At 29.7% G+C, this 57,671-nt stretch carries 56 protein-coding genes and 1 tRNA gene (1 of these 57 running past the window's edge); 42 read left to right on the top strand and 15 right to left on the bottom strand.

What is annotated here, in order from left to right:
• The 3 genes in view from CAMP5121_RS03940 to abc-f are tightly spaced (at most 50 nt apart) and all read right to left on the bottom strand, a layout consistent with a single transcriptional unit that may run on beyond the window.
• Positions 1–220, bottom strand: the 5' portion of a protein-coding gene (locus tag CAMP5121_RS03940; protein ID WP_039617460.1) for a hypothetical protein. 113 nt of this gene lie to the left of the window's left edge; 220 of the gene's 333 nt are visible here — the first part of the coding sequence; the start codon lies at positions 218–220; the stop codon falls past the left edge of the window.
• Between the two features lie 50 nt (positions 221–270).
• A complete protein-coding gene (locus CAMP5121_RS03935; protein WP_039617462.1) occupies positions 271–603 on the bottom strand; it encodes a hypothetical protein in 333 nt (110 codons plus the stop codon).
• On the bottom strand, positions 600–2,174 hold the full coding sequence (gene abc-f, locus CAMP5121_RS03930) for a ribosomal protection-like ABC-F family protein (protein WP_263692520.1): 1,575 nt from the start codon (positions 2,172–2,174) through the stop codon (positions 600–602). Before abc-f ends, CAMP5121_RS03935 begins: the two co-directional genes overlap by 4 nt.
• A gap of 53 nt (positions 2,175–2,227) precedes the next feature.
• On the opposite strand from abc-f, the gene CAMP5121_RS03925 reads away from it, so the two are divergent.
• Both CAMP5121_RS03925 and CAMP5121_RS03920 read left to right on the top strand, forming a co-directional pair.
• Positions 2,228–3,232: a GGDEF domain-containing protein gene (locus CAMP5121_RS03925; protein WP_263724686.1), complete on the top strand. Its 1,005-nt coding sequence runs from the start codon at positions 2,228–2,230 to the stop codon at positions 3,230–3,232.
• Position 3,233: 1 nt separating this feature from the next.
• Entirely contained in the window at positions 3,234–4,601 is a 1,368-nt protein-coding gene (locus tag CAMP5121_RS03920; protein WP_337214847.1) for a phosphomannomutase/phosphoglucomutase, read from the top strand.
• On the opposite strand, the gene tilS is transcribed toward CAMP5121_RS03920, so the two are convergent.
• Together tilS and rimO are read right to left on the bottom strand one after the other, a co-directional pair.
• Positions 4,582–5,544, bottom strand: a complete 963-nt coding sequence (gene tilS / locus CAMP5121_RS03915) for a tRNA lysidine(34) synthetase TilS (RefSeq protein WP_337214846.1) — start codon at positions 5,542–5,544, stop codon at positions 4,582–4,584. The genes CAMP5121_RS03920 and tilS overlap by 20 nt on opposite strands.
• Positions 5,534–6,850, bottom strand: coding sequence for a 30S ribosomal protein S12 methylthiotransferase RimO (gene rimO / locus CAMP5121_RS03910; protein WP_337214845.1), 1,317 nt, complete (start codon positions 6,848–6,850; stop codon positions 5,534–5,536). Before rimO ends, tilS begins: the two co-directional genes overlap by 11 nt.
• Before the next feature lie 78 nt (positions 6,851–6,928).
• Here rimO and prfB point away from each other — a divergent pair, with 78 nt between their 5' ends.
• From prfB to CAMP5121_RS03895, 3 genes are read left to right on the top strand one after another with little or no spacing between them, the layout of a single operon-like run.
• Positions 6,929–8,029 carry a peptide chain release factor 2 gene (prfB, locus tag CAMP5121_RS03905; RefSeq protein WP_039617474.1) on the top strand — a complete coding sequence of 367 codons (1,101 nt, stop codon included), beginning with the start codon at positions 6,929–6,931 and terminating at the stop codon, positions 8,027–8,029.
• 19 nt (positions 8,030–8,048) lie between these two features.
• Positions 8,049–8,885: a universal stress protein gene (locus tag CAMP5121_RS03900; RefSeq protein ID WP_263663611.1), complete on the top strand. Its 837-nt coding sequence runs from the start codon at positions 8,049–8,051 to the stop codon at positions 8,883–8,885.
• Positions 8,885–9,574, top strand: coding sequence for an ion channel (locus CAMP5121_RS03895; RefSeq protein WP_263682620.1), 690 nt, complete (start codon positions 8,885–8,887; stop codon positions 9,572–9,574). The genes CAMP5121_RS03900 and CAMP5121_RS03895 overlap by 1 nt, the downstream gene beginning before the upstream one ends.
• A gap of 12 nt (positions 9,575–9,586) precedes the next feature.
• Here CAMP5121_RS03895 and CAMP5121_RS03890 read toward each other — a convergent pair whose 3' ends face one another.
• Both CAMP5121_RS03890 and CAMP5121_RS03885 read right to left on the bottom strand, forming a co-directional pair.
• The gene (locus CAMP5121_RS03890; protein WP_263682622.1) at positions 9,587–10,189 is read right to left on the bottom strand and encodes a BspA family leucine-rich repeat surface protein; all 603 of its coding nucleotides are present in this window, start codon (positions 10,187–10,189) and stop codon (positions 9,587–9,589) included.
• Positions 10,190–10,315: 126 nt separating this feature from the next.
• A complete protein-coding gene (locus CAMP5121_RS03885; RefSeq protein WP_337214844.1) occupies positions 10,316–11,353 on the bottom strand; it encodes a YeiH family protein in 1,038 nt (345 codons plus the stop codon).
• Positions 11,354–11,457: 104 nt separating this feature from the next.
• Here CAMP5121_RS03885 and CAMP5121_RS03880 point away from each other — a divergent pair, with 104 nt between their 5' ends.
• On the top strand, positions 11,458–12,321 hold the full coding sequence (locus CAMP5121_RS03880) for a LysR family transcriptional regulator (RefSeq protein WP_337214843.1): 864 nt from the start codon (positions 11,458–11,460) through the stop codon (positions 12,319–12,321).
• Here the strand turns inward: CAMP5121_RS03880 and murD are convergent.
• Positions 12,313–13,512 (bottom strand): UDP-N-acetylmuramoyl-L-alanine--D-glutamate ligase, encoded by a 1,200-nt coding sequence (murD, locus tag CAMP5121_RS03875; protein ID WP_337214842.1) that lies wholly within the window; start codon positions 13,510–13,512, stop codon positions 12,313–12,315. The two genes, CAMP5121_RS03880 and murD, sit on opposite strands and share 9 nt — an antisense overlap.
• Positions 13,512–14,570, bottom strand: coding sequence for a phospho-N-acetylmuramoyl-pentapeptide-transferase (gene mraY / locus CAMP5121_RS03870; protein WP_337214841.1), 1,059 nt, complete (start codon positions 14,568–14,570; stop codon positions 13,512–13,514). Before mraY ends, murD begins: the two co-directional genes overlap by 1 nt.
• A gap of 78 nt (positions 14,571–14,648) precedes the next feature.
• On the opposite strand from mraY, the gene gpmI reads away from it, so the two are divergent.
• Together gpmI and fabG are read left to right on the top strand one after the other, a co-directional pair.
• The gene (gene gpmI / locus CAMP5121_RS03865; RefSeq protein WP_337214840.1) at positions 14,649–16,127 is read left to right on the top strand and encodes a 2,3-bisphosphoglycerate-independent phosphoglycerate mutase; all 1,479 of its coding nucleotides are present in this window, start codon (positions 14,649–14,651) and stop codon (positions 16,125–16,127) included.
• Positions 16,128–16,141: 14 nt separating this feature from the next.
• On the top strand, positions 16,142–16,885 hold the full coding sequence (gene fabG / locus CAMP5121_RS03860; RefSeq protein ID WP_214114351.1) for a 3-oxoacyl-ACP reductase FabG: 744 nt from the start codon (positions 16,142–16,144) through the stop codon (positions 16,883–16,885).
• Positions 16,886–16,893: 8 nt separating this feature from the next.
• Here the strand turns inward: fabG and acpS are convergent, their stop codons facing one another.
• The 3 genes from acpS to CAMP5121_RS03845 form a co-directional block, all read right to left on the bottom strand.
• A complete protein-coding gene (acpS, locus tag CAMP5121_RS03855) occupies positions 16,894–17,250 on the bottom strand; it encodes a holo-ACP synthase (protein ID WP_263688290.1) in 357 nt (118 codons plus the stop codon).
• Complete coding sequence (fliL, locus tag CAMP5121_RS03850; RefSeq protein ID WP_442863283.1) at positions 17,250–17,795, bottom strand: flagellar basal body-associated protein FliL; 546 nt, start codon at positions 17,793–17,795, stop codon at positions 17,250–17,252. Before fliL ends, acpS begins: the two co-directional genes overlap by 1 nt.
• Positions 17,796–17,859: 64 nt before the next feature.
• On the bottom strand, positions 17,860–18,498 hold the full coding sequence (locus tag CAMP5121_RS03845; RefSeq protein ID WP_257403836.1) for a helix-turn-helix transcriptional regulator: 639 nt from the start codon (positions 18,496–18,498) through the stop codon (positions 17,860–17,862).
• Positions 18,499–18,742: 244 nt separating this feature from the next.
• Here CAMP5121_RS03845 and CAMP5121_RS03840 point away from each other — a divergent pair, with 244 nt between their 5' ends.
• Genes CAMP5121_RS03840 through CAMP5121_RS03825 form a run of 4 tightly spaced genes read left to right on the top strand, consistent with a single transcriptional unit; the run spans position 18,743 to position 23,485 of the window.
• On the top strand, positions 18,743–20,167 hold the full coding sequence (locus tag CAMP5121_RS03840) for a catalase (RefSeq protein ID WP_337214839.1): 1,425 nt from the start codon (positions 18,743–18,745) through the stop codon (positions 20,165–20,167).
• Positions 20,168–20,219: 52 nt separating this feature from the next.
• A complete protein-coding gene (locus CAMP5121_RS03835) occupies positions 20,220–20,690 on the top strand; it encodes an ankyrin repeat domain-containing protein (RefSeq protein WP_263658635.1) in 471 nt (156 codons plus the stop codon).
• A gap of 60 nt (positions 20,691–20,750) precedes the next feature.
• Positions 20,751–22,154 carry an argininosuccinate lyase gene (gene argH, locus CAMP5121_RS03830; protein ID WP_337214838.1) on the top strand — a complete coding sequence of 468 codons (1,404 nt, stop codon included), beginning with the start codon at positions 20,751–20,753 and terminating at the stop codon, positions 22,152–22,154.
• A complete protein-coding gene (locus CAMP5121_RS03825) occupies positions 22,154–23,485 on the top strand; it encodes an anaerobic C4-dicarboxylate transporter family protein (protein WP_337214837.1) in 1,332 nt (443 codons plus the stop codon). Before argH ends, CAMP5121_RS03825 begins: the two co-directional genes overlap by 1 nt.
• Positions 23,486–23,488: 3 nt before the next feature.
• Here the strand turns inward: CAMP5121_RS03825 and CAMP5121_RS03820 are convergent, their stop codons facing one another.
• The gene (locus CAMP5121_RS03820; RefSeq protein ID WP_087700703.1) at positions 23,489–24,163 is read right to left on the bottom strand and encodes a helix-turn-helix transcriptional regulator; all 675 of its coding nucleotides are present in this window, start codon (positions 24,161–24,163) and stop codon (positions 23,489–23,491) included.
• 167 nt (positions 24,164–24,330) lie between these two features.
• Here CAMP5121_RS03820 and CAMP5121_RS03815 point away from each other — a divergent pair, with 167 nt between their 5' ends.
• The 7 genes from CAMP5121_RS03815 (at position 24,331) to feoB (ending at position 32,378) form a co-directional block, all read left to right on the top strand.
• Positions 24,331–24,693: a Rid family detoxifying hydrolase gene (locus CAMP5121_RS03815; RefSeq protein WP_012661024.1), complete on the top strand. Its 363-nt coding sequence runs from the start codon at positions 24,331–24,333 to the stop codon at positions 24,691–24,693.
• A gap of 3 nt (positions 24,694–24,696) precedes the next feature.
• Positions 24,697–26,136, top strand: a complete 1,440-nt coding sequence (gene dcuC / locus CAMP5121_RS03810; RefSeq protein ID WP_337214836.1) for a C4-dicarboxylate transporter DcuC — start codon at positions 24,697–24,699, stop codon at positions 26,134–26,136.
• A gap of 13 nt (positions 26,137–26,149) precedes the next feature.
• Positions 26,150–27,319: a cystathionine beta-lyase gene (metC, locus tag CAMP5121_RS03805; RefSeq protein WP_337214835.1), complete on the top strand. Its 1,170-nt coding sequence runs from the start codon at positions 26,150–26,152 to the stop codon at positions 27,317–27,319.
• Positions 27,320–27,322: 3 nt separating this feature from the next.
• Positions 27,323–28,687, top strand: a complete 1,365-nt coding sequence (purB, locus tag CAMP5121_RS03800; RefSeq protein WP_263726357.1) for an adenylosuccinate lyase — start codon at positions 27,323–27,325, stop codon at positions 28,685–28,687.
• Positions 28,688–28,693: 6 nt separating this feature from the next.
• A complete protein-coding gene (locus CAMP5121_RS03795) occupies positions 28,694–30,034 on the top strand; it encodes an MmgE/PrpD family protein (protein WP_337214834.1) in 1,341 nt (446 codons plus the stop codon).
• A gap of 92 nt (positions 30,035–30,126) precedes the next feature.
• A complete protein-coding gene (locus tag CAMP5121_RS03790; RefSeq protein WP_039617512.1) occupies positions 30,127–30,354 on the top strand; it encodes a FeoA family protein in 228 nt (75 codons plus the stop codon).
• Positions 30,354–32,378 carry a ferrous iron transport protein B gene (gene feoB / locus CAMP5121_RS03785; RefSeq protein WP_337214833.1) on the top strand — a complete coding sequence of 675 codons (2,025 nt, stop codon included), beginning with the start codon at positions 30,354–30,356 and terminating at the stop codon, positions 32,376–32,378. The genes CAMP5121_RS03790 and feoB overlap by 1 nt, the downstream gene beginning before the upstream one ends.
• A gap of 15 nt (positions 32,379–32,393) precedes the next feature.
• Here feoB and tenA read toward each other — a convergent pair whose 3' ends face one another.
• Positions 32,394–33,059 (bottom strand): thiaminase II, encoded by a 666-nt coding sequence (gene tenA / locus CAMP5121_RS03780; protein WP_337214832.1) that lies wholly within the window; start codon positions 33,057–33,059, stop codon positions 32,394–32,396.
• A 145-nt stretch (positions 33,060–33,204) separates the two neighbouring features.
• On the opposite strand from tenA, the gene acpP reads away from it, so the two are divergent.
• The 4 genes from acpP to CAMP5121_RS03760 all read left to right on the top strand — a co-directional run bounded on the left by acpP (position 33,205) and on the right by CAMP5121_RS03760 (position 35,763).
• Complete coding sequence (gene acpP / locus CAMP5121_RS03775) at positions 33,205–33,438, top strand: acyl carrier protein (RefSeq protein WP_039617517.1); 234 nt, start codon at positions 33,205–33,207, stop codon at positions 33,436–33,438.
• A 28-nt stretch (positions 33,439–33,466) separates the two neighbouring features.
• Positions 33,467–34,681, top strand: coding sequence for a beta-ketoacyl-ACP synthase II (locus tag CAMP5121_RS03770; RefSeq protein WP_039627924.1), 1,215 nt, complete (start codon positions 33,467–33,469; stop codon positions 34,679–34,681).
• Between the two features lies 1 nt (position 34,682).
• On the top strand, positions 34,683–35,618 hold the full coding sequence (locus CAMP5121_RS03765) for an acetyl-CoA carboxylase carboxyltransferase subunit alpha (protein ID WP_087700711.1): 936 nt from the start codon (positions 34,683–34,685) through the stop codon (positions 35,616–35,618).
• A gap of 69 nt (positions 35,619–35,687) precedes the next feature.
• A tRNA-Phe gene (locus CAMP5121_RS03760) sits at positions 35,688–35,763 on the top strand.
• A 1-nt stretch (position 35,764) separates the two neighbouring features.
• Here CAMP5121_RS03760 and CAMP5121_RS03755 read toward each other — a convergent pair.
• Positions 35,765–36,562: a ferritin-like domain-containing protein gene (locus tag CAMP5121_RS03755; protein ID WP_337214831.1), complete on the bottom strand. Its 798-nt coding sequence runs from the start codon at positions 36,560–36,562 to the stop codon at positions 35,765–35,767.
• A gap of 81 nt (positions 36,563–36,643) precedes the next feature.
• On the opposite strand from CAMP5121_RS03755, the gene kpsM reads away from it, so the two are divergent.
• From kpsM to CAMP5121_RS03660, 19 genes are all read left to right on the top strand, one after another.
• Positions 36,644–37,420: a capsule polysaccharide transporter KpsM gene (kpsM, locus tag CAMP5121_RS03750; RefSeq protein WP_337214830.1), complete on the top strand. Its 777-nt coding sequence runs from the start codon at positions 36,644–36,646 to the stop codon at positions 37,418–37,420.
• Positions 37,417–38,088 (top strand): ABC transporter ATP-binding protein, encoded by a 672-nt coding sequence (locus tag CAMP5121_RS03745; protein ID WP_337214829.1) that lies wholly within the window; start codon positions 37,417–37,419, stop codon positions 38,086–38,088. Before kpsM ends, CAMP5121_RS03745 begins: the two co-directional genes overlap by 4 nt.
• Positions 38,078–39,193, top strand: coding sequence for a capsule biosynthesis protein (locus tag CAMP5121_RS03740; RefSeq protein ID WP_337214828.1), 1,116 nt, complete (start codon positions 38,078–38,080; stop codon positions 39,191–39,193). Before CAMP5121_RS03745 ends, CAMP5121_RS03740 begins: the two co-directional genes overlap by 11 nt.
• Entirely contained in the window at positions 39,193–40,851 is a 1,659-nt protein-coding gene (locus CAMP5121_RS03735; protein ID WP_337214827.1) for a polysaccharide biosynthesis/export family protein, read from the top strand. Before CAMP5121_RS03740 ends, CAMP5121_RS03735 begins: the two co-directional genes overlap by 1 nt.
• An 8-nt stretch (positions 40,852–40,859) precedes the next feature.
• Positions 40,860–41,816 (top strand): KpsF/GutQ family sugar-phosphate isomerase, encoded by a 957-nt coding sequence (locus CAMP5121_RS03730; RefSeq protein WP_442863282.1) that lies wholly within the window; start codon positions 40,860–40,862, stop codon positions 41,814–41,816.
• Positions 41,813–43,414 carry a CDP-glycerol glycerophosphotransferase family protein gene (locus tag CAMP5121_RS03725; protein ID WP_337214826.1) on the top strand — a complete coding sequence of 534 codons (1,602 nt, stop codon included), beginning with the start codon at positions 41,813–41,815 and terminating at the stop codon, positions 43,412–43,414. The genes CAMP5121_RS03730 and CAMP5121_RS03725 overlap by 4 nt, the downstream gene beginning before the upstream one ends.
• A gap of 2 nt (positions 43,415–43,416) precedes the next feature.
• A complete protein-coding gene (locus CAMP5121_RS03720; protein ID WP_337214825.1) occupies positions 43,417–44,760 on the top strand; it encodes a glycosyltransferase in 1,344 nt (447 codons plus the stop codon).
• Between the two features lie 17 nt (positions 44,761–44,777).
• Entirely contained in the window at positions 44,778–46,214 is a 1,437-nt protein-coding gene (locus CAMP5121_RS03715; RefSeq protein ID WP_337214824.1) for a hypothetical protein, read from the top strand.
• Complete coding sequence (locus tag CAMP5121_RS03710) at positions 46,211–47,821, top strand: CDP-glycerol glycerophosphotransferase family protein (RefSeq protein ID WP_337214823.1); 1,611 nt, start codon at positions 46,211–46,213, stop codon at positions 47,819–47,821. The genes CAMP5121_RS03715 and CAMP5121_RS03710 overlap by 4 nt, the downstream gene beginning before the upstream one ends.
• Before the next feature lie 11 nt (positions 47,822–47,832).
• The gene (locus CAMP5121_RS03705; protein WP_337214822.1) at positions 47,833–48,882 is read left to right on the top strand and encodes a GDP-L-fucose synthase family protein; all 1,050 of its coding nucleotides are present in this window, start codon (positions 47,833–47,835) and stop codon (positions 48,880–48,882) included.
• A complete protein-coding gene (locus tag CAMP5121_RS03700; protein WP_337214821.1) occupies positions 48,879–49,910 on the top strand; it encodes a GDP-mannose 4,6-dehydratase in 1,032 nt (343 codons plus the stop codon). The genes CAMP5121_RS03705 and CAMP5121_RS03700 overlap by 4 nt, the downstream gene beginning before the upstream one ends.
• 2 nt (positions 49,911–49,912) lie before the next feature.
• Entirely contained in the window at positions 49,913–50,932 is a 1,020-nt protein-coding gene (gene hddA / locus CAMP5121_RS03695) for a D-glycero-D-manno-heptose 7-phosphate kinase (protein ID WP_337214888.1), read from the top strand.
• Complete coding sequence (gene gmhA2, locus CAMP5121_RS03690) at positions 50,920–51,522, top strand: D-sedoheptulose 7-phosphate isomerase (protein WP_337214820.1); 603 nt, start codon at positions 50,920–50,922, stop codon at positions 51,520–51,522. The genes hddA and gmhA2 overlap by 13 nt, the downstream gene beginning before the upstream one ends.
• On the top strand, positions 51,510–52,190 hold the full coding sequence (hddC, locus tag CAMP5121_RS03685) for a D-glycero-D-manno-heptose 1-phosphate guanosyltransferase (protein WP_337214819.1): 681 nt from the start codon (positions 51,510–51,512) through the stop codon (positions 52,188–52,190). The genes gmhA2 and hddC overlap by 13 nt, the downstream gene beginning before the upstream one ends.
• Positions 52,165–52,758 carry a hypothetical protein gene (locus CAMP5121_RS03680; protein ID WP_337214818.1) on the top strand — a complete coding sequence of 198 codons (594 nt, stop codon included), beginning with the start codon at positions 52,165–52,167 and terminating at the stop codon, positions 52,756–52,758. The genes hddC and CAMP5121_RS03680 overlap by 26 nt, the downstream gene beginning before the upstream one ends.
• Positions 52,751–54,049: an HAD-IA family hydrolase gene (locus CAMP5121_RS03675; protein WP_337214817.1), complete on the top strand. Its 1,299-nt coding sequence runs from the start codon at positions 52,751–52,753 to the stop codon at positions 54,047–54,049. The genes CAMP5121_RS03680 and CAMP5121_RS03675 overlap by 8 nt, the downstream gene beginning before the upstream one ends.
• Positions 54,039–54,764 (top strand): class II aldolase/adducin family protein, encoded by a 726-nt coding sequence (locus tag CAMP5121_RS03670; RefSeq protein ID WP_337214816.1) that lies wholly within the window; start codon positions 54,039–54,041, stop codon positions 54,762–54,764. The genes CAMP5121_RS03675 and CAMP5121_RS03670 overlap by 11 nt, the downstream gene beginning before the upstream one ends.
• 1 nt (position 54,765) lies before the next feature.
• Positions 54,766–56,247 (top strand): sugar phosphate nucleotidyltransferase, encoded by a 1,482-nt coding sequence (locus tag CAMP5121_RS03665; protein WP_337214815.1) that lies wholly within the window; start codon positions 54,766–54,768, stop codon positions 56,245–56,247.
• Positions 56,244–57,671 (top strand): hypothetical protein (locus CAMP5121_RS03660; protein WP_337214814.1); only part of this gene is annotated, 1,428 nt, incomplete at its 3' end. The genes CAMP5121_RS03665 and CAMP5121_RS03660, both read left to right, overlap by 4 nt.

Genomic DNA, 57,671 nt, shown 5'->3' with positions numbered 1-57,671 from the left:
TTGACATATTTGAGCTAAAAATTCCTGTGCTAAATTGATCTTGACTCATAGCTTTTGAAAAAAGCTCATCAAGTTTTATACTTTGCTCGTTTAAATTTTCACTATTGTTTTGACTAAGTAAAGACATAAAGTCTTCATTAGCTCCTTGAGTGCTTTTGTAAGCACTACTTTGACCATATCCATACTCTTTAACCGATAAATTATCATGGTTAACTTGCATGCTTTCTCCTTTCAAAATATTACAAGGAAAAAACAAGCAAAAATCATTCCTTAATCGCCATGAGTTGGGTAGTATTCAGCTTCTATTTCATTGTTTTTAATAAACTCTTCTCTGGCTTTATTGCAGCGCTCATCCCTTAGTTTTCTATAAGCATTTCTACTTTCTAATTCTTGAGAAGTTAAAGGGCGATCTTCTAAAAATGAAATGTGAAAATAAGTATCATCTTCTTTGCTGAATTTTTCATAAAATTCAACATAGTCAAAATAATCTTTTTCGCTTTGAAAATCAATACTTTCTTCTACATAAATAGTTGGGCCAAAACCCCTGTGATTTTGAGTAAAATGTCCAAAACCAGCTGCATATTTTATTTTAAACGAATTCATTCTAAACCTCCTAAAAATTCATCATAACTTCCTTTAAAGTCTGTTAGTTTTCCATCTTCTAAAAACCATATACGATTAGCAAAAGCGCTAATTAGCTCTCTATCGTGGCTTATGCATATCACACAACCTTTGAAATTATACAAGGCTTCACCTAATGCAATGATACTTTCAAGATCTAAATGATTATCCGGTTCATCTAAAAGCAAGAAATTTCCGCGTTCTAACATTAACTTTGAAAGCATTAAGCGGTGTTTTTCACCTCCACTTAAACTAGAAGCCATTTTTTCTTGATCACTTCCACTAAAAAGCATTCTACCAAGACATTTGCGAATTTCATCCAAATCTTTGAATTTTTCACTCATTAGCCATTCATAAAGTTTCAAATCTTCATTAATTAAATTCGTTGTATCTTGTGAAAAATATCCCATTTCTATGGTAGCACCAAGGTGAATATGACCACTATCAGGTTCTAATTTTGATGCGATGATTTTAGCTAAAGTGCTTTTTCCAACACCATTTGCACCGATTAGGGCTATTTTATCACCTTTTTCTAATTTTAATTCTAAATTTTCAAATAAAGTTTTATCATAAGCTTTGCTAACACCTTTTAATTCTAAAACTTCATTTCCTATTTCTCTATTTGTTCTAAAAACTATGCTAGGATCACGCCTGCTTGAAGTTTTAATCTCTTCAAGTTCAAGTTTTTCTAAAGCTTTAGCCCTGCTTGTAGCTTGTTTGGCTTTTGAGGCATTAGCGCTAAAACGACGTATGAAATTTTCTAATTCTTCTCTTTCTTTTAAGGTTTTATCACGTTTGAGTTCAGCTTGTTTAGCAAGTAAGGTTGAAGCCATGTACCAATCATCATAATTTCCAGCAAAATCACGTATTTGTTTAAAATCCACATCTAAAATTCTTGTACAAACTTTATTTAGAAAATGTCTATCATGGCTAATTACTACTAAAGTTCCCTCATGTCTTAAAAGCTCATTTTCAAGCCAAGAAATAGCTTCTAAGTCAAGGTTGTTTGTAGGCTCATCTAAAAACAACACATCAGCACCTAAAAACAATACTTGTGCTAATAAAACTTTAAATTTATCCGCACTTTGCAAAGTGCTCATGAGAGCATTAAAATCTTTTATATTTAAAGAACTAAGAATTTTTTCACATCTAAGCTCACAATCATAGTTTGGATCTTCTTCTGCTGTTATGATTTCAAGCTCGCTTAATCTATCGTTGATTTCATCGGTAAATTCTTCACTCATATAAAGTTTTTCTTTTTCTTTTAGTGCATCATATAATCTTTTATTTGCACACATTACCGCATCTTTGATAGTGTAGTTTTCAAAAGCAAATTGATCTTGTCCTAACACTGCGATTTTTAAATTTGGATCTATACAAATTTCTCCACTGCTTGATTCTATTTCGCCTGAGAGAATTTTTAAAAAGGTTGATTTTCCTGCGCCATTTGCACCTATAAGTCCATATCTTTCACCACGGTTTAATTTTAAATTTACATCTTCAAATAAAAGTTGATTTGCAAAACGCATAGTGAGATTTTTTACTTCTACCATTAATATCCTTAAAATATTTTTGCTATAATTTTAACAAAAAAAGGTTTATTATTTTGGATTTTTCGTATTTATTGTTAAAAACATTACCTAGTATGACTTTGGTTTTTAATATCTTAGCTTTATTTTTAGCTTATTTTTTTAAGCAAAATAAGATTTTTTTCTTACTTTTGTTGATTTTATGTGCTAGGGCTTTATCTTTAGTAGCAAGTGAGTATCAAGCGCATTTGTTTATCTCGGTATTTTTACCTTTTTCTTTTGTGCTTTTTGTATTTTTGCAAGATAGCAAGCTTGTGTTTGAAAGAATTAATCTCATTAAATTTGCGTATTTAGCCTTTATGGGTTTTGTAGCGTTAATACTTAGCACAAGTACTAATTTTAATGCAAGCATTACAAGTGAGATTTTTGGTCTTTCAACGCAATTTTTTAAACCTATTAGTGAGTTAAGTTTTTGTGTGTTTTGGGCAGGAATGATATTTTTATTATTTTCGTATTTTAAAAATAATGATTTTCATTTTTTGCTAGCTTATATGGGCTTGAATGTGCAGTTTTTATTTTACAATAGTGTTGATTTGGGTTATTATGAATTTGCTTCTTTGGTGTTGATAGGATTTTTAGCGTATAAAGCTTATAAAATAGCCTTTTTTGATACTTTAACCAATTTGCCAAATTTAAAAGCTTTAAGAAGATATGCTCAAGGGCTTGAAAATTTTCATTTAGCCTTGATTGAAGTAAAAAATATTAATGAAATTTATCATCAAAAAGGCTCAAAAATGGGCGAGTTTATAATGCATGAGTTTGCTAGGATTTTAAAAAAAGCTTTGCACGCTAGGGTTTTTAAAGATGATAAGGATTATTTTATTATTGTATTTGAAAATGAAAATATAGCCTTTGTGCAAAGCAAACTTCAAATGCTTGAAAATTTTATGCAAAAATATAGTTTTGAATTGAAAGAGCAAAATGCAAAATTAGAAATTAGACTTTGTTTATCAAACAAAAATGAAAACATAGAAGAAAGTTTAAAACAAGCAAAATTAGAACTTAGAAAACAAAAGGATTAAAATGTTAGATTTGATTTTTAGAGAGTATGACATAAGAGGGCTTTACCCAAGTGAGTTAAATGAAAAAAGTGTAAAAGCCATAGGCTATGCCTTGGGTTTAGAAATGAAATCAAGAGGTTGTGAGAAAGTAAGCGTAGGCTATGATGCAAGATATAGTGCAAATGAACTTTTTAACTATTTAATCAGCGGTTTAAATAAAGCTAATATGCAAGTTTTCAATATAGGTTTAGCACCAACTCCTATGGGATATTTTAGCTTGTTTTTTGATGAAATTTTTGATGCAAATATCATGATAACAGGTTCGCATAATCCAAAAGAATACAATGGCTTTAAAATCACGATTAACAAAGAAAGTTTTTTTGGTGCTGATTTGAAAAAACTTTCTTTAAAAGTGCAAGAGTATTTAGAACTTGAAATCAATGATGATTTAAGATGTGAAAATTATGATGTTAAAAGCTTATATATAGACTTTTTAGCTAAACATTTTTCACATCTTAAGGGCTATAAAGAAAAAATTATTATTGATTGTGCAAATGGAGCTACTGGAGTGATTATAAAGCCTTTGGTGGAAAAATTAAATCTTAATGCGCAAATTTTATTTGAAAATCCTGATGGAAATTTCCCAAATCATGCACCTGATCCAACAGAGCTTGAAAATTTACACGCATTACAAGTTGCGTTAAAAGAAGATGAAAATGCAAAAATGGGCTTTGCTTTTGATGGAGATGGAGATCGTTTAGTAGTCGCAAGTAAAGATTATGTATTTAAGGGTGATGAGCTTTGCTATTTATTTGCTAAAAATATAAAAAATCCTAGAGTTTTAGGTGAAGTAAAATGTTCTAAAAATCTTTTCGATGAGGTGGCTAAATTTGGTTTTATCATGATGGGTAAGACTGGACATTCTAACATTAAAAAAATGATGAAAGAGCAAAATATCGACATAGCAGCAGAGCTTAGTGGGCATATTTTCTTTAAAGATAGATATTTTGGTTATGATGATGGAATTTATGCATTTTTAAGAACCTTAGAGCTTTTAGTAAATGGTTTTGATATAGAAAAATTAGTTAAAGAATTACCAAAACTTTATGCAAGTGAAGAGATTAAGCTTAAGGTTAGTGAGGAAAATAAATTTCAAATTATAGAAAAATTTAAAGAAAAAGTAAAAGCAAACGCTTTTGAAAATGTGCTTGATTGCAATGAAATTGACGGAGTTAGAATTACCTTTAAAGAAGGCTGGGCGCTTTTGCGTGCTTCTAATACAAGCCCATATCTTATCATGCGCACCGAAGCTACAAGTGCTAAATTTAAAGACTTTTTAGAAGCAAGAGTAAAAGAACTTTTTGAAGAAATCATAAAAGAGCTTGCATAAGCTCTTTTACATCAATATTTTTTGTGTATAAATATGCTCTTAAGAGTTTAGGGATTTTTGCTTTTCTATAAATTTCTTTAAATTCTTTTGGCATTTTCTCACAACTTACAAAAGGAAAAATTAAAACTTTTTCTTGCATATAAACAATGCCTATTTTATGTGAAATCACTCCATCGCCTTTTAATGCTTCTTGTCTTTGTTTGGCGCTTAAAAGCACTCCAAGCTTTTTAAAACATTTTGCGATTAAACTTTCATCTTTATGAGTGATGTAAATATTTTTAAATTCACAAATATTTTCTTCTTTTAAGTCTTTTTCTAGGTATTTAAAGCTTTTTTTTACTCCATTTGGATAAAGCTTTAAAAACTCATTAGCAAAATTTTTGCGTATGAAATTTCTAAAATATTTTTCATCATCATTACTCTCATCATGAAAATAAGTGATATTGTTTTCTTTTAGGTAGTTTGAAATTTCTTCTTTTGGAATTTCAAGCAAGGGTCTTATGATGGTAAAATATTTTCTTTTTTCAATATCTTTAAAACCAAGTAATTCTCTAAGCCCTGCACCTTTAGAAAATTGCATTAAAAACCATTCTAGTTTATCATTTAAATGATGAGCTAGTAAAAGATTATCATAAGAGTGATTTTTGCAAAGCTCTTCAAAAAACTCATAACGCAAAGCTCTTGCGCAAGCTTCGAAATTCTTTGTTATTTTGGGTGTAGTTTTGATATAAATTTTTTTATGAAAACGCTTGGCTAATTCTTTAGTACTTTGTTCTTCTTTATCACTATTTTTGCGAGTTTTGTAGTTTATAAAAGCAAGATCAAAATCTATATTTTTTTCTAAAAGCATGAAAAATAAAGCACTAGAATCACTCCCATGAGAAAACGCTAAAAGATTTCTCCCTTGCTTTAAATGATTTAAATATTTGTTATCAATCATCAAGCTTTCTTAAAGCTTTTGCAATGAGTTTTTTATCTAAGCTCTGTGTGATTTCACACTCATAAAGCTCACCCATTTCTAAATCGCCACAATCACTTTCATTGATGAGAATTTCTCCATCTATATCTCTATCCCAACGCAAATCTTTTGCACCGATGAAAAATTCTCCTTCAGAGCTTTGACCTTCACAAAATGCTAAGATTTTTTTACCAATTTGTTGATTAAAGCTTTTTTCTATGCATTCATCAACAATTTTTTCTATTACTTTTAATCTTGCATTGATGATTTTACTAGGAATTTGTTCCATGTCAAAAGCTGCAGTATCTTCTTCTTTAGAATAAGCAAAAACACTAATTCTATCAAAACCAAATTCTTTTATAAAAGCGCATAATTCTTCAAAATCCTCATCGCTCTCTCCTGGGTGACCCACGATAAAACCTGTGCGTAAAAATGAATTTGGAGCTTGTTTCATTAAATTTAAAAGCTCGATTAATTTAGCTTTATTAGCTCCGCGTTTCATGATTTTAAGCATATTATCGCTGATGTGTTGTAAAGGCATATCAAAATAATTTACAAAAACTTTTGATTGAATGATTTTTCCTATCACTTCTTTACTAATGCTTGTTGGATATAGATATAAAATTCTAGCAGCCTTTACACCTTGGATATTTTCTATAGCCTCAATAAGCTTTAAAAGTCCATCTTTTTGACCTTGATCAAATAAATACGAACTTGTATCTTGAGCGATAAAAGAAAAGTCTTTATAGCCTTTTTTAACAAGTTCTTTTACTTCATTTATAATACTTTCTAAGCTTCTTGATTTAAGCTTGCCTTTAAAGCTTGGTATGGCGCAAAATGAACATTTTTGATTACATCCTTCAGCTATTTTGATAAAAGCATGATAGTTTGATCCTGTGATCACACGATTTGTATTTTTATCTTGCAAGTAAGTAGAATTTGAAAAAAGATTAGTTTTTTTAAGTATCATTTCATCAATTTTTTCATAATCTCCCACACCGGTAAAAAGATCAACTTCAGGTAGTTCTTTCATTAATTCCTCGCGGTAGCGTTGCATTAAACATCCTGTTACAACTAACAATGAATCTTTTTTTCTTTGCTCGTGTAAGTCTAAAATCGCATTTATGCTTTCTTTTTTAGCACTATCTATAAAGCCACAGGTATTTACAATCAAAACATCAGCTATGCTTGGCTCATTGCAAATTTCATAATCACTTAATCTTCCAAGCATGATTTCACTATCAACTAAATTTTTATTACAACCTAAAGACATTAAAAAAAGTTTTGGCATATTTCTCACTTTAAATGTTTTATTTTTTTGCTAAAATTATAAGATTAAATTATATCAAAAATTAGAAAGAAAATTTTTATGGATAATTACGAATACAGCGAACTTTTAAAAAAATTAAAAAACAAAGTTGGAAATATCGCTTCTATCATTAAACCTGAAGAGATAAAAGCAAGATTAAAAGAAATAGAAAATTTAGAAAATTCTCCTTCTTTTTGGAGTGATGTAAAACAAGCAGGCGTTATAGGTAAAGAAAAAACTAAAATTTCAAATTTACTTAAAAATTATGAAAATGCAAATAATGCTTTAAATGATGCAAGTGAGCTTTTTGATCTTGCTAATAGTGAAAATGACTTAGATACTATAGAAGCTTTATTTGAAGATGCAAATAAGCTAGAAGATCTTATCGTAAATCTTGAAATTTCTATGCTTTTAAGCGGGGAAAATGATGGTAAAAACGCCATAGTTTCCATTCATCCAGGAGCAGGTGGAACGGAGAGTAATGACTGGGCTAGCATGCTTTATAGGATGTATTTGAGATTTTGCGAAAGAGAAGGTTTTAAAGTAGAAACACTTGACTTTCAAGAAGGCGAAGAAGCAGGACTTAAAGATGTTAGCTTTTTAGTAAAAGGTGAAAATGCTTATGGGTATTTAAAAGCTGAAAATGGCATTCATCGTTTAGTAAGAACTTCTCCATTTGATAGTGCGGGGCGTCGTCATACGAGTTTTTCTAGTGTGATGGTTTCGCCTGAACTTGATGATGATATAGAAATAGAAATTGAAGAAAAAGATATAAGGATTGATTATTATAGAGCAAGCGGGGCAGGTGGACAGCATGTTAATAAAACTGAATCAGCGGTGCGTATAACTCATATGCCAAGTGGTATAGTAGTGCAATGTCAAAACGATAGAAGCCAACACAAAAACAAAGCCACAGCCTTTAAAATGCTAAAATCACGCCTTTATGAGCTTGAGCTTATGAAACAACAAGATGAAGCAAATTCAAGCGAAAAAAGTGAGATAGGTTGGGGGCATCAAATCCGCTCTTATGTGCTTTTTCCTTATCAACAAGTTAAAGATACACGCTCAAATGAAGCTTTTTCGCAGGTTGATAATATCTTAGATGGGGATATTAAAAAAATCATAGAAGGTGTTTTAATAGCGCAAAAAGCACAAGATTAATACTACAAAAGGATATTAAATGGAAAAAATTCTAGTTTGTGTAGATGTTTTAGAGCCTTGTAGGGAAAGTTTGCATTATGGAGTGTATTTAGCTAAAAAGCTAGATTTACCTTTAATGTTTTTATATACTATAGAACCAAATTTTACTAATGCTGAATTAGCTTGTAGTTTTGGCATAGGTGCTAGTGGGTGTGTGATTGAAGATTTAGTAGAAGAGCAAAGCCAAAAAAATGAAAATCTTTGCAAAAAAGGGCAAAGAATTTTAGAAGAATTTTGCACTTATGCAAAAGAACAAGGCGTAAAAGAATGCTTTAGTGTACAAAGAGATGGAGATTTGGAAGAAGTTTTAAAAGAATATAATGATCAAATAAGATTAGCTATAGCAGGTTTAAAAGGCGGTGGTAAGAAAAATAAAATAGGCATTCATACAGAAGAATTAGTAAGAGCTTTAAATGTGCCTATTTTGCTTGTAAATTCTGCTTTTAAAGAGATTAAAAGTGTGATGATGGCTTATGATGGGAGTAATTTGGCTAAAAAGGCTATAGAACAAGCCATTAAAAGACCTATTTTTAAAGAAGCAAAACGTTATGTGGTAAATGTATCTAAAGATGAAAAAGCTTCTTATGAGTTATTAACTCAAGTAAGTCAAATTTTTAAAGAAGCAAATTTAAATGTGCAAACTCAGCATTTAAATGGAGAGATTACTCAGGCTTTATTTGATTTTGGTGAGCAAAATGATATAGATTTATTGATTATGGGAGCTTATTCACATCACTGGTTAAAAAGTATTTTATTTGGTAGTTTGACAAATGATATTTTAACTAAGGCTAAAAAACCTTTATTGCTGATTCGCTAATGTTGCACCATAGACTTTTAAATCATTATATTAGCATTTATCACAAAAGTACCAAACAATTTCTTTTTGTTTGGACTTTGCTTGCTATGGTGCCTTTGTTTTGTAGTTTTTTATTTGATGAACTTGCTATTTATGCAACAGGTAAAATTACTTCTGAAATTTTATTTTTAATTTTAAATATTATTCCTATTATGGTGGCTGTGGCATTGATGGTTTTTTTGCTTATTAGTATTTGGGCTGCTTTTAGTGGAAAGATTAATATTAAAGAAAAATTTTTTATTATTTTATATGCATATGTTTTGATATGGTTTGCGTATGGAAATTTGTATTATTTTTCTTGTGATGTAGATAATTACAATAGAATGTTAATTGCTACTCAAAAAAATGAAAATCTAGATATTGCGGATTTACAAGAAAAAGTTATAGAAGTGCAGTTTCAAACACCTATAAGAGGAATTCATAATTTTTGGTCTTTAAATGATGAGTTAAAACCTCAAATTCAAAATAGAATAAAAGGTTTGGTTGATTGTTATTATTTTAGCGGAGTTACTATGCTAACGATAGGCTTTGGTGATGTAACACCGGTTAGTTCTTTGCTAAGATTATTTAGCGTATTTCAAGGATTTTTAGGGCAAGTTATTGTTGTGATTGCTATGGGACTTTGGATTAATCAAGTAGGTAAGCAATAGCTTACCTTGTGATTAATGTTTTATAGCATATTTATTTTGTATTTCTTCATGTCCTAGTATTTTTTGGATATTGCAATTTTTATCAATATCTAATTTTTTAACATCATAGTGAAAATTAGTACAATTGTGCAATAAAAATGCCATTGTTTTAGCATTATGTACATCCCATCTTGACAAATCTTGATCAAATTGTTTGCAATTTTCAAACATATGTGCCATTGTAATGGCATTATGCACATCCCAATTTTCTACTTTATGGTTGAATTTAAGACAATTACAAAACATATATTTAGTATCTTTTACATTTGACATATTCCAAGAAGATAAGTCTTGATCAAAAGATTCACAATCAAAAAACATTCCTTCCATGTTTTCAACATTTTTAACATTCCATTTAGAAATATCATGATTAAAGCTTTTGCAGCAATAAAACATATAAGACATATCTTTAACATTTGACACATCCCATTTTTCTATACCATCAAAGTTAGTTCTAGTGGAATAATAGAATAAATAAGACATATCCGTAATTAAGCTTACATCGATTTCATCTAAGGCAATAAGCTCTTCTCTAACAAGAGCAACTAATTCACATTTAGTTTTAGGCGTAAACATGTTAGCTCCTTTTTGGATGTTTATTACAATATAATTATAATATTATTTAAATATAAAGTAGAAAAAATAAATATTAAATTAATAAAAAAGTATAAAATACTATAATATGTTTCATAATGAAACATATTATAAATTTAATAGGAAAATTAAGCTAATTGATATAAAGATTAACCATATAAAAAGCAACAATGCTATTAAAAATGGTTTAAAACCTGCATTTTTTAAAACATTTTTATGGATATTTACTCCCAAAGCTACCATAGCCATAGAAAGCAAAAGTGTATCTATAGTTTGTATGCTTGGTTTTATATAATTAAGTGCAAAATCTGTATTTAATATTTCAAGTGAGCTAATACCACAAGCAAATAAAAACCACAAAGCAAAATAAGGAATATTTGCTTTAATGGAAATTTTTTCATTATTTTTGCTTAGAAATTTCAATGAAAAAAGACTTAAAAAAATCAAAAAAGGTACTAGCATTAAAACACGCATCATTTTTTCTATGACAGCACCATCTCCTGCTTGCACAGCTTCACCTGCTGCAACAGCATGTGCAACTTCATGCAAGCTTGCTCCCATGAAATACCCCATTTGCTTTAAACTAAAAAAATCAAACCAGCCTAAATTCCAAGCCAAAGGATATAAAAACATCCCCAAAGTTCCAAACACAACCACAGTGCAAACTGCCACGCCAACTTTAGCAGAGCCACCTTTAACAATGCTTTCACTAGCCATCACAGCAGCTGCTCCACAAATGCTTGAGCCACTACTTATAAGTATGCTTTCTTTAAGATCAAGTTTAAATAATTTTCCCAGTAAAAGTCCCATAAAAAAGGTAAAAAACACCACTAAAAATGCTAATAAAATTCCGTTTAATCCAACTTTTTCTAAATCATTAAAAGTAATTCTAAAACCATAGAGTATAATCCCAAGTCTTAAAATTTCTTTTGTTGCTATGCCTAAAACTCCTGATTTTTTGAGTAAATTTGCATTTTGATGTGCTAAATTTCCTATTAAAGCTCCCAAAATCACAGCTACGATTAAAGCTGAAATTCCAAGATTTTTAAAAAAATTAAGCTCAGAAATAGCAAAAGCACAAAAAGCAAGAGTAAAAAGCAGTAAAAAAGCTTCAAATTTTCTATGTTTATATATATTTTTATGCATGAATTTTCCTTTTTTGTTTTTTGTAATATTAATGATTTTTTTATGATAAGTAAAATTAATTTTATTTGATATAATGATTAAAAATATTTATCAAAAGAGTACTTATGACTTTTAAACAAATAAAATATTTTCAAGCCTTGTGTAGAAATTTAAACTTAAGAGCTTGTGCTAAAGAATTAAATATAACCCAATCTGCTTTGTCTTTAGCTATATTTGAACTTGAAAAAAGTTTAAACACCAAGCTTTTTGATAGAAATGCTAAATTTTTAAGCTTAAATGAAAAAGGAAAGGTTTTTTTAAAACAAATCACTCCTTTAATTTTAGAATTTGAGCGCATAGAAAAAGCAATGCAAGATGATCAAAGCTATGAAATAAGTATGAAAGTGAGTCAAAATGTAGGCACTTATTTACTAGGATCTTTTTTAGATCAAAAGGCAGAAAATATCAAGTTAAATTTGTCCTTGGATAATAGCCAAAATATCATCAAAGATATTTTAGATAAAGAAATCGATATAGGTTTGATTGAAGGGATTTGCAAAGATAAGGATATAAAAAAGATTAAAATTTGTGATGATGAGCTTATTGTGGTGAGTAAAAATGACTTTAAAAAAGAATTTTTCATAGATGAATTAAAGGATTTTAAATGGTTAAGTCGTGAGCAAGGTTCAGGTGCAAAAGAAGTATTTTTAAATGCTTTGCCTAAAGATGTAAGACTTAATTTAGTTTATGAGTTAAACTCAACTGCTATGATAAAAGAGTTAGTTAAAAAAGGTGATTTTTTAGCAGTTTTACCTAAATTTAGCGTTAAAGAAGAGCTTGAAGCCAAAAGCTTATTTGAAGTGAGATTAAAAAATTTTAAAATTTCAAGAGAGCTTTGCTTGATTTATCATAAAAATAAAGAGCCAAGCAAGAAATTTATAAATTTATGTGAGTTTTTAAAACTTTGCATTCAAAAAGATTTAGTTTAGCTCTTGAATGCATTTTTTAAAAAGCTCCCCTCTTTCTTCATAGGATTTAAACTGATCTAAGCTCGCACAAGCAGGGCTTAGCAGGGCTACTTCATCATTAGTTAAGTTTTGATTGATTTTTTCTACTGCTTTAGGTAAAAACTCGCAAAAATGTGCTTTTAAATTAGCATTTTTAGCGTATTCAAGCATTTTATTAGTGCTTTTTCCTATGGCATAAAGCTCTATATTAAGCTCTTTCATAAAAGCAAATAAAGCACTTAAATCCACTCCCTTATCATCCCCACCTATGATAAGATGAATTTTTTTATCCTTATAGCGTTTAAGAGCAGCTAAACTAGCATCCAGATTAGTCGCTTTAGTATCATTTACCCAAAGTCTATTTTTATGATCAAATATTTCTTCAAGTTTATTTTTTTCTATTTTAAACTCGTTTAAAAGCTCATAAGAACAACGATCTAGTATGATTTTTTCTATACTTAAGGCAATAAGTGCATCAAGTAAAAATGGGGTTTTAAAATGAATTTTTTCTAAGTCAATTTGCATTTTTTTAGCTAAATCTTGCTCATCTTCATAGCTTATAATATAAGCATGGGTTGGATAAGCTTCATATTTTTTAGGTAAAATTACCACATCATTTTCATTCATTCTTTCAAGCACGCTAAGCTTTGCTTGTTCATAATTTTCAAAGCTTTTGTGCCAAGAAAGATGATCAGGTGTGATAGGTAAAAGTGCATAAATTTCAGGTTTAGCTATTTTGGTGTAAAAAAGTGAAAAAGATGAACTTTCTAAAATCCATAATTTAGCATTAGCATCCATTTGTGCTAAAGGAGTTCCTATGTTTGCTCCCATTTGCGCATTGATGTGTTTTAAAAGATGGTGTGTCATTTGAGTGGTGGTGGTTTTGCCATTTGTTCCACTTATCCAAACGCTTTTTGGCATGCCATCATAAAAAAAATCATACTCGCTGCTTAAATTTCTTGCTTGCTGTATGAGAGAATGATCACTTGGAAAACCAGGGCTTGGAATTTCTAAGTCACTTTTTAAAGGATCAAATTCACAAGGTGGTAAAAGTGTATTGTTAAATTCATCCTTACTTATACTTGTAAAATGATCATCATAAATATCACAATTTCCAAAACGCTGTACAAAAGCTTTAGTTGTTTTTCCGTATCCAAAAAGTGAAATTTTCATTATCTTAACTTTATACTAATTAATGCAATGATATTTGAAAGTAAGGCTATCATCCAAAAACGCACGATGATTTTATTTTCCACCCAACCTATTTTTTCAAAATGATGATGAATGGGTGCCATTTTAAAAACTCTTTTATTAAAGATTTTAAAACTTCCTACTTGTAAAATCACTGAAATAGTTTCTAAAACAAATACAAAACCTATAAGCAAAAGTAAAATTTCATTTTTACTTACTATACCAAGATAACCTAAAAAAGCTCCTATACTTAAACTCCCACTATCTCCCATAAAAACTTGCGCAGGATAGCAGTTATACCACAAAAATCCCATAAGCGCACCAACTAAAGCCGCGCTTATTACCACAAGTTCTCCTAGGCCTTGAATTTTAGGTAAAAATAAATAAGAGCTATAAATAGCATTTCCGCTTAAATACAAAAAAGCACCAAGGCTTAAAAGAGAAAATATAGAAGGCACAGTTGCAAGCCCATCAAGTCCATCGGTTAAATTCACAGCATTAGAGCTTGATACAATAACTAAAATCCATAAAAACAACATAAACATACCACCATCAAAAATAGCATGCTTGTAAAAAGGTAAATAAAATTCAGTATTTATATCAAATAAATACAATAAACCAACACAGATAAAAGCAGCGCTAAATTGTCCTAGAAGTTTCATTTTTGGGCTTAGCCCTGCATGATTGTCTTTTTTTAAAATTTTCCCTAAATCATCCACTAAACCTATAGTGCAAAATAATACCAAACATAATAATCCAACAATTACAAAACTATTATTTAAATCAGCACTTAAAACACTTGCTATGATAGTAGCAAAGATAAAAACAAGCCCACCCATAGTAGGGGTGTGAGATTTAGCTTGGTGTGATTGTGGAGCGTATTCATAAATAGGTTGATTTGCTTTTTTATTTTGAGCCCATTTGATAAATTTTGGCATTAAATACAAACTCAAAAATAAAGCGATAAAAAATGCAAAACCAGCACGCACGCTAATATAAGAAAAAAACATATAATTTGTATATTCTGTAAGATAAAGCAAAATTTTAACCTTGTATTTGTTTTTTAAAAGCATAATTTTAGTAAAATCACATAAATAAATTATAAAAAAGAGTAAAAAATGAGTCAAAAATGTATTTTGATAATCACAGATGGTATAGGACATAATACAAATTCAAACTATAATGCTTTTTTTCATGCTAAAAAGCCAACTTATGATAAGCTTTTTGAAAATACCCCTAATGTTTTGATAAAAACAAGCGGTTTAGCAGTTGGCCTACCTGAAGGTCAAATGGGTAATAGCGAAGTAGGGCATATGTGTATAGGTAGTGGACGCATAATCTATCAAAATTTAGTTAAGATAAATAAAGCCATAGAAAATGATACTTTAAAAGATAATAAGGCTTTAAAAGAGTTATTACAAAAATGCAAAAGAGTGCATATTATAGGGCTTTATAGTGATGGTGGGGTGCATTCTATGCATACACATTTTAATGCGCTTTTAAAAATTTGTAAGCAAGAAAATAAAGAAGTTTTTGCGCATGCAATTAGTGATGGTAGGGATTGTCCTCCAAATTCAGGTTTAGAATTTATAAAATCTTTACAGGAATTTTGCGAAAAAGAAGGGATTAATTTTGCTTCTTTATCGGGAAGATTTTATGCTATGGATAGAGATAAGCGCTATGATAGGGTTAAGTCTTATTATGATGCTTTATTTGCTAAGGCACAAAAGTGTGATGATTTTGTGCAATTTATACAAAAAAGCTATGATGAAAATATTACAGATGAGTTTTTAACCCCAGTTATTAGTCAAAACTTTGATGGAATTAAGGCTGAAGATGGTGTGATTTTTATCAATTTTAGAAATGATAGAATGCGTCAATTCGTTGCTTCTTTAACCCAAGAAAGTTTTAATGAATTTCCAAAAGAAGTACTTGTAAAAAATGCTATTACTATGAGTTTGTATGATGAGAGTTTTAAACTGCCTGTGATGTTTGAAAAAGAAGAATTAAATAATACCTTAGCTTCTGTGATAGCTAATGCAAATTTAAGCCAACTTCACACAGCTGAGACAGAAAAATACGCTCATGTAACCTTTTTCTTTAATGGGGGAAAAGAAGAATTAGAATGCAATGAAACAAGAGTTTTAATCCCAAGTCCTAAAGTAAAAACATACGATGAAAAACCTCAAATGAGTGCTAAAGAAGTCGCAGATGAAGTGCTTAAGGGTATAGAAAATGGTATGGATTTTATCGTAGTAAATTTTGCAAATGGTGATATGGTAGGACATACGGGTGATTTTGAAGCTGCAGTTAGTGCGGTTGAATGTGTGGATGAGTGTTTGGGTAGGGTTATTGCTAAAGCAAGAGAGCATGATTATGCTTTTATTATTACTTCAGATCATGGAAATTGTGAAGCGATGAGGGATGAAAAAGAAAATATGCTCACTAATCACACAACCTTTGATGTTTTTGCTTTTGTAGAAGCTAAAGGAGTAGAAAAACTTAAAGAAGGCATGGGACTTAGTAATATAGCACCAAGCGTGCTTAAAATTTTAAACTTACCTATCCCAAAAGAAATGGATGAGGCTTTATTTTAATTTAAAGGAGAACAATGAAATTTAGTGGAAAAAATGTTTTAATAACAGGTGCAAGTAAAGGTATAGGTGCAGCAATAGCTAAAGAATTAGCAAGTTATGGCTTAAAAGTTTGGATTAATTATAGAAGTAAGCCTGAACTTGCTGATGCACTAAAAGAAGAGATAGAAAAAAGTGGTGGCACTGCAGCTGTGATTAAATTTGATGCAAGTGTTGAAGAAGAATTTACAAGCGCTATTGCAACTATAGTAGAAAGTGATGGTGAGCTTAGTTATTTAGTTAATAATGCAGGTATTACCAATGATAAATTAGCACTTAGAATGAGCATGGATGATTTTTCTTCAGTGATTAATGCTAATTTAAATTCAAGCTTTTTAGGTTGTAGAGAGGCGTTAAAAACTATGAGTAAAAAGCGTTTTGGCGCGGTTGTAAATATCGCTTCTATAGTTGGAGAAATGGGAAATGCAGGCCAAACTAATTATAGTGCTAGTAAAGGCGGTATGATAGCATTAACAAAATCTTTTGCTAAAGAAGGTGCAGCAAGAAATATAAGATATAACTGCATTACCCCAGGTTTCATAAAAAGTGATATGACTGAAGTTTTAAGTGATGAAATAAAACAAAATTATATTAATAATATCCCTTTAAAGCGTTTTGCAGATGCAAGCGAGGTAGCTCAAGCTGTGGCGTTTTTATTAAGCGATCATTCTTCTTATATCACAGGAGAAATTTTAAAAGTCAACGGTGGACTTTATATGTAAGCAAGGTTTTAACCTTGCTTAGTTTCTATAGCTACTACTGCTATAGCAAAACCCCCATCATGTGCTACGCTTACACTTGCTGATTTGATTTTAAATTCTTGCATGACTTTTTGAGAAAAACTAATATGTGGGGCATTTTTATCATCTTTAGAGATGATGATGTCAAAAAAAGAACATTCTTTAGAAATTCCAACCCCCAAAGCCTTAGAAGCAGCTTCTTTAATAGCCCAAAATCCTGCTAGAGTGTTGGTATTTTTTATATAACTTTGCTCTTGCTTGGATAAAAATTTATCCAAGAAAAGCGTTTTATGTCTTTCATAAATTTTTTCTATGCGAGAGCATACAACTATGTCACAGCCTATCATTAAGATACTACAAAGTCAGTAAAATAAATATTTTTGATAAAACCATCAGTTAAAACCTCATTGATTTTACCAGTTAATTCATCTTTTAATCTTTCTTTGCCTTTTGTGGTGCTTACTTCTTCAAAGGTTTTTGAAGTTAAAGTTCTAATGATAATATCTCTAATAATAGCAACTTTTTTATCAAGTTCTGGGGTTAGGGTTTCAACATTTTGTTCAAGTTGAATGGTGCATTTTACATATCTTGATCCACCATCACTTAATAAATTTAGTGTAAAAGGTGCTAAAGGATACATCACCCCAATATTTGCATAGTCACTCCCTCTAGCTGCTACTGCATTTGTTTTTTTAGGAGCTTGTGCAACTTGTGCGCTTTCTTCAGCTTGCGGAGCAGGATTTTCTTCAGAACCACCGCTAAACATTAAATAAGCAATCGCTCCTACAATCACAAGTAAAAATACAAATAAAAATACAACGATAATAATTACTAAAGTATTGCCACTTTTTTTCTTTGATTCGCCTTGTTCATCCATCATATCATCAGCCATATTTTTCCTTTTATTAAATTTAAAGTGTTATTGTATCAAAAATTACAATTTTTTTAAATTATGATTATTTAATCTTTTGTAAATGTCTATAAACACTAGGCTCAGAAATACCTAAAAGCTCAGCAACCTTAGGAATAACACCTTTTACATTAAACACACCTTTTTCATATAAACTAGCTATCATTTTTTGCTTTTCTTTTGGTTTTAAGCTTTTATTTTTAAAACTTTCTATATCCATACCCGAAATATCTTCGACAATTTCTTCTAAATCAAGTTTAATATATTCTTTGTTTTCTTGCTCAGGGTTTTCATAAGCATTATCATAAATATTTCCAAGATTTAAAATTTCATCAGAGATTTTTTTAAACGCTGAAGTATCATGATTAATACAAAGCAAACCTTCGAGTTTTTCATCTTTTTTAATAAAAAAAGTAGAGCCTGACATTGCTTGTGAGCTTTTAGCTGAAGTTTTATAATGTGTTATGTAATCACGCTCTAAATAGATTTTATTTTTAATCATTTCAATGGCAAAACCAGTTAGAGGTGAGTTTATAGTTCTTTTGCTAATATGGTTATTAGCAATTTCTGCTATATTAGCTCCATCTTCGCTTACATCGTGCAAGACTATTTCATAATTTCTACCCAAGGCTTCTGCAAGAAATTTAACTAATTTAATATAATAAGTTCTTGTTTCTTTATCCATAAGCTCTCCTTTTTTTATTAATTTTGTAGTAAAAATATTTAAAATAAGAATGCTTATTCTTATTTTTTAACAATTTTATTACAAAATAAAAATATTTATGCTTAAAAAAAGATTATTTTTTTAAAAATAAGAATTTTATAATCATTTTTTAAATAATGATAATTTTTATCGTTTAATTTTATTTTAATAATATAGGAATATAATTTATCAAATAATAAAAATTATTATTTAAAAAGGAGACACAATGAAAAAACTAACAAATGATTTTGGAAATATCATAGCTGATAATCAAAATTCTCTAAGTGCAGGTGCTAAAGGTCCACTTTTAATGCAAGATTATATTTTGCTTGAAAAACTTGCTCATCAAAATAGAGAAAGAATTCCAGAAAGAACAGTACATGCAAAAGGAAGTGGTGCTTATGGAGAACTTAAAATTACTAAAGATATTTCTCAATATACTAAAGCAAAAGTTTTACAGCTTGGAGAAAACACGCCTTTATTTATAAGATTTTCAACCGTTGCAGGTGAAGCAGGTGCAGCTGATGCAGAAAGAGATGTAAGGGGTTTTGCGATTAAATTTTATACCAAAGAAGGAAATTGGGATTTAGTAGGTAATAATACTCCGACATTTTTTATAAGAGATGCATATAAATTTCCTGATTTTATCCATACTCAAAAAAGAGATCCAAGAACTCATCTAAGAAGCAATAATGCTGCATGGGATTTTTGGAGCCTTTGTCCTGAAAGCTTACACCAAGTTACTATTTTAATGAGCGATAGGGGAATTCCTGCAAGTTATCGTCATATGCATGGTTTTGGAAGTCACACTTATAGTTTAATTAATGATAAAAATGAAAGATTTTGGGTGAAATTTCATTTTAAAACCAAGCAAGGTATTAAAAATTTAACTAATGAGGAAGCGGCAAATTTAATAGCAAATGATAGAGAAAGTCATCAAAGAGATTTATATGAAGCTATAGAAAAAGGAGATTTTCCAAAATGGACTTTCCAAATTCAAGTTTTAAAAGAAGATGAAGCAGAAAAATTAGGTTTTAATCCTTTTGATTTAACTAAAGTTTGGCCACATAGCATTGTGTCTTTAATAGAAGTAGGTGAATTAGTACTTAATAAAAATGTACAAAATTACTTTAATGAAGTAGAACAAGCTGCATTTAGTCCAAGCAATATCGTTCCTGGTATTGGTTTTAGTCCTGATAAAATGTTGCAAGCTAGAATCTTTTCTTATCCTGATGCACACAGATATCGCATAGGAACAAATTATCATTTATTGCCAGTTAATCGTGCAAAAAGTGAAGTAAATACTTATAATGTAGCAGGAGCTATGAATTTTGACACTTATAAAAATGGCGCAGCTTACTATGAGCCAAATAGTTATGATGATAGTCCAAAAGAAGATAAAAGCTATCTTGAGCCTGACTTAGCACTTGAAGGTAGTGCGCAAAGATATGCTCCACTTGATGATGATTTTTATACTCAACCAAGAGCTTTGTTTGATATAATGAACCAAGATCAAAAAGAGCAGTTATTTAAAAATATAGCAACTTCTATGAGCGGGGTTGATGAAAAAATTATTGCTAGAGCATTAAGTCATTTTGAAAAAATTTCAAGTGAATATGCAAATGGTGTTAAAAAAGCTTTGAAAATGTAATTTTTACTTGCCACTTTAAAAGTGGCAAACTAAAGATTATAAAAGGAAAAATATGTTTAGCAACGAAGAAGAAAAAAGAATTCAAGAACTTTGTACTATGGCTTTTGATTATGCAAGAAAAAATGATTTGCAAAATTTAAAGATTATGATAGAAGCAGGTTTGAGTGTGAATTTAAAAAATCATAAAGGCGATAGTCTTTTAATGCTCGCAAGTTATCATAATGCTTATGAATGTGCTAAGTTTTTACTAGAAAATAATGCTAGGGTAGATGAGAAAAATGACAGAGGACAAACTCCATTAGCAGGGGTGTGTTTTAAAGGATATTTGCCTATGTGTAAGCTTTTGGTAGAATATGGGGCAAATATTGATGAAAACAACGGTCTTGGTATGACACCTTTTACTTTTGCACTAATGTTTGGACATAGAGATATAGTAGAGTTTTTAACAAAGCATTCTAAAAAAAGTTTTCTTAAAAAAATAGCTTTTGCTGTATTAAAAATTTTTAAAAGAAAGAAAAGTTAAACTCTTTGAAAAAATAAAAATTATAAAATTATCCTTTTATTTGTAAATAGAAGGATAAATATGTCACAAAAAGCAGAGAAATTATGGGGTGGACGTTTTGATTTACCTACAAATAAATTAGTTGAAGAATACACTGCTTCATTATTAGTTGAGCCAAGACTTGCTCCTTTTGATATACAAGGAAGTATAATTCATTGCACTATGCTTGCAAAACAAGGCATTATAAAAGAAGATGAAGCAAAAACTATCATCAAGGGTTTAGAACAAGTTAGAGAAGAAATTCAAAATGGAACCTTTGTTTTTGATATAGCTGATGAGGATATTCATATGGCTGTAGAAAAAAGAATGACGCAAATTGTAGGCCCAGTAGGTGGAAAGCTTCACACTGCAAGAAGTAGAAATGATCAAACTACGCTTGATTCAAAAATGCATATGAGAGCCATTATAAAAGAAATTTTAAATCAAATTATTGCTTTGCAAGAAGAGATTATAAATCAAGCTCAAAAAAATATCAAAGCTATTATGCCAGGTTATACACATTTACAAACTGGTCAACCGGTGCTTTTTTCACATTGGATTATGGCATATTTTTGGATGTTAAGTAGGGATTATTCTCGTTTTGAAGATTTATATAAAAGAATGGATGAGTGTCCTTTAGGAGCAGCTGCGCTTGGTGGAACCACATTTAATATAGACAGACATTTTTGTGCCAAAGAACTAGGTTTTGCAAAACCAACAGAAAATAGCATTGATAGCGTTAGTGATAGAGATCATATGGTTGAATTTACTTCTGTGGCTGCAATGTGCTTTATGCACCTTAGTCGTTTTTGTGAAGAGCTTATACTTTTTTCAAGTCAAGATTTTAAATTTATAGAATTAAGTGATGATTTTTGTACCGGCTCAAGCATAATGCCTCAAAAGAAAAATCCTGATGTAGCTGAAAAAATGCGTGGTAAGACAGGTAGAATGTATGGTAATGTTATGGCAATGCTAACTATTATGAAAGGTATTCCACTAGCTTATAATACTGACATGAGTGAAGATAAGGCTCAAGTTTATGATTCTATGGATACTTTAATGGCAAGTTTGAAAATCATAACTCCTATGATAGAAAAAATGCAAGTAAATGCTAATAATACAAGAGCAGCTGCTGCAAAAGGATTTTCAAATGCTACGGATATGGCTGATTATTTAGTAAGAAAAAATATACCATTTAGAGAAGCTCATAGTATAGTTGGTGGGGCTGTGAATTATTGTATTAAACATGGAAAAATGCTTGAAGAACTTAGCATGGAGGAATTTCATCAATTTAATGAAAATATCCAAGAAGATATTTATGAGGCAATTGCTTTAGAAACTTGTATAGACGCAAGAGTATCTTATGGTGGTACAGGAACTAAAGTGGTATTAGAGCAAATTAAACATGCAAAAGAGCTTTTGGAACAATATAAGGCACAAGATTAATGGATATTATTTTTATATTAGAATTTTTCATCATTTTTTCTATGATAGCCATAGGTGGTAGATATGGCGGTATAGGACTTGGGGTTGCAGGTGGGCTTGGTATGTGTATTTTGGTTTTGGTCTTTGGTATGCAACCAGCTTCACTTCCTGTGAGTGTTGTGTTTATTATACTTGCTGTGATTACTTGTGTGAGTGTTTTGCAAAGCGCAGGTGGGCTTGATTTACTAGTAAAAATAGCAGAGAAAATTCTAAAGAAAAAACCTCAAGCTATTGTTTTTATGGGACCTTTGATTAGCTCTGCTTTTACGATTTTTTGCGGTACTACCTATGTGGCTTTTTCTATTTATCCAGTGATTGCTGAAGTGGCAGCTGATGCTAAAATTCGTCCCGAAAGAGCGCTTTCAGTTTCAGTTGTAGCAGCAGGCATTGGTGTTATAGCTTCACCTATGAGTGCAGCTACTGCTGCTATGGTGGCTGTTTTAGCTTTTAGTGGTACAACAATAATGCAAATTCTAATAGTAAGTTTACCAGCCTTTTTTATAGGTGTGTTTCTTGCTTGTTTGAGTGTTTTAAAAAGAGGAAAAGAGCTTGAGCAAGATGAGGAATTTCAAAAAAGAGTAAGAGCGGGAGAATATCATTTTTTAAGTGAAGATTTGCAAAACAAAGACAGCGAGCATGATCCTATGGCTAAAAGGTCTTTGTATATTTTTGCTTTAGGGATTTTAACTATTATTTTCTTTGGAACTTTTACAAATTTATTGCCTCATTATGAGCTTGCAAATGGTAAAATAGAAAGACTTTCTACTCCAAATTTAATCCAAATGATCATGCTTGCAACAGCTTGTTTGATTATGCTTTTTGCTAAAGTTCCTGCTAATAAACTTGGTGAAGCTTCGGTATTTAAATCAGGACTTATAGGCGTTGTAGGGGTTTTTGGTATAGCTTGGATGACAGGAACATTTTTTGAAGCTTATAAGCCTTTATTTAGCGATTCTTTATCGCATATTGTAGAGGATTATCCATATTTATTTGGTGTGGCTTTATTTGCTTTTTCTATGGTGATTTTTTCTCCAGCTGCAACAGTAGCAGCTTTGATGCCTTTGGGTGTGAGTTTGGGAATTCCTCCTCAAATTCTTATCGTGCTTTATCCTTGTGTGAGTGGAGATTTTATAGTCCCAGGAGCTAATCAAATAGCATGTGTGGCTTTTGATAGAACAGGCACAACAAAAATAGGTAAATTTGTGATCAATCACTCTTACTTAAGACCAGGTTTTGCTTTAATCACCGGTGCTGTTGTAAGTGCTTATTTTATATCACAAATAGTTTTTTAGTTATTAAAGGCTATTTTTAAGTTTTTGTAAATACCTATAGACGCTAGGTTCTGATATATTAAGCGACTTAGCAACTATAGGTATACTTCCTTTGATGTTAAAAATTCCTTTTGAGTGAAGCTTTTTAATAATTTCATCTTTTTGCTCAGTGCTTAAGCTATATCCTGAATTTAAATATTTTAAGTCTATGTTTTCGGCTAAAATATCTTCTATAGAATGACTAAGTGTTTCTATATTACTCACATTGTGTAAATTTACATTGTTTTGATTATGAATATCTAATAAATCACTAAAATCATTGATTTTTTCAAGTTCTATGATTTTACTAATAGCATTTCTAAGCTCTGTGGTATCGTGATTTATACATAAAATTCCCACAATTTTATTTTGATTTTTTATAAAAAAAGTTGATCCAGTAACAATCTTAGATTTTCCAACCTTTGCTTTATAATCACATAAAAAGTCTTTATTTAAATACTCTTTTTCTTGTACAAGCTCACTTGCAAAAGAGGTTAGTGGAGAATTAATTGTTCTTCCGCTAATGTGGTTATTTGCAATGGCTGCAATATATGAACCCTCATCTGAAATCACATGAAAAACGATTTCGTATTGATCTCCAAGCACCTGTCCTAAAAACTGAGTAAGTTTGATAAATAATTCTTTTTGTTGTTCATCCATGATCTAGACCTTTTTGTTGTTTTTTGTTATTTTACAAAATATTTTCATCAAAGTTGTTAATATTTACAACAATAAAAAAAATTATTATTATGATAAAAAAATATTGACAATTTATTATTATGATGATAATATTATATTATGATTTCATTTAAACACAAGGAGTATACATGGCAAATTATCCAAAGGCTATAGGACCATATTCAGCTTATAGAGAAGCTAATGGTTTGTTATTTATTTCAGGACAACTTCCTATTAATCCAGAAAGCGGAAATATAGAAAGTGAAGATGTAAAAGAACAAACAAGGCAATCATTGTTAAATATCAAGGCTATATTAGAAGAAAATAATCTTTATTTTAACAATGTGGTTAAAACTACTTGTTTTTTAGCTAACATTGATGATTTTGTGGCTTTCAATGAGGTTTATTCTGAATTTTTCGCAGCTCCATATCCTGCAAGAAGTGCTTTTGCGGTAAAAGATCTTCCTAAAGGAGCAAAAGTGGAGATAGAGGTTATTGCTCATAAAGGATAGAGCATGTTGGGTTTATTTTTTGCAGGATGTTCTGTATTTTTACTTGTTTTTATGCTCTATAAAAAAATCAACGCCCATATGGCGTTGCTTTTAAGTGGTTTATTCTTGTTAGCTTTAGCAGGAATTTTTGGACTTTCCCCTATCATTAGTGAAAAGCAATCTTTACATTTAGGTCTTTTTGATATTTTCCAAGTAGTAAATACTAAAATGTCAAGTACTCTAGCAGGACTTGGACTTACTTTAATGTGTATAGCAGGATTTTCTGCTTATATGGATCATGTGGGTGCAAGCTATGCTTTATTTAAAGTATTTGAAAGACCTTTAAAGGCAGTAAAATCACCTTATATTTTATTGCTAGTTTCATATTTTGTAATTCAGTTTTTAGTGCTTTTTATACCTTCACATGCAGGTTTAGCACTTTTGCTTATGGTTACAATGTATCCTATTTTGGTACGCTCAGGTGTTTCTAAGCTTTCTGCGCTTTCGATTATTGCAATTTGTCAATATATTGATCACGGTCCAGGTAGTGGAAATGTGATTTTGGCTGCAAAAACAGCTGAAATTGATCCTGCGGTATATTTTGTGCATTATCAGCTTCCTACAACTGTGCCTATTATCATAGCAGTAGGTATTGCGATTTATTTTTGCTCAAAATATTTTGATAAAAAAGAAAATTTCACATTTAACCGTGATGATGTTGAAAAAGAATTAGCAGAACATGATGGCAAAAGTGAAGAGCTTAAAAAGCCACCTAGAATTTATGCGATTTTACCTATTATACCTTTAGTATTAATTTTGGGCTTTAGTAGTGTTTTAGATAGCATTATGGTGTTAATGGGGCTTACCACTATGGAAGAAGTTAAAGCAGCTTCATCTACTGCTATTAAAATGAATGTGCCAGTTGCTATGATGATTTCAACCTTTATAGCGATTGTTTTTGAAATCATTCGTTATAAAAGTTTAATTGATACTTTAAATTCTATCATGGTATTTTTCAAAGGTATGGGACATTTGTTTGTAATCACAGTTTCTTTGATCGTTTGTGGTCAAGTTTTTGCAAGCGGACTTTTATCAGTTGGTTTTGTGGATACTTTAATAGGTTTTGCAAAAGATGCAGGTTTTGGAGTGCTTGCTATTATTATAGCAGTTTCTATTTTGCTTGCTGTGTGTGCATTTTTAATGGGTTCAGGAAATGCAGCATTTTTCTCTTTTGCGCCACTTATCCCAAATATAGCAAAATCTTTTGGCGTTGAAACCATAGCTATGATAGCACCTATTCAAATCATGACAGGTTTTGGTAGATGCGTTTCACCTATTGCACCTGCTATTTTGGCGATTTCAGCTATGGCTAAAGTAAATCCATTACAAGTTGTAAAAAGAACAGCTATTCCTATGCTTGTAGCTGCTATTGTTAATGTGATTATGACTTATGTTTATTTGTAAAAAAGGACTTAAAATGAATAATAAAACTAAATTAATCCACCTAGGAAGAGGCGATCAAAACGCCGAAGTAAGATCAGTTAATCCAACCTTAATGCGTGCATCAACCATACTTTTTAAAGATCATGCTACTTGGCAAAAATACCGCGAGCTAAGAAAAAATGAGCGTGTTTTGAGTTATGGTGCTAGAGGAACAGCTACAAATTTTGAACTTGAAAAACTAATTTGTGAGCTTGAAGGAGGCCATAGAGCGCAACTTTTCCCAACAGGACTTGCAGCATTAGCTATGGTGCTTTTAAATTATGCTAGCAAAGATGCTCATTTTTTAATCACTGATGCTATTTATGGACCTGTTAGAACAATTTGTGATTTATTTTTAACTAAAATGGGCGTAGAAATTGACTTTTTAAAAGCTGATGCTTCTGATGTAGAAGAAAAAATCAAACCAAACACAAAATTAATCCTTTGTGAAAGCCCAGGTTCTATACTTTATGAAATTATAGATTTACCAAAACTATGCGAAATTGCACACAAACACAATATACCAGTAGCGATTGATAATACTTATTCAAGTGGGTATTTTTTAAATCCGCTTGAGCTTGGAGTAGATATTTCAGTAATTGCAGCGACTAAGTACTTAAGTGGGCATTCAGATGTTACTATGGGTATAGTAGTAATTAATGAAAAAGAATGGAAAAATTTTGACAAATTACCAGAAACTTTAGGATTTACTACAAGTCCTGATGATGCTTATTTAGTGCTTCGTGGTATGAGAACTTTAGATGTAAGAATGAAAGCGCATGAAAAAAGTGCAGATGAGGTAGTAGAGTTTTTACAAAGCAGAAAAGAAGTTAAAACAATTTTTTATCCAAAATTAAAAACTCATCCAAACCACGAAGTTTTTATGCGCGATCATAAAGGTGCTAATGGTATGGTAACGATTGAATTTGCAGATGGTATTTCAAAAGAACAAGCTATTGAGTTTGTAGATAATTTAGAATATTTTTCAATTGGTGCAAGCTGGGGTGGATATGAGAGTTTAGCTACTGTTACTACTCCACCAAGAACTGCAACAGATTGGAGTGCTAGAGGGCCTTTTGTGAGATTTCATATAGGTCTTGAAGATAGTAAGGATTTGATTGCTGATTTAAAACAAGCATTTGAAAAAATAAATTTTAAAGGATAAAACATGGGTGTGAGTGTATTTGATATGAGGTTGCTTCAAGATTCTTGGAGCACTCCTGCAATGAGAGCTATTTTTAGTGAAGAAAATAGAATTCAAAAATGGCTTGATGTAGAAGCTGCCTTGGCAAAAGCTCAAGCAAAACTTGGCATTATCCCTAATGAAGCGGCTATAGAAATAGCTAAAAAAGCGCATTATAAATTTATGGATATGGATTTTATTTTTGCTGAGTTTAAAAAGACCAAACACCCTTTAGTGCCTACTGTGCGTGGTTTAGAAAAAGCTTGTGAAAATGGTCTTGGTGAATATGTACATTTTGGTGTAACAACGCAAGATATCATTGATACAGGCATAGTTTTACAATTTAAAGAAGCTATGACTTTAATCAAGCAAGATTTAAAAGATATAGCTAAAAATTTAGCAAAAATCGCAAAAGAACATAAAAACACTGCAATGATGGGAAGAACCTTAGCTTTACAAGCTTTACCTATAACTTTTGGACACAAAGTTGCAATTTGGCTTAGTGAGCTTAATCGCCACTATGAAAGAATTATTGAACTTGAAAAAAGATTATATGTAGGATTAATCGTAGGTGCAGTAGGAACTAAAGCAAGTTTAAGTGACAAGGCTAATGAAGTAGAAAAACTTACTTTAGAAAGCTTAGGTTTAGAAGTTCCTGATATTTCTTGGCAACCAGCAAGAGATCGTTTCATCGAGCTTGGTTATGTTTTAGGTAATATCAATGCAACCTTTAACAAAATAGCACATCAACTTTTAATCTTAGCTCATAACGAAATCGATGAAATTGCTGAGCCTTTTGGAAAAGGTCAAGTGGGAAGTTCTACTATGCCTCATAAAAGAAATCCTGCAGTAAGTGAAAATGCAGTGACTGTAAGTAATGCCCTAAGAGCTAATATTGCAATTTTAAGCGATATAGAAAGACATGAGCATGAAAGAGATGGTCAAGTTTGGAAAATGGAATGGAAGCTTTTGCCAGAAGCGTTTTTAATGCTTTCGGTAGTATTGGCAAATATGAAATTTGTTTTTGATGATTTAGAAGTTAAAAAAGACAAAATGTTAAAAAATCTTGATACGCTTAATGGCTTTGTATTGGCAGAGCGCGTGATGTTTGCTTTAAGTGATCATTATGGTAAGCAACATGCACATGAAATTGTTTATGAAAATGCTATGAGAGGCATAGAAAATCATAAAACTTTCAAAGAAGTTTTGCTTGAAGATGAGCGTGTAAATAAGGTTTTAAGTGAAAAAGATATTGATGTTTTAATGGATGCTACAACTTATGTAGGTTATGCACCAAAATTAGTTGATGAGTTCTTAGAAAAAATTGCTAATGCGCCAATTCTAAAGTAGGAAAAAATGTATTTAAGTGAAAAACTAGCCGAATTTATCGTAAATTTAGACTATGAAGCTATTCCTAGTGAAGTAAAACAAAGAGCAAAAGAACTTATGCTTGATGCACTAGGAACAGCCCTAGCTGCTAAAAATGAAGCTTGTGTTTTAAATGCAACTAAGGCTTTTGAAGCTTTAAGCGTAAATCCTAGTGAAAAAATTTGGAGTGAAGATAAAAAGCTTGATGTAATTTATGCTGCGATGGTAAATGCTATTGCAGCGCATGCCCTTGATTTTGATGATACTCATACTGAAGCTATTTTGCACGCTAGTGCTATTTTAACTCCACTTTGTTTAACTTATGGATTTAGTGTAAATAAAGATGGAAAAAAAGTTTTAAAAGCCTTTATTGTTGGTTGGGAAATTGCTGCTAGAGTGGGTATAGCAAGCAAAGGAAGTTTCCATAAACGTGGTTTTCATACTACAGCTATAGCAGGAATTTTTGGCAGTGTGGCTGCAAGCTGTGTTTTGCTTGATTTAAACAAAGAACAAATCATCAATGCACTAGGTTTAGCAGGAAGTTTTGCAAGTGGGGTAAATGAGTTTTTATCTAATGGGTCTAATTCTAAAGTTTTACACATAGCTAATGCTTTGAAAAATGGAATTTTAGTAGCAAATTTCGCAAAAGCTAATATGAGCGGTCCTTTGAGTATATTTGAAGGAAGGGATAATATCTTTAGAACTTTTGGCTTAGAAGATGAGTGTGATAAAAATGAACTTTGTAAGGGCTTGAATGAAATTTGGCAAGTAATGCAAGTTTCGTTAAAACCTTATCCAAGCTGTCATTTTGCACATGGGCTTATTGATTGTGCTATGAGTTTAAGAAATGATGGCTTAAAAGCACAAGATATCAAAAGTATACATTGCTTTGTAGATGAGGTGCCAATTTCATTTATCTGTGATCCAATAGAAGCAAAATACACTCCACAAAGTGCTTATGCGGCCAAATTTTCTATGCCTTTTTTAATGGCTTTGGCATTTTTTGATGGCAAGATCACTTTAAAATCTTATGAAGATTTAAGCAGGAGTGAAGTGATAGAATTTGCTAAAAAAATTAGCTATGAAAAGAAAAAATCTAGTGGTTTCCCTAAATACTTTCCAGGGCATTTAGAAGCTGTTTTAAATGATGGAAGAGTAATTAAAAAAGATGTGTTTATAAATAAAGGAAATTTTGATAATCCTTTAAGTTTTGATGAATTAAAAGATAAATTTCTTTCTAATGCTAGCATAGCACTTTCTTTAGAAAAGGCTGAGGAATTAGTCAAAAAGCTCCAAAATTTAGAAAATCTAAATGAATTTGATTTCTAGCAATCTCATTTTTTGAGATTGCTTATTATTTTAAAAAAGAAATAATTTAATTTTTTATATAATGTTTTATCTTAGTTTTTGTAAGGAAAAACATGACTTTAGATACATTAAAAGATAATGAAGAAGCTCTTATAGTAGGCTTTGAAGCAGATAAACAACTCCAAGCAAGACTTTTTAGTTTTGGTTTTGCAAAAAACAAAAAAGTTAAAAAAATTCGCTCTTCTATTGCAAATTCTACTATTATGGTAGAACTTGATACAACTTGCGTGATTTTACGCTCAAGTGAAGCAAAAATAATACAAATTTCAAAAGAGTTTTAATGAAAGAAATCATCGTTGCTTTAGTAGGTCAGCCAAATGTTGGTAAAAGTTTATTAATTAACGCGCTTTGTAAAGCTAATATGAAAGTTGGAAATTTTAGCGGTGTTACAGTTGAAAAGGCTGAGGCTAGATTAATTTATAAAAATTATGAGTTTAAATTTATAGATTTACCAGGAACTTATGCATTAGATGGTTATAGTGAAGAAGAAAAAATCACAAAAGAATTTTTAAAAAAGGGTAATTTTGATCTTGTGGTAAATGTGCTTGATTCTACAAATTTGGAGCGTAATTTGATTTTGAGTGCGTCTTTAATAGAGGCTAAAATTAAAATGATTATGGCTTTAAATATGCAAGATGAAGCTAAAAATGAGGGTTTTAGTATAGATTTTAAAATTTTATCCCAACTTCTAAATACGCCTTGTCTTGGCGTGTGCGCTAAAACCAAAGAAAATCTAAATACACTTTTGGATTTAATCATTTCAACCCATGAAGCTAAATTCGAAGCCAAAGAGCGTGTTTATAGTGATATCATAGAAGAAGAACTCACAAAAATAAGTGAATTTTTAAATCAAAATGAAATTACTTATTTAGATTTTTCTACAAAAGATTTGGCGCTTGCTTTACTTAAAAATGAAGCTAATATAGTCATTTCGCACGCTTTGAGAAAAATACTTGATGAAGCTTTAGAAAAAATTTATATGGCATATCATAGCAAAGATATGGAAAGTATTTTTAAAGAAGAGCTGATTGCTTTTGCAAATGGTATATGTGCTAAGGTTTTAAGTAAGGGTGTTAAGTATAAAAATCATACCAAAGAAATAGATTCTATTTTAATTAATAAATTTTTAGGAATTCCTATATTTTTGTTTTTTATGTGGGCTTTATTTCAACTAACCTTTACTTTAGGGCAAATTCCTATGGATTATATAGAAATGTTTTTTGCTAATTTAGGCGATATGGTAAAAAATAATATTAGCAATGAATTCATCGCTTCAGCCTTAGCTGATGGTGTTTTAGGTGGGGTTGGTGCGGTTATAACTTTTTTACCAAATATTATGATTTTATTTTTTGGCATAGCCTTACTTGAAACAACTGGATATATGGCTAGGGTTGCATTTTTACTAGATGGAATTTTATATAAATTTGGCTTACATGGTAAAAGTTTTATCCCTTTAATCACGGGTTTTGGTTGCTCGGTGCCTGCTTTTATGGCTACAAGAACTTTAAAAAATAAAAAAGATAGATTATTAACTCTTTTTATTATTAATTTTATGAGTTGTGGTGCAAGACTTCCTGTATATGTGCTTTTTGTTGGAGTGTTTTTTCCTGCTGATGTGGCGGGAAATTATCTTTTTGGGATTTATCTTTTGGGTGCGTTTTTGGGTTTAATTGCAGCTAAGATTTTAAGAATGAGTGCTTTTAGAGGACAAGATGAACCTTTTGTGATGGAAATGCCAAAATATAGAATGCCAAATTGGAATTTGGTATGGTTTATGGTGTTTAACAAAGCCAAAATGTATTTAAAAAAAGCAGGAACATTTATTTTAATAGCTTCTTTGCTTATTTGGTTTGCAAGTAATTTTCCTGCACAAGAAAATAATACCCAAGATGCTTTAACTCAAGAGCTTCAGATAGAAAATAGTTATCTTGGACAATTTGGCAAAGCAATAGAGCCTATTTTTGCACCACTTGGCTTTGACTGGAAACTTAGTGTATCTTTGGTAAGTGGTTTAGCTGCTAAAGAAGTGATGATTTCTACTATGGGTGTGCTTTATTCTTTAGGTGATGAAGTTGATGAGACAAGTTTAAATTTACAAGAAGCTATAAAAGAAAACATCCCTTTTAGCACAGCAGTAGCTTTTATACTTTTTGTTATGATTTATAATCCTTGCTTTGCAGCAACTATAGTTTTTGCTAAAGAAGCGGGAAATAAAAAATATGCATGGTATCTTTTTATATTCACATCTTTATGTGCGTATTTGGTTGCTTTTGTAGGGATTAATATTGCTAAATTGATAATTTAATCATCCTTATGATGATTAAATTTCCATTTTTTGCTCTAAAGAGTGTTGCCAAAAGGCCGTTTCAAGTCTTATAGTAGTATAAAAAATTTCGTTTAATTTTTTAAATTTTTCTTCACTAATGCTATTTGCATAAGAATTAAAAAAGTCTTTAAATTCTTTAATTTCATCTTGAAATTCTTTTCCCGCATAGGTTAAAATCCACTCTTTGTAAGGATGGTTTTCTAAGTTTTTTTCATTAAGTCCTTTATAAATTTCTTTTCCTATGTATGCATAACCTATAGCACAAGCACTCAAAGCACACAGCATATCTAAATAATCTCCATTTTGTCCCACACTTAGTAAATACCTTGTATAGGCAATATTAGTTAAACTTTCATCTTTATAGTCTAGTTTTTCTACATCAATACCTAGCTTTAAAATACTTCTGTGAAGTTCCAATTCTCCTTCTAAAGTGTAATTTTGATTTTTAATGGCAAATTGAATTTCTTTAGCATTATTTGCATTTAAAGCAAGCAAAGCATAGCATTTTGCATAATTATTTAAAAAGATATAATCTTGTTTAAGATAAAACAAAAATACATCTTTTTCTAAAGTGCCATTTTGAAGTTTTTTTACAAATTCATGATAGATGTATTGATCCCAAGTTTTTTTATTTTCTTTTATAAGTCTATCCAAAAGCATCAATTTCCTTTGTTAAAAATTAAGCTTTTATTTAAACACAGATAATTAAATTTTTCGTAATAATCTTTAATTTTTAACTTTTTAAACAAGAAATTTATTTTTTTATTGTAAAATGCGTTTTAATTTTTTAAACTAGGAGATAAAAATGGCAATTTTTGATGATGTAAAAAAAGTAGTTGTTGAGCAACTTAGTGTTGATGAAGATGCAGTTAAAATGGAATCTAAAATCATTGAAGATTTAGGTGCAGATTCTTTAGATGTTGTTGAATTAGTTATGGCTTTAGAAGAAAAATTTGATGTAGAAATTCCAGACAGTGATGCTGAAAAACTAGTAAAAATTGAAGATGTTGTTAATTATATAGAAAATCTTCAAAAATAATTTTAATTTTTAAAATAAGGAGTGCGGTTTGAAACGCGTTGTAGTAACAGGTATAGGAATGATCAATGCCCTTGGCTTAGACAAAGATAGCTCATTTAAAGCGATTTGTGATGGTAAAAGCGGCGTTGATAAAATCACTCTTTTTGATACCACTGATTTTCCAGTGCAAATTGCTGCTGAAGTAAAAAATTTTGATCCTTTAAGTGTTTGTGATGCTAAAGAGGTTAAAAAAATAGATCGTTTTATACAACTTGGTATTAAAGCAGCAAGAGAAGCTATGGAAGATGCTAAATTTGATGAAACTTTAAACAAAGAAGAATTTGGTGTAGTTTCAGCAGCTGGTATAGGTGGTTTACCAAATATAGAAAAAAATTCCGTTACTTGCGCACAGCGTGGACCACGTAAAATTACTCCTTTTTTCATACCATCAGCTTTAGTTAATATGCTTGGTGGGATTATTTCAATCGAGCATGGATTACAAGGACCAAATATCTCATGCGTAACTGCTTGTGCAGCGGGAACTCATGCCATAGGCGAAGCTTATAAAAGCATAGCTTTGGGCAATGCAGATAAAATGCTTGTAGTAGGCGCTGAAGCAGCCATTTGTGCTGTGGGTATAGGTGGCTTTGCTGCTATGAAAGCTCTTTCTACTAGAAATGATGATCCAGCTAAGGCTTCAAGACCATTTGACAAAGAAAGAGATGGTTTTGTAATGGGTGAGGGTGCTGGTGCTTTAGTGTTTGAAGAGTATGAGGCTGCTAAAAAGCGTGGAGCTAAAATTTATGCTGAGTTAGTAGGTTTTGGTGAAAGTGCGGATGCACATCATATCACTTCGCCTACTTTAGAAGGGCCATTGCGTGCTATGAAAAAAGCTTTAAAAATGGCAGGAAATCCAAAAGTAGATTATATTAATGCGCACGGAACTTCTACCCCGGTAAATGATAAAAATGAAACGGCAGCTATTAAAGAACTTTTCAAAGATCAAATTCCTTTAGTTAGTTCTACAAAAGGTCAAACAGGCCATTGCTTAGGTGCTGCTGGAGCTATTGAAGCTGTTATTTCTTTAATGGCACTTGATCAAGGTATATTACCGCCAACTATCAATCAAATCGTAGCAGATGAAAACTGTGATCTTGACTATATACCAAATACTGCAAGAAAAAGCGAAGTTAATGTTGTAATGAGCAATTCTTTTGGTTTTGGTGGAACAAATGGTTGTGTGATTTTCAAAAAAGTAGATTAATATGGCTTCTTATTTAGATTTTGAAAAAAATATTCAGCAAATTGATGAAGATTTGGCAAATGCTAAAATCAAAGGCGATGATGAAGCAGTAAAAATTTTAGAAAAAAACCTTGAAAAAGAAACTCAAAAAGTTTATAAAAATTTAAGCGACTACCAACGCTTACAGCTTGCAAGACATCCTGATCGTCCTTATGCACTTGATTATATTCAAGCTATATTAAGTGATGCTTATGAAATTCATGGTGATCGTGCTTTTAGAGATGATCCTGCTATTGTGTGTTATGCGGGCTATATAGGTGGTAAAAAAATTATTGTTATAGGTGAGCAAAAAGGTAGAGGTACTAAAGATAAACTTCATAGAAATTTTGGTATGCCTCATCCTGAAGGTTATAGAAAAGCTCTAAGAGTAGCAAAAATGGCTGAAAAATTTGACATACCAGTATTATTTTTAGTGGATACTCCGGGTGCTTATCCAGGAGTGGGTGCTGAAGAACGTGGTCAAAGTGAGGCTATAGCTAGAAATTTATATGAATTAAGCGCTCTTAAAACAATCACTATAGCAGTAGTTATAGGCGAAGGTGGAAGTGGTGGTGCTTTGGCTATAGGAGTAGCTGATAAACTTGCTATGATGAAAAATTCAGTTTTTTCTGTGATTTCACCTGAGGGTTGTGCTGCTATTTTATGGAATGATCCATCAAAAAGTGAAGCTGCTACTAAGGCGATGAAAGTAACTGCTGATGATTTAAAAACCCAAGGTTTGATCGATGATGTTATCGAAGAGCCAATGAGTGGAGCTCATAGAGATAAAGAAAACGCGATTAAAAATTTAAGTGATTATGTCTTAAAAGCTATAGAAGAATTAGAACAATACGATAAACGCGAATTAGCTGCATTAAGAATGCAAAAAATCTTTAAATTTGGAGCTTTTTCTGAATAATTTGCATTTTTATGCAAATTTCAACTTTTTTTAAAAAAAACTATTGTATAATTACAACTTCAATTCAGTGGTTGGATAGCTCAGTCGGTAGAGCAGCAGACTGAAAATCTGCGTGTCGGCAGTTCGATTCTGCCTCTAACCACCATTCATTTTCTATTATAAAAATCATCTAATTCTCGAAGTTCATTTTCGTTAAATCCTGCTTGAATTCTAGCTGTTTTATTATATACTTTTCCTAAAAGGTTAAATTCTTTATATTTGGCACAAAGATCAAGGTAGTTATCATTTTCATTTTTTGCATAATTCCACCAAAAATCCCCTTTATTTACATGTTTAATCTCATCATTTAATATAATGGTAAAAATTTCACTAAATAAACTTTTTATAGGATGATTAGTGGTGTTTAATTTTTCTAAAACAAAAGGATTAGCATCAAGTCCTTTTGCTTCAAGTCCTCTATGTACTATACCCATTCTGTGAGCAAGATTATCTTTGGTTAAGAATAAGGCCTTTTCAAGATTATCATGTGCATGGAAATCTCCATATTTAAAACCAAGTTCATTTAAAGTTTTTTCTAAAAGTAAAAAATGCTTAATTTCCTCATCAGCTACTTCAAGCCAATCTTGATAAAATTTCAATGGCAAGTTTTTAAATCTATAACTAGCATCTAAAGCCAAATTTATAGCACTATATTCTATATGTGCAACTGAATGTAAGATTTTAGCTAAAGATAAAGTACTATTTGCTTCTTTTGGACGTCTTATTTTCATAGGATGAAGGATTTTAATTTGTGAGTTTTCACAAATGATCGCTTCATGGGAATGATTAAAATTATACAAATTAGATTTAAAATTTTCATAAAATTCATTAAATAATTCAATCTTTTTAAAAATATCCTTGTGATATAAAATTTTTTCTAATTCTTCAAAGAAATTTCTTTTCATTTTTAAACCTTGTTAAATATTATATAAGATAAAAAAGTATAATATAAAAATTTTGAAAATTTAAAAAGGTTTGCTAAAAATATGTTTAATGTCATACATGCTCTTTTTTTTAGAGAGCTAAAGACAAGATTTGGTATTAATAAATATTTGGGCTATTTCTGGGTAATCGGAGAGCCTATGATGGTGGTTTTGGCAATCACTTCTATTATAGCAGCTATTAGAGAATTTCATCATCAAATCATGCCTGAAGGTATTTCTATCTTTTTATTTTTAGCAGTAGGGATTATACCTTTTTTTATGTTTAGAAGCATTATTACTCAGCTTTTAAATGGTATAGGTGCAAATCTAGCTCTTTTTGCTTATAAACCTATTCGCCCTATACATGTTTTTATTGCTAGAGCCATGCTTGAATTTTGTATTTATTTTACTATTTTTATTTGTGTGATGTTTTTAGCAGGTTGGTTTTTGCATATGCAAGTTATACCTAAGCATTTTTTAGAAGTGATGTTTTCGTTTTTTTTGCTTGTGGTGTTTGGCTTTGCTATGGGAATGTGTTTTGCTATAGCAGGACATTTTGCAGAGCCTTTAAAAATGGCATTAAATTATTTAAATATAGTTTTATACTGGACAGCTTTGGTGGTATTTCCAGTATGGATAGTTCCAAAACCTATTTTAGATATTTTATATTATAATCCACTTTTACATATTATGGAACTTTTAAAATATAATTTTTTTCAAAATTATCCATTACTTGATGATTATAATTACTACTATCCTATTATATGTTTGAGTGTGATTTTGTTTTTGGGTTTGTTTTTTTATTATTTTACTAGAGAAAAGTTGATAGCAGTACGATGATAAAATTAGTTAATTTAACCAAATCTTTTCCTTTACGCAATGGTGAAAGACATTATGTTTTTAAAAATTTAAGTTTTGAGTTTCCTGAAAATTGTAGTATAGGTTTAATGGGGCGCAATGGTGCTGGAAAATCCACTTTAATGAAACTTTTAAGTGGTTCTTTGCTTCCAGATAGAGGTAAGATTATCACTAATAAAAAATTATCTTGGCCTCTAGGTTTAGCAGGTGCTTTTCAACACAGACTCTCAGCAAGGGACAATGCGCGCTTTGTAGCTAGAGTGTATGGTTATAAAGGAAAGGCCTTAGAAGAAAAGATTGAATTTGTTGAAGATTTTGCTGAGCTTGGTAAATTTTTTGATGAGCCTATGAACACTTATTCAGCTGGTATGAGTGCTAGGATATCTTTTGGTTTAAGTATGGCATTTGATTTTGATTATTATTTGATTGATGAAGCAGGTGCGGTGGGGGATCCTAAATTTAAAGAAAAAAGCTCTAAAATCTATAAAGAAAAGCTAAGTCAGTCAAAAGTTATCATGGTTTCACATAATGTAGCTGAAATTAAACAATGGTGTGATAAAATTATATTCATGCAAGATGGACAAGCTACTATATATGATGATGTAGATGAGGGCATAGCGGTGTATCAAGGAAAAATAAATGCAAAATGATTTATTAAAAAAGTTTAAAAATTTAAAGATACTTAATTCTTTTAAAATAGTATTGATTTTAACAGCATTTGTTGTATTTTATTATGTTTTTATAGCAGCAAATCGCTATGTAAGTGAAAGTGTTTTGAGTGTGAAATCAACCACAGGAGATAGTGGCGCTATCACCGGAATTGCTGCATTTTTGACTAATAATTCTTTTTCGAGCGAGGATATAACTTTCTTAAAATCTTACATTCATTCTTTAGATATGTTAAATATTTTAGAAGAAAAAATTCAAATTCGTGAATTATATCAAAAACAAAAACTTGATTTTTTTTATAGTATTTCTTCATCGGCTGACCAAGAGGATTTTTTAAAGTATTATCAAAATCGTGTTAAGATTATTCAAGAAAACTCAGCCAATGGGCTTTTGCGTGTAGAAGTAGAAGGTTTTGATCCACAAAGTGCACATTTAATAGCTTCAACTATAGTTAAAGAATGTGAAAAATTTATCAATGAAATTTCACATAAAGCCGCAAGAGATCAAATGCAATTTGCTGAAGAAGAGCTTTTGCAATTTAAAAAAAGATATCAAAAAGCTAAAGATGAACTTTTAGCTTTTCAAAATAAATATGGAGTATTTGATCCACTTAAACAAGCAGAAGGCACTCTAAAACTCATAGCCGAACTTGAATCAAAAATAGCAGCTAAAGAAGCTGAACTTTTGATGATGCAAAGTTATATAAATGATAATGCACCGCAAATTGTTACTATAAAAAGTGAAATCACAGCTTTAAAAAAACAACTTCAAAAAGAAAAATCCAAAGTTTCATCGCCAAAATCTTCTCAAAAGCTTAATGATCTTGCAGCTAAATTTCAAGATCTAACCATAGAAGCAGGTTTTGCAGAAAGTGCTTACACAGCTGCATTAAAAGCTTATGAGAGTGCTAGGATAGAGGCTTTAAGAAAGATAAAACAAGTAGTTATAGTGCAAAGTCCAAGTTTACCTCAAAGTGCTAAATACCCAGAAGCTTTGTATAATATACTCACGGCTTTTATGATTTTATCTTTGATTTATGGAATTGTTAAATTTATTAAAATGATTATAGAGGAGCATAGATACTAATGAAAAAGATATTTTTATTTTTACTTTTACCTTTGTTTTTATTTTCTGCGGTAGATGTTTCTCAAATTGCGAAAATTCAAAATCAACCATTAGCTCCATCTTTAGAGCCACAAATTATAAATTATGATAACAACCAAAGTGATTTTAATCAAACTCAAACTCCGATAACTAAAGTTTTTGGTGCGCATTTGTTTAATGGAAACTTTACTAAATTTACCCAACATGTTTACAATCCTGATTATAAATTAGCAGTAGGCGATAGGATTAATGTAAAAATTTGGGGTGCGGTAGAGTTTATACAAACTTTAACGGTAGATTCTCAAGGAAATATTTTCATACCAAAAGTAGGTGCGATTAATCTTTTGGGTGTGAAAAATAGTGCTTTGGTTCAAGTCATTACAAAAGCTATTAATAAAATTTATAAAAGCAATGTCTATGTATATGCGGATATGGATATTTATCAAAATGTATCGGTATTTGTTACAGGAAATGTAAATCAACCAGGCCTTTATCAAGGACTAAGTTCAGATTCTATCATACAGTATTTAGATAAAGCAAGTGGAATTAATTTAGAATATGGTAGTTTTAGAGATATTCAAATTTTAAGAGATAATAAAGTCATTAAAAAGATAGATTTATATGACTTTTTACTTAAAGGTCAGCTTGATCTTTTCCCTTTTAGAATGGGCGATGTGATTTTAGTAGGTAGTGTGCAAAAGTATGTTTTTGTAGAAGGAGATGTGCAAAAACCTTTTAGATTTGAGTTAAGTAATGATATTTTAAATTTAGAAGATATAGCAAAAGTTGCAGGAGCTAAGCCTATAGTTACTAATGCTGTGGTAAAAAGCTATAGAGATGATCATAAATTACATGTGGATGCTTACAGCAAAAAGCAGTTTTTAGGTGTGAAGTTATACAATGGCGATGAGATAGAATTTAGACCTGATTATACAGCACAAAATATTAGCATTAGTATAGAAGGTGAGCATAGTGGTTTGCACTCAGTGGTGATAAAAAAAGGTACAACTTTAGCTGAACTTGCTAAAATGATTACAGTTAATGATCAATCAAATATCAATGCCTTACAGGTTTTTAGAAAAAGTGTAGCAGCTACTCAAAAACAACTTATTGAGGCTCAACTTAAAGAGCTTGAAACACTAGCTCTAACAAGCTCTTCGGTAAATGCTGAGCAAGCTAGCATTAGAGCTACTCAAGCTAAGACGATTTTAGAATTTATTGCGCGCGCAAAACAAGCTCAACCAAAAGGACAAATCGTTATAGACAATGTCAAAGCGTATAATTCTATAGTATTAGAAGAAGGTGATGTAGTAAATGTACCTAGTAAAAATAATCTTGTTTTGGTTCAAGGTGAAGTTTCTATACCAGGTGCATTTGTATATATGGATAAAGAAAAATTAAGATATTATATCAACCTAGCAGGTGGTTTTAGCGATAGAGCTGATATATCAAGAGTGTTGGTAATCAATGCTAATGGCAAAGCAACTAAATACAGCGGTAGAAGCTCAGCAGATATCAAAGCAGGAGATTCGATTTTGGTTTTACCAAAAGTAGATAGTCAAAATTTACAAATCTTTAGCATGTTAACACAAATTTTATATCAAATAGCTATTGCAACTAATGTAGTGTTAAATATATAGGAATTTAGATGAGTCAAATCGATGCGATTAAAATAGCCAAAGAAGTTTTTGAGATAGAATCAAAAACGATTTTAGATTTATGCGATAATTTAGATGAAGGTTTTAATAAAGCCATTGAGCTGATTTTATCTATCAAAGGTAGATGTGTAGTAAGTGGCATGGGTAAATCAGGCCATATAGGAGCTAAGATAGCTGCAACCTTAGCTAGCACGGGTACCCCGAGTTTTTTTATGCATCCAGGTGAGGCTTTACATGGAGATCTTGGTATGCTTACAAGCGAGGATGTGCTTTTGGCTATTTCAAATTCAGGAGAAACTGAAGAGGTTTTAAAACTTATACCAGTGATTAAAAAAAGAAAAATTCCTTTGATTGTTATGGCAGGAAATCAAAACTCTACTTTAGCTAAACAAGCAGATATTTTTATAAACATAGCAGTAAAAAAAGAAGCTTGCCCACTTCAGCTTGCTCCAACTTCTTCTACTACGGCCACTTTAGCTATGGGTGATGCTATAGCAGTAGCTTTGATGAGGGCAAGGAAATTTAGACCTGATGATTTTGCTTTATTTCATCCAGGGGGAAGCTTGGGTAGAAAGCTTTTAACTAGGGTGGGTGATTTGATGGTATCAAATAATCTACCTATAGTCAGTCCTGAGAGTGAATTTAATGAGTTAGTTGATGTGATAACTAGTGGTAAGTTAGGACTTTGTATAGTACTTGAGAATGAAAAGCTAGTAGGGATCATCACAGATGGAGACTTGAGAAGGGCTTTAAGGGCAAATGATAAGCCAAGATTTGATTTTAAAGCTAAAGAAATCATGAGCGAGAGTCCAAAAACCATAGAAGCTAGCGCTATGGCAAGTGAAGCAGAAGAGCTTATGCTAAAACATAAAATCAAAGAAATAGTTGTTACTCAAGATGAAAAAATAGTAGGTATTATACAACTTTATGCGATAGGAAATGTGTGAAATTTTATAGTATTATTTTTTATATATATCGAAGAATACTTCGTTTGTTTTCATCATGTAGTTTATTTGAGAGAAAAAAATGGATATTATTGGATAATTATTTTAATGATAATTCTGATTTAAATGATAATTTGTGTTTATTTGAGTTTATATTAAAAAATAAAACCAAAAATGCTTATTATATGATTTCTAAAAATCATATGTTATATAAAGAATTAAAACAAAAATATCCAAAAAATATTATTGTTGTTAATAAAAAATTTTTATCGCTTAATTTTATGTGGCACTTATTGCAAACAAAATATATTTTAGATTCTTTTCAGATTTTTAGTTCTAAACTTAGGCTAGGTAGTATTTTTTGTAATTCCAAAATTCATTATATTTATACCCAGCATGGTGTTAATTTTTTTAAAAAATATTTTTTGGAAAATACAGATAGTTTATCTGATGAGAATTTTAATGCAATTATTTTTTCAAATTTGCATGAAAAATCTTATTATGAAACAATTTATAATTATCCTAAAAATAGACAACTTATACTCGGTTTAGCAAGATGGGATAGTGTATTACCTATTGAACAGTGTAATGAGAAAATTGTTTTAGTGTATTTTACTTTTAGAAGATACTTAATGCAAGATCAAAAAGTTATAGAGTATAGAATATTTAAAGAGTGGTATTATTTGTTAAACGATGATAATTTCATAGATTATATGAAAGAAAATAATATTAAAATTTATTTTGCGCTACACCATGAGATGGAAAAGATAAATGATGGTAGATTTGATACTTTAAATCCTATTAGTCAGAGTAAGTTAAGTGAAATTAAAAATAAAGCAAGTTTGTTAATAACAGATTATTCTAGCATGGCTTTTGATTTTATGGTAAAAGATAAACCTGTTTTATTTTATAGAATAGACCAAGATGAGTTATGTTTAGATGAAGAAAGTAGAGAAAATTCTAAGCATTCTGAAGAATTAAATGATCAAATTTATAATGTTTTTTATAATAAAAAAGATGTAATTAATAAATGCATATATTATTGTAAAAACAATTTTATACTAGAAGATGAATTTAAGGCAAAAAATAAAAGTTTTTTTGCTTGTAGAGAGAATTTTAGAGAAAATATTTACAATGCCATTAGTTCATTAGAAAAAAATACTCCATTTGCAAATATTTTAACACCTATTAATAGGATTTTACCTATATCAACATCAAAAAATATTAGAAGTGTAGGGTTATCTAAAAGGGAAATACATGGAAGATGGAGTTTGGGTGATGAGGTATCTTTTTATTTTAATTTCACTGAACACAAAAGAATTGTTATTGATTTTAAACTTCATGCTATTACAGACTTAGACGCGAATGTTTATTTAGATTCAAAAAAGATGTTATCGTGTAATATTTTCAAGGATGTTAATCAAAATAAAATTTCTATTGTTGTTAGTAGAAAAAAATTATTAAAGCAAAACGGTTGTATTATGATAAAATTCATCATTCGTTTTCCTATTAGTCCAAAAATGCTAAAATTAAATCAAGACTCAAGAATGTTGGGAATATTTTTTCATTCTATAAATATACATGAAGCAAAAAAAGGTTAGAAATGTTTATTATATATGATTTTACCCGTTTAGATCAAAGACGAAATTTGCCTACGCCTTCTGGTGTAGATAGAGTTGATTTATACTATATTCTATTTTTATTAAAAACCTACAGTAAGGTTATTTTTGTTCGTGGTTATGGTGGCTACTTGAAAACATATCCTACGCAAAGCGCTTTAGATGTGCTAAGAAAGATAGCAAAAAATTGGGCAGAGATTGATAATATTTCTTACAATATTGATAAAAATGATTTTATTAATACAAAAATAGATGTAGAAAGAATTTTGAAGAATAATATACAATATACTTATTTTAATCTTACTCACAGTCTTTTAATAGGAAGATATACTATAGCTAAATTTGCTATAAAAGATAATGTTAAAATGATTTATTTTTGTCATGATATGACACCAATTACACATCCAGAGTATCATGCAGAGGGAATGATTTCCTTTAAACAGCATAGTTGTGTGATGAAATTAATGCTTTGGAGCGCAGATTTAATTCTTACTACTTCTCAAGCGGTTAAACAAGATATTTTGAATTACTCAAAAGAAATAAGCGTTAATCCTCCAAAAGTTATCGCAAAAGAAATAGGTGCTGAAGAAAATTTTCTTAAAGCAAGATGGAGTAAGCAAGATTCACATAAACATTTTATTTACGTTGGTACTTTTGAGCCAAGAAAAAATCATATATTATTGTTTTTAGCGTGGAAAAAATTATATTCTATTTTACAAGAACACACACCTATGCTTTACATTATAGGAAAAAAGGGATGGTTGATCGACTGGCTTGATAGATATTTTGAAGTTGAACCTAATGTTTCAAGATTTGTAAAAAGGTTAGAAAATATCCAAGATTCACAATTAGAAAAATTAATGCTTGAATCGTATGCTACATTAAATCCATCATATACTGAAGGTTGGGGTATGCCTGTAGCTGAATCTGTATCTATGGGTATACCTACTATATGTTCTGATATACCAGCTTATCATGAGAGTTCTCAAGAATGTGCTATATTTTTATCTCCATTTAATGTAGATATTTGGGTTGATACTATTTTAGATGTTCTAAATGATAGGGCGATTTTTCCTGATTATGCTTATAAAATTCCTACTTGGAAAGAATATTTTGCCGAAATAGATGAGATTTTAAATGAGAATTATTTTTTAAGAGAAAAAAAACAATATATGCAAGTTTTTTACGATAATTTAGAAGATTTTCATTTTGCAGCACATAAGATACAGTCTAATCAAAAAACTAAAAAAAACATTAAAGATAAAATAAGATTAAAACTTTTAAAGTCAAAATTTTATTTTATTAGGGTATTTGCTAGATTTATTTAATGTAAAAAGGATAATTTGTGAAAACAAAATTAATTGCAATATTTGGAATTCCTATTTTCAAGAAGACTGTTTACAGTAGACTAAAAAAGTATTATCTATTAGGTGTGTTTTTTTTAAAAATTGAAATTTTTAATAAAAGTAAAAAATATTCTTTATTTGGATTGCCAATTTTAAAAATACACCACAATGATAAAATTACAGATTTGTTTATTAATGAACAAAAAACTACTAATGAAATTGAGAGTATATTGCAGCGACTGTTTAAATATGATATAGTAAAAGAAAGCGACATTGCGTTTTTAAATATAAAAAAAATCATAAATAAAGAAAAAAATGCTGTTTTTGGTGTTTTACCACCAGAAAAAACTGGAATAGCTATTTTTAATCACAATGCTTTTGTTGATTGTGAGTGTTTTGATATATTTTCTGATGTCCGCGATTTGAGTATTGCTAGGGGGTTATCCAAAAATGTTTTTGACTTAAAAACATTTATAAAATTTGACGCAAGCTATCTGTATAAAAAATTTATTTATATTTTGGGAAATTCTAGCCATAATAACCCTTATTTACATATGGCGAAAAGTAGTATTGATAAGCAGAAATCTTGGTTGTATATTCATGAAGCTAATTTGAATAATTTGCTATTTTCTCATTGTAATAGTAACTTTTTAATTATGAAAGAATATTTGATTAAATATTATCCAGAGTTTAGTTCAGAGCTTATAAAGCTAAAAAATTTTCAAGAATTTAGAATTTGGAACGAAGAATTAAAAATTTATAGTTTAAGAGTTATTGTTGGACTAACAAATATTTTCAATTTTATAGTAAATAATAGCTTGTGTAAGAATTTGATTTTAAAAGAATTAAAAGATTATAAAGTTAATATTGTTGAAGCTTTCTTGCCATTGCCTAAAATTGCAAATATTGATAATTTTTGTAAAAAAAATAGTGAAATTTATATTGGAACTTTCGGTGTTCCTCACGAGATAAAATTTTCCCTAGAAATAGCTCAAGCAATAGAGTATCTTAATAAGTCTAAAAATATAAATATAAAGTTATTAGTTGTTGGTTATGGAGCTAGTAATTTTTTTAAAAAATATGATTTTGATAAGTCTTATTTGGAAATTTATGAAAATGTAAGTGATATCCAATTTTATAACCTGATTAATCAAGTAGATTTGGTGGTTCAATTAAGAAAAAAACCTCATGGAGAAAGTTCTGGACCGATAGTAAGTGCATTAGTTTTAGACAAAAAAATAATTACAAGCAAAGATTTTGTAGATAAAAAAATAGAGAATAAAGTATTTGTGTTAGATAACCATGAGCTTGGCTATAAAAAAATAGCAGAAAAGATACTTGAATGTATTCAAACTTCTAGTGATGTGGTTAATTATAGCGAGATTAAAAATTCATATACTTATAGTAATCTTGCCAAGTTATTGGATGAATTATGATTAATTACAAAAAAAAACTGCATTTAATAATTTTTAAAAAAATATTTTCTTGTGATTTTTTAAAAAGGAAAGCTATTGTTTTTACAGATATGTTTTATGATGAAAATCATGAATTAATAGATAATTTTCTATTATTTAAATATATGCATAATTTAGGTTATGAAGTTTATTATGTGATCAATAAAAAACATATTAAATATAAAGAAGTAAAACAGATTTATAAAAGAAATATCATAGGTTGTTTGCCAAATAGAACTTCTTGGAGATTGTTAGGTATAATAGCAAAGACAAAAATTTGGGTTGATTCGTGTCAGTTGCTGTTTTTATCAAAATTATATTCTCTTATAGATAAGAGCAAAATATGTTGTATTCAAGCTCAACATGGAGTAAACTATTTTAAAGAAGGATATAGATTTCATTTATCTGAATTTATTTATGATAAAGTGATTGTGAGTAATGATATAGAAAAGTCAATTTATTGTAAAAATTATTCTTATTGTGAAGATAATTTCATTAAGGCTGGGTTGCCAAGATGGACATTGTTGGAAAACCATCAAGAAGAAAATTCAATTTTAATTTATTTTACATATAGACAATATATTAGTCTAATAAAGGATAATTTTAAATCTTCTAGTTATTATAAAAAAATAAAGGATTTTTTAAATAATGAAAAATTGAACAAAATTTGTAGTCAATATAAGACAAAAATTTATTTTGCTATGCATCATGAAATTACAAGATTATTTGGAGAAGATTGTTTTAAAACCGAAAATTCTAATATAATTTTTATAGGTGAGCAAGATATAGGAAAAATAAAAAATAAAGCTTCAATGTTAATTACAGATTTTTCATCTATGTGTTTTGATTTTATGTATATAAATAAACCTGTTGTTTTTTATAACATAGCAAAAGATGATATATTAATGCAAAAAATTCAAGAAGAAAGAGATGTTTATAATCGCTTAGAGGAAAAATATAAATTACTAAATCATGTCTATATTTTAGAAGATGAAGTTTTGGAACAAATAGAGTATTATTTAGATAAAAAGTTTTTGTTAAGAACAGATGAAGAGAAAAAAAATAAAAAATTTTTTTATTCTTGTAATGTTTTAGAAGAAAGCATAAAAGGCATATTGGAAGAAAAAAAAGAAGTGAATATTTTTTTTAATAATTTACACAATCCTTTGAAAAAAAATCACTATTACACTTTTTTTGAAGATAAAGATTTTAAATTTTATGGATTTTATGCCGATGAGAATCAAAAAGGAAGGTGGACTGCGACCAAAGATTCAATTATATCCTTTACGATTCCATATAGCGAGAAAAACATTTTTTTAAATATATCATATAAAGCTTTTTTATGCAAAAAAAGACCGCAAGTTAAAATAGAACTATTTCTTAATGATTGCCAATTAGTTGAAAAAAAACTTTGTTTGACTTCTAATAAAATAAATCAATATTTTGCAATTGATAAGCAACTATACGGGAAAATGGTTTTTCTTAAATTTAAAGTAGAAAATACAGCTCAACCAATATTTTATAGTAAGTCTTTTGATGTAAGGCCATTAGGTGTATTTTTAGAAGGTTTATGTTTATATGAATTATAATAAGGATGGATATGAAAAAAAATGATAAAATTTATATAGCTGGTCATAGAGGGTTGGTTGGTTCTGCTATTTTGAGAAAATTAAAAGATAATGGCTATGAGAATTTAATTTACAAAGCACATTCTGAATTAGATCTAACTGACCAAAATGCTGTTAAGATTTTTTTTGAAAAAGAAAAGCCGAATTTTGTTTTTTTATGCGCGGCTAGACTTGGTGGCATAGAAGCACATAAGCAATTTAGGGCTGAATTTATTTATGATAACTTACAAATTCAAAATAATGTAATTCATCAATCATATATAAATAATGTAAAAAAACTTTTATTTATCAGCAGTACGAGTGTCTATCCAGAACATGCTTCGTTACCCATAAAAGAAGAATATTTATTAAGTGGAAAGTTGCAATATCTGCATGAACCTTATGCTATAGCTAAAATAGCTGGTATGAAGATGTGCGAGGCTTATTCTGCTAGATATAATATGAATTTTATTTCAGTGTGTCCTACAACTTTATATGGTCCGAATGATAATTTTGACATTGAAAGTGCTAATGTTGTTGCAGCTTTAATGAGAAAAATACATTTGTCCAAATTATTAAATGAAAAAAGATATGATTTAATTTTAAAAGATTTAGGACTTGATGATATTGATAAAGCCAAAAACTATTTAGATATTTTAGGTGTGAAAGAAAATTCTATAGAAATTTGGGGAAGCGGTAACCCAAAGAGAGAATTTTTATACAGTGATGATTTGGCTAACGCTTGTATTCATATAATGCAAAATATTAATATAGAGGATATAAACATAATAGATAAACATAATCCGCATATTAATATTGGTCCCGAAAGAAATCATTCAATTAAAGAGTTAGTACATTTATTAAAAACAGTTATTCAGTATAAGGGTGATTTTAGATATAATTTAAACAAACCCGATGGTACATATGAAAAATTAACTTGTTGTGATAAAATTAAGCAAATGAATTGGCAAGCTTATACAAAATTAGAAGATGGGTTAAGAGCAACATTTCATTGGTATAAAAATAACAAAGGATTAATATGAAAAAAACAGCATTGATTACAGGCTTTACAGGTCAAGTTGGCTCGCAAATGGCAGATTACTTACTGGAAAATACAGATTATGATGTTATAGGCATGATGCGTTGGCAAGAACCTATGGATAATATCTATCACCTAAGCGATAGGATCAATAAAAAAGATAGAATTAGCATTTTTTATGCTGATTTGAATGATTATTCAAGCATTCAAAAGCTTTTTGAGAGTAAACGACCGGATGTGATCTTTCATTTGGCTGCGCAGTCTTACCCAAAAACTTCTTTTGATATACCTATAGAAACCTTACAAACTAATATTATAGGCACAGCAAATATTTTAGAAAATATTAGATTATTAAAAGCTAAAGATGGCTATGATCCTGTGGTGCATGTGTGCTCTTCTAGTGAAGTTTATGGTAGAGCAAAAGCAGGTGTTAAGCTAAATGAAGATACAACTTTTCATGGCGCAAGTCCTTATAGTATAAGTAAAATCGGTACGGATTATTTGGGAAGATTTTACGGTGAAGCTTATGGTATAAAAACTTATGTCACTAGGATGGGAACTCATAGTGGTCCAAGACGTTCTGATGTGTTTTTTGAAAGTACAGTTGCAAAGCAAATCGCATTAATAGAAGCAGGTTATCAAGAGCCTATTATCAAAGTAGGAAATTTATCAAGCGTAAGAACTTTTCAAGATGCCAGAGATGCGATAAGGGCTTATTATTTACTTTCATTAGAAAGTGAAAAAGGAAAAGTTCCTTGTGGCGAAGCTTTTAATATAGCAGGTGAAGAGGCTTTTAAGCTTCCTGAGGTTATCGATATACTTTTGAGTCTTTCTACAAGAAAAGATATCAAAGTAGAGCAAGATGAAGAAAGAATGCGTCCTATTGATGCAGACTATCAAATGTTTGATAATACCAAAATCAAAAGCTATATTAACTGGAAGCCAGAAATTCCAGCTAGGCAGATGTTTGAAGATTTGCTAAATCATTGGAGAAAAGAAATTTCCATGGGTAGAATCCCACTTAATAGGTAGTAATCATGATAATTCGTTCTCAAACTCCATTGCGCTTAGGTTTAGCCGGCGGGGGTACTGATATAAATTTATATTGCGATCAGTATATAGGTTATGTTTTAAATGCGACGATATCTTTATATGTACATTGTACTTTAGTAGAAAGAGAAGATGGGAAAATCATCTTTGATTCATCGGATACAAATGTAAAAGTAGAGTATAAAAGCAAAGATTTTTTAGAAAATGATGGCAAGCTAGATCTTTATAAAGCAATTTATAATCGTTTAGTAAAAGACTATGTTAAAAAACCTTTAAGTTTTTCTTTGCATACTTATTCAGATGTACCAAGTGGTAGTGGGCTTGGTGGTAGTTCTACTTTAGTGGTGGGCATTATCAAAGCATTTGCTGAGTGGCTGAATTTGCCTTTAGGTGAGTATGAGATAGCGCGTTTGGCATATGAGATTGAACGAGAGGATATGGCTATAGTAGGCGGTGCTCAAGATCAATATGCTGCAACTTTTGGTGGATTTAACTTTATGGAATTTTATGATCAAAAAAGAGTGATCGTTAATCCTTTACGTATTAAAAATTGGATAGCAAGCGAGCTTGAGGCTAGAGTTTTGCTTTATTTTACAAATATTACTAGAGAGGCTAAAGACATAGAGGAGCATAAAAAAGGAAAACTAGGAGATAAAAACTCTCTTAATGCTATGCATGCGATAAAACAAGATGCACTAGATATGAAAGAAGCGTTGTTTAGAGCTGATTTTGATAAAATAGCTCAAATTTTAGGCAAGTCATGGCAGTCAAAAAAGATCATTTCTAATATAGTAAGTAATGATGAACTTGAAAGAATTTATCATTTAGCCATGGAAAATGGTGCCTATAGTGGCAAAACAAGTGGAGCGGGCGCTGGAGGATTTATGTTTTTTATGGTTGATCCTGTAAAAAAATATAAACTTAAAAAAATTCTAAATGAACAGCAAGGATATGTGCAAGAGTTCTACTTCACTAAAGAAGGAGCAAAATCGTGGAAAATTTAAATTTATATATAAAATCTCATTTTAGTGATTCAATTGATATTAAAACTAAGATTTTAAATGATAATGGTATGATCAGCTTAATTAAAGAGGCATCTTTAAAAGTGATCAATGCTTATAAAAATGGTAATAAAACTTTACTAGCAGGCAATGGAGGAAGTGCAGCTGATGCACAGCATATAGCTGGGGAGTTTGTGAGTAGATTTTACTTTGATAGACCTGGTATTGCAAGTATTGCTTTAAGTACTGATACGAGTATTTTAACGGCTATTGGTAATGATTATGGCTATGAAAATTTATTTGCAAGACAAGTGCAAGCACAAGGCGTGAGCGGAGATGTATTTATAGGAATTTCTACAAGTGGAAATAGTAAAAATATCCTAAAAGCTTTAGAAATTTGTAAAGAAAAAGGAATTTTAAGCATAGGTTTAACCGGGGCTAGTGGTGCTATGAATGAGCTTTGTGATTATTGTATCAAAGTGCCATCAACTTGTACACCAAGGATTCAAGAAGCGCATATTTTGATAGGACATATCATCTGTGCTATAGTAGAAGAAGAACTTTTTGGAAAGGGTTTTGATTGCAAGCTATAGTTTTAGCAGGAGGGCTTGGTACAAGATTAAAAAGCGTAGTGCAAGATCTTCCAAAGCCTATGGCACCCATTAATGGAAAGCCGTTTTTAGCTTTTGTCTTAGAGTATTTAAAAAAACAAGGAATTACTGAAGTTGTTTTAAGCGTTTCGTATAAATATGAACTCATACAAGAGTATTTTAAGGATGAATTTAATGGTATAAAAATACACTATAATATTGAAAAAGAGCTTTTAGGTACGGGTGGAGCTATAAAAGATGCTTTGAAATTGATACAAAATCAAGCTTATATTTTAAATGGTGACACTATATTTGATATTGATCTAAAAAAACTTGTTTTAAATGATAGTAAAATTTGTATCGCGCTTAAACAAATGCAAAATTTTGACCGATATGGCACTGTAAATGTTAATGATCAAGGTATTGTAACGTCTTTTGAAGAAAAGATATTTAAAAAACAAGGTTTAATCAATGGTGGTATATACTTACTGAAAAAAGATATTTTCGATGAATTTGATCTAGATAAAAAATTTTCTTTTGAAGAATTTTTGCAGGTAAATTATAAGATATTAAAAATACAAACCCAAATTTTTGATGATTATTTTATTGATATTGGGATACCTGAGGATTATAGGAGATTTAATAATGATATTTTTACATCGCCAAAATAATTTAGAGTTTCCTATTGAAAATTATGGCATAGAAATTGACTTGAGATATAATGAAAAATTAGTATTAAATCACGATCTGCTAGAAAAAAATTCTCCATATCCTTTTTTTAAAGAAAAAATTCAGTTTATGAAAAATATCCCTATTATTTGTAATGTAAAAGAATCAGGACTAGAAGAAAAAATTATAGAATTGCTCGGTGATAATTTTGAGTATTATTTTTTAGACTCTCAAATTCCAGATATTTTAAGATTATCAAAAAATGGATATCAAGGTAAATTTATCATTAGAATTTCAGATGTTGAATCTTATAATAAAAAGCTTATGGATATTAGCAAGCCTAAATATGCATGGGTAGATTACTCACAATTTTCTAGTTTTGATATTAAAGATTATAAAGAATTTATTTACAGTATCGAGCCAAAATTAGGACAAGTTGAACCTATATTGGTTTCTCCTGAGTTATACGATCTATCATATATGAAACTTATAAAACCTATTCAAAGTATTCTACCAAAAGGATTTTCTGTGTGTACTAAAAAGCCTGATTTATGGAGTATGTATGTTTAATTTAAGAAAAATAGCTGAAAAATATAAACTTATTATGGTTGATATTGATAATACTTTATTTAATTACACATTTGCACATAAAAATGCCTTAGAAGCTACAATGAAACAATATAATTTTACATTAGAAGATTATGATCTAGCAAAAAAGATGATTGCAAAAAGAGGATTATCTGCAAATCATCATAAAAAAGAATTGTATTTTAAAATTATTTGTGAAAATAAAAATATTCATTTTTCAAAAGCTAGTGAAATGTTTGAGTTGTACGTTTCTATTTTTACAAGAAATTTAAAAGTAGATAAAACAATGTTTGAATTTTTATGTTTTATTAAAAGTCTTAATAAAAAAGTAATAGCTATAACAAACTTTTATTTTATTGAGCAAATCCATAAACTAAATTGTGCAAATTTGACAAACATGATTGATTATTTGGTATGCTCTGAAGAATTTGAGCTTGAAAAACCAAATAAAGCGCTTGTTGATAGAGCTTTAGAGCTTTATGGGAAATTTATTGATGAAGAAGAAATTGTAATGATTGGAGATTCTATCGCCGATAATTTTCTAGGAGGGGGGTATAGGATAAATTATTATCCATATAATTGTTCAAAACTTCTGATCTCAATTTCTGGAAAAAGTGGAAGTGGAAAGACTACTTTGAGTAATGCTATTGATGAGATATATACAAGTTTTATTATTAGTACAGATGGTTATCATAAATATGAAAGGCACTCTAAGATGTGGGAGAGGGTGACACACTACAATCCAGAAGCAAATAATCTTATTCAGTTGGCCATGGATATAAAACATATCTATCAAGATATAGGGAATAAACTATGTATACCATTATATGATCATAAAAATGGAGTGATTGTTAAATCCAATGAGATTGAGATTAAAGATTTAGATATTGTGATTATAGAGGGTTTACACACTTTATATCAAGAGGTTATAGGAGATTTTGTCAAAATCAAAATATATATTGATTCAGATGAAGCAGATAAACAGAAGATAAATAGAGATAGCAAAGAAAGAAATTATAGTCATTCTAAGATTATAGATACTATACAAAAGCGAGAGGAAGATTATAAAAAATATCTTGAAAAACAAAAAGACAATGCAAATTTTCTAATTATAGTTAGAGATGGTATTTTTAAAATACATTTAAGGGATATACTATTAAATAATTACTTACAAAAAGAATATACTGGTAGATATGAAGATTTAATTCAGACTGTAAAAGATATTTTTGGTTTGATTTTGCAAAATAGATGGGTAATGGAAAATGATGTATAATAATAAAAAGCTTGATGAGTGTATTAAAGACTATCAAGATTTATGCAAAATTTTTGGTAATATCTTGGATGCACCATCAAAAGGTGGAAATATTTCTATAAAAAATGATGAATATTTTATTATTAAGGCTTCAGGCGAGGATTTAAAAAAAGAGCATAAAATATCTATTTTTAAAAATAATATCAATTCTTTTTCCTATTTTAAGGATTATTCTATGGATGTTGTAAAACCATCTATGGAAATTAAAATGCATATGGTATTTAAAAATAAATATGTAGCACATTATCATCCTGTTTATATTTTACCTTATTTATGTGCCAAAGAATATAAATTTGAAAATTATGAAACTATTGATTTTGCCTTGCCTGGAAATGATTTGTATGAAGCATTAAGAAAAAATTATTCTTATCAAGAAAAAGGTATAATATTGCTACGAAATCATGGTGTTGTTGTTTACGCAGAGCAAATTCAAGATATAATAGAATTATACAATCAATTAAAAAGTGAATTTTTTGAACAAAATGATTTTGTATATACTCCAGATGATGCGGTTGATAAGACCAATGAGGAGCTGTGGTTATTTAGAAATGTAATGGAGAATATTGCTATTAAAAAACAAATTAATCTACACCCATTAAAAGTGAGTGAAATTGATAAATTGTTAAATTTGCCTGATGAGCAATATAGAAAAAGAATTATGGAAAGTGAGAATTAGAATGAATATTATTATACCTGCAACTGGAATAGGTAAGAGGTTTAAAGAAGCTGGATATAAAGAATTAAAACCTTTTATTAAAGTTATGGAAGGTAAAGTTATTTTGGACTATGTGATTGAATGCTTTGATACTCAAAAAGATGTTTTTTATTTTATTATTCAAGAATGTGAAAAAAATAAATTTGAAGATTTTATTTTATCTAGAAAAATTAAAGCAAAAATTATTGTTTACAAAGGGGAAAAACTAGGACCTGCTGGAAGCTTATATGGTGTGGTGTCGCAGTTGCAAGATATATTTGATGAGGAAGTTATTGTTAGCTATTGTGATTTTGGGCAAGAATGGGACTATAATGATTTTCTACAATTTATACAAGAAAACCCAGATGCTCAGGCTATAATTCCTTGTTATACTGGTTATCATCCTCATTTATTGCCTTTAGAAAATGTGTATGCAGTATGCAAGGCGTATGATAATACTTATAAAGTGTATGAGGTTATAGAAAAATATAATTCTAAGAATAAATTTGAAGAATATCATTCTTCTGGTATTTATTATTTTAGAACTTTAAAGTTAGCTATTGAAGCAATAAAAAAACAAATAGAAGCCAAAGATATGATTTCTGGAGAATATTATGTGTCTATAACTAATAATTATCTAGAAAATGTTTTATGCTATCCTTTTATAGGGAAGTTTTATCAATTTGGTACTCCAAAAGATTTTGAATATGTAAAAGAAAAACTTAACTCACAAGATGTTAATAACGAAAAAACAAAAATACAAAATACTGTCATATTATCTGCTGGTAGAGGAGAGAGATTTTTAAATCTTAATTTTAACCAGCCAAAACCATTTTTGCCTCTTGGTAAAACAAGTATTATAGAGAATATAATTGATACCTTAAAAGATATTGAGACGAAAGTTATTTGCGTTGGTGCACAAGATCATAAAAAATATTGGGAAAGTATAAAGCAAGGAGTAAGGTTTGTGAAGCCGAATAAAATTGGTGCAGCGTATTCTTACAAAGAATCTTGTGGAGATTTGTCAGGCGATGTTTTAATTATCCCTTGTGATTTGATTGCTAAACACATTACTAAGGAATTTATAAGATTGCAAAAAGAATATGAAGTTATTGTGTTTGTTACACATGCTTCTAAATATAATATTAATAATCCGCATTATTTTACTTGGGTAGATGGGGAAAATAATAAAATAGATAATATTTTTGTTAAAAATAGATCTAATGATACAAATTTAGTAATGATAGGAAGTTTTTATTTTAAGGAAAATTCTTTGTTATTAGAGTATATAAATAAAATATTCCAAGAAGATATAAAAACTAACGGTGAATTTTATATAGACAATGTGTTTGAATTGTTAATTAAAACACATAAGATAGGTTACGTAATCGTTGATAATTATTTTTCTTTTGGAACTCCAGAGGAGTATTTGGAAAATAAGTATTGGTTGAAGGATAAATCGTGAAGCAAACAATAGAATCTAAGTTGCAGTTGTCTTTACAGAATTGGGATTTTAATACTTTGGAAAGTTATTATAAGCTATTAACAAAGAGTAATAAAAATTATATGGATTATATTATTTATTTATACCAAACTGGGCAAATAAAAAAAATAAAAAAAATATTTAATTTTCACCAAAATAAACCAGAATGGTGGATGGATGATAAAATTAACATTTCTTATGAAAAACTTGTAAGTATAATAAACAGTAAAGAGATAATTAATTCATCTGATGTCTCTATAGATTGCTTTGCATGCTTAGAATTAAATAATTCTATATATAATGGGGTTGTAGATATTGAATTGTTATGTAAAAAATTTCTTTGGGAGTATAGAAACAAATTAAGCATATTATCGAAAAAATATTATATTTCAAAGGTTATAGATTTATCATTGTCTGGAGAGAAAATAAGTAAATATAAATATTTTAATAATGAAAATCAAATAAAGGATTACTTATTTTTTGCAAATTTATCAACAGTATTGCTTAATGATTTTAACCAAGATTATGGTTCTAAAATTTATTATAAAAAACATAGTTTTATTTTAAAATCATTTTTATTTAAAGATGCTAAAGTTTGTAATAATAATAAGGTCGCTATTTGTATTTCAGGGGCTTCTAGAGGTGATTGGTTGAATGGCTTAAAAGATGTCATTGAAACATTCTCTAAATTATTCAATATTGATTGTTTTGTTTTCACTTGGGAAGAAGTGATAGAGTGGCCTGCATTGTGCGGAGGAGGATGTTGGGTAAAAAGATTATTGGATCCAAAGTTTGAAAATATTGCCGAAGAAGAAGTTAAGAAGGATATTTATTTTAGAAAATATTTTCCAAATACTAGTTATATTTTAAATAAAGAAATATATTCACGGAGCAAAGTAACAGCTAATGAATTAGAGGAAATAGGCAATATTAAAGCTTATTCTATAGAAAAACATAGTGATTTTACTAGTAAATACGGTAAAGTGGTAAATAATTCTAAATTAAATTATGGTGTTTATAGGGCTTTTGAATTAATGGAGGAATATGAAAAACAAGTTGGTTTAAAATATGATTTTGTGATCAGAATTAGGCCAGATGCTAGATATATTTCAAATTTAGATTTGGAGAAATTACATCAATTAAATAATAATGAATTGGCATTAAATTTTTTTGAATACCAAAATGGAACACCAAAGGATTTTGCTGTTTACGGTAGAAGAAATACTATGGAAATCTATTCGAAAATATGGAGTTATTCTTTTTTAAATAAAAAATTTGATTTTTTTTCAAAAACACCTATTGAAATTCATAATCACCATGTTTCAAGAAATTGGATTTTACTTAATGATTTACAGATTGTAAAAACCAATATAATAGAGAAATTAACTGGAGAGTCCTTTGTTTCC

It is taken from the genome of Campylobacter sp. 2352 PW (assembly GCF_024723575.1).
GTDB lineage: Bacteria > Campylobacterota > Campylobacteria > Campylobacterales > Campylobacteraceae > Campylobacter_D.
Note: the sequence above shows the minus strand (reverse complement) of the source record. Positions and strands in the feature narration are given on the sequence as shown.

Bases quoted from the DNA above. Each gene is read 5' to 3' on its own strand.
- CAMP5121_RS03935 (WP_039617462.1), bottom strand. From the start codon at position 603: ATGAATTCGTTTAAAATAAAATATGCAGCTGGTTTTGGACATTTTACT.
- abc-f (WP_263692520.1), bottom strand. From the start codon at position 2,174: ATGGTAGAAGTAAAAAATCTCACTATGCGTTTTGCAAATCAACTTTTA.
- CAMP5121_RS03920 (WP_337214847.1), top strand. From the start codon at position 3,234: ATGTTAGATTTGATTTTTAGAGAGTATGACATAAGAGGGCTTTACCCA.
- rimO (WP_337214845.1), bottom strand. From the start codon at position 6,850: ATGCCAAAACTTTTTTTAATGTCTTTAGGTTGTAATAAAAATTTAGTT.
- prfB (WP_039617474.1), top strand. From the start codon at position 6,929: ATGGATAATTACGAATACAGCGAACTTTTAAAAAAATTAAAAAACAAA.
- CAMP5121_RS03900 (WP_263663611.1), top strand. From the start codon at position 8,049: ATGGAAAAAATTCTAGTTTGTGTAGATGTTTTAGAGCCTTGTAGGGAA.
- CAMP5121_RS03895 (WP_263682620.1), top strand. From the start codon at position 8,885: ATGTTGCACCATAGACTTTTAAATCATTATATTAGCATTTATCACAAA.
- CAMP5121_RS03890 (WP_263682622.1), bottom strand. From the start codon at position 10,189: ATGTTTACGCCTAAAACTAAATGTGAATTAGTTGCTCTTGTTAGAGAA.
- CAMP5121_RS03885 (WP_337214844.1), bottom strand. From the start codon at position 11,353: ATGCATAAAAATATATATAAACATAGAAAATTTGAAGCTTTTTTACTG.
- CAMP5121_RS03880 (WP_337214843.1), top strand. From the start codon at position 11,458: ATGACTTTTAAACAAATAAAATATTTTCAAGCCTTGTGTAGAAATTTA.
- murD (WP_337214842.1), bottom strand. From the start codon at position 13,512: ATGAAAATTTCACTTTTTGGATACGGAAAAACAACTAAAGCTTTTGTA.
- gpmI (WP_337214840.1), top strand. From the start codon at position 14,649: ATGAGTCAAAAATGTATTTTGATAATCACAGATGGTATAGGACATAAT.
- fabG (WP_214114351.1), top strand. From the start codon at position 16,142: ATGAAATTTAGTGGAAAAAATGTTTTAATAACAGGTGCAAGTAAAGGT.
- acpS (WP_263688290.1), bottom strand. From the start codon at position 17,250: ATGATAGGCTGTGACATAGTTGTATGCTCTCGCATAGAAAAAATTTAT.
- fliL (WP_442863283.1), bottom strand. From the start codon at position 17,795: ATGGCTGATGATATGATGGATGAACAAGGCGAATCAAAGAAAAAAAGT.
- CAMP5121_RS03845 (WP_257403836.1), bottom strand. From the start codon at position 18,498: ATGGATAAAGAAACAAGAACTTATTATATTAAATTAGTTAAATTTCTT.
- CAMP5121_RS03840 (WP_337214839.1), top strand. From the start codon at position 18,743: ATGAAAAAACTAACAAATGATTTTGGAAATATCATAGCTGATAATCAA.
- CAMP5121_RS03835 (WP_263658635.1), top strand. From the start codon at position 20,220: ATGTTTAGCAACGAAGAAGAAAAAAGAATTCAAGAACTTTGTACTATG.
- argH (WP_337214838.1), top strand. From the start codon at position 20,751: ATGTCACAAAAAGCAGAGAAATTATGGGGTGGACGTTTTGATTTACCT.
- CAMP5121_RS03825 (WP_337214837.1), top strand. From the start codon at position 22,154: ATGGATATTATTTTTATATTAGAATTTTTCATCATTTTTTCTATGATA.
- CAMP5121_RS03820 (WP_087700703.1), bottom strand. From the start codon at position 24,163: ATGGATGAACAACAAAAAGAATTATTTATCAAACTTACTCAGTTTTTA.
- CAMP5121_RS03815 (WP_012661024.1), top strand. From the start codon at position 24,331: ATGGCAAATTATCCAAAGGCTATAGGACCATATTCAGCTTATAGAGAA.
- dcuC (WP_337214836.1), top strand. From the start codon at position 24,697: ATGTTGGGTTTATTTTTTGCAGGATGTTCTGTATTTTTACTTGTTTTT.
- metC (WP_337214835.1), top strand. From the start codon at position 26,150: ATGAATAATAAAACTAAATTAATCCACCTAGGAAGAGGCGATCAAAAC.
- purB (WP_263726357.1), top strand. From the start codon at position 27,323: ATGGGTGTGAGTGTATTTGATATGAGGTTGCTTCAAGATTCTTGGAGC.
- CAMP5121_RS03795 (WP_337214834.1), top strand. From the start codon at position 28,694: ATGTATTTAAGTGAAAAACTAGCCGAATTTATCGTAAATTTAGACTAT.
- CAMP5121_RS03790 (WP_039617512.1), top strand. From the start codon at position 30,127: ATGACTTTAGATACATTAAAAGATAATGAAGAAGCTCTTATAGTAGGC.
- feoB (WP_337214833.1), top strand. From the start codon at position 30,354: ATGAAAGAAATCATCGTTGCTTTAGTAGGTCAGCCAAATGTTGGTAAA.
- tenA (WP_337214832.1), bottom strand. From the start codon at position 33,059: ATGCTTTTGGATAGACTTATAAAAGAAAATAAAAAAACTTGGGATCAA.
- acpP (WP_039617517.1), top strand. From the start codon at position 33,205: ATGGCAATTTTTGATGATGTAAAAAAAGTAGTTGTTGAGCAACTTAGT.
- CAMP5121_RS03765 (WP_087700711.1), top strand. From the start codon at position 34,683: ATGGCTTCTTATTTAGATTTTGAAAAAAATATTCAGCAAATTGATGAA.
- CAMP5121_RS03755 (WP_337214831.1), bottom strand. From the start codon at position 36,562: ATGAAAAGAAATTTCTTTGAAGAATTAGAAAAAATTTTATATCACAAG.
- kpsM (WP_337214830.1), top strand. From the start codon at position 36,644: ATGTTTAATGTCATACATGCTCTTTTTTTTAGAGAGCTAAAGACAAGA.
- CAMP5121_RS03745 (WP_337214829.1), top strand. From the start codon at position 37,417: ATGATAAAATTAGTTAATTTAACCAAATCTTTTCCTTTACGCAATGGT.
- CAMP5121_RS03740 (WP_337214828.1), top strand. From the start codon at position 38,078: ATGCAAAATGATTTATTAAAAAAGTTTAAAAATTTAAAGATACTTAAT.
- CAMP5121_RS03735 (WP_337214827.1), top strand. From the start codon at position 39,193: ATGAAAAAGATATTTTTATTTTTACTTTTACCTTTGTTTTTATTTTCT.
- CAMP5121_RS03730 (WP_442863282.1), top strand. From the start codon at position 40,860: ATGAGTCAAATCGATGCGATTAAAATAGCCAAAGAAGTTTTTGAGATA.
- CAMP5121_RS03720 (WP_337214825.1), top strand. From the start codon at position 43,417: ATGTTTATTATATATGATTTTACCCGTTTAGATCAAAGACGAAATTTG.
- CAMP5121_RS03710 (WP_337214823.1), top strand. From the start codon at position 46,211: ATGATTAATTACAAAAAAAAACTGCATTTAATAATTTTTAAAAAAATA.
- CAMP5121_RS03705 (WP_337214822.1), top strand. From the start codon at position 47,833: ATGAAAAAAAATGATAAAATTTATATAGCTGGTCATAGAGGGTTGGTT.
- CAMP5121_RS03700 (WP_337214821.1), top strand. From the start codon at position 48,879: ATGAAAAAAACAGCATTGATTACAGGCTTTACAGGTCAAGTTGGCTCG.
- CAMP5121_RS03680 (WP_337214818.1), top strand. From the start codon at position 52,165: ATGATATTTTTACATCGCCAAAATAATTTAGAGTTTCCTATTGAAAAT.
- CAMP5121_RS03675 (WP_337214817.1), top strand. From the start codon at position 52,751: ATGTTTAATTTAAGAAAAATAGCTGAAAAATATAAACTTATTATGGTT.
- CAMP5121_RS03670 (WP_337214816.1), top strand. From the start codon at position 54,039: ATGATGTATAATAATAAAAAGCTTGATGAGTGTATTAAAGACTATCAA.
- CAMP5121_RS03665 (WP_337214815.1), top strand. From the start codon at position 54,766: ATGAATATTATTATACCTGCAACTGGAATAGGTAAGAGGTTTAAAGAA.